Origin of the sequence: Claveliimonas bilis, from assembly GCF_030296775.1 — a bacterium.
GTDB classification, from domain to species: Bacteria; Bacillota; Clostridia; order Lachnospirales; family Lachnospiraceae; genus Claveliimonas; species Claveliimonas bilis.
Genome location: NZ_AP027742.1, coordinates 2,881,789 through 2,939,459 on the forward strand (window position 1 = coordinate 2,881,789; position 57,671 = coordinate 2,939,459).

A 57,671-nucleotide genomic window follows, 5' to 3' on the forward strand; every position below is an offset into this window, starting at 1 on the left:
ACATGACCGAAATGATCACCAGCTTGCCCGCCGTACAAAGTTCCGGCGTAATGCCAGTGGACAGACCCACTGTACCGAAAGCGGAAACTACCTCAAAAAATATCTGGATAAAGCTGCAGTCCGGTTCCAATATGCACATGAAAAATGTAGCGATGCAGACAACTGTTATAGACAGAACGGTGATCATACATGCTTTAGAAACGTTTTTCTGAGAGATTTCTCTGTGAAAAGCGCTGACATTTCGTTTCGTACATGCACTTCTTGCTGCCTGTATCATAACAAAAAACGTACTGGTTTTTATTCCTCCTCCTGTCGATCCCGGAGAGGCCCCTATAAACATAAGGATACAAAGTACAAACAAGCCTGCATTGCTGAAAGTACCGATAGGATACGTAGAAAAGCCTGCTGTCCTCGCCGAAACGCTCTGAAAAAACGCTCCAAGCCATGAAATATCTTCTGTCCACTTTAAAAGAAACATTCCTGCCGCCACCAACACTGCACTGGTAACAATCACGATCTTGGAATGAAATGATAATAGTTTAAAACGGCGATGCCGCCCAATATCCAAGATTACAAGGAAGCCGAGCCCTCCTGCCAGGATCAGAAAACTGGTAGTGAAATTCAGCAGAATATTTTCCTGATAAGGAATCAGATTTCTTAATCCTCCCAAAATATCAAATCCGGAATTATTAAAGGCAGCCACTGAATGAAAAATGCTGATCCCGGCTGCATGAAGCGGTTCATAATCCCGTGAAAAGACAAGAAAACTAAGCAGCGCTCCCACCGCTTCAAAACTCACTGTCATAAACAGCACCGCCTTAACCAAACGTACGATCCCCCGATAATTATCAATATTCAAAGCTTCCTTTACCAAAAGCCTGCTCTTGATACTCACTCGTTTGCCGGCAGCCAGCATCAGACCTACACCTACGGAACTTACGCCCAGACCTCCTATCTGGATCAGAACGGCCACAAGCCCCTGTCCGAATGCCGTAAAATGATCCGCCGTATCTATAGCGATCAGTCCGGTCACGCAGACTGCACTGGTAGATGTAAACAAAGCGTCAATAAAAGAAACTTCTGCCCCGCTTCTGACAGAAAACGGCATACAAAGAAGCAGCGCCCCGACAAGGATCACCGCTGCAAAGCCTGCAGTAATAAGGCGGCCCGGAGGCTGCCGCCGAAAAAAACTGTCATTATTCAATTTTCCACCTGCTTTCTTTTTGAAACATACGCAATATACTTCGATCAAATGAAAGCAGCGCGTTTTTTTCCGTCTTTTTTCTGTTGGATAACTAAATCGCACAAGAAACGTGCCAAAGGATAAAAATAAGACTGCAAATATGCTCCATAAACTTTTTTCAGAAAAGCCCACGCAAAAAAGACTGCTGATGCAAAGAAAATCAGACAGAATAATACAGATATTTTAGATAAACCGGCCTTCATTCTCCGGCCGCACTCTACCTTAAGAACCGCCTGGTGCTGCAGAAAATCCCAGGAATCCATACTCTGAAAATCAATATGCTTTCCTGTCTTTGAGGCAACAACCTCCTGTTTCTGTTCATCCGCCACCGAATATTCCAGGCTCTGTACCGGAATTTCCAAGGACACAAAAACACTAATATATATCATACATAAGGCAAGAATTATCTTACAAAATCTGCTATACATTTCACTCTCTCCCGGCTGGAAGGCTTTTTGTTTCACAGGGAAACCTTGCTGCGAACTTTCCTCTCAAATAAAAAATGCGGATGACAGGAATCGAACCTGCACACCGAAGTACTAGATCCTAAGTCTAGCGCGTCTGCCAGTTCCGCCACATCCGCATAATAATAAAAGTTTCTATATAGCAAACCGCTAAAGCCTGCAGATAATAGTTTACGCACCCATCCATCCTTTGTCAAGTAATAATTTGATTTAGATTTAACATAATTTAATTTATATTTACCCAGGCAACTGAGAGGGACAGCTTTCTTCCCGAAGGTTAACGCCGCACGTTCAAAAAACAGCGGAAAGCCTTTCGATTGGCTTTCCGCTGTTTTTTAATAATGAGCGTGCGGGGATTCGAACCCCGGACAACTTGATTAAAAGTCAAGTGCTCTACCACCTGAGCTACACGCCCGTATAAAACTGGGCTAGTTGGATTCGAACCAACGAATGCAGGAGTCAAAGTCCTGTGCCTTACCGCTTGGCGATAGCCCAATAGCCCTTTCGGGTTAAGGTGGATACAGGGATTCGAACCCTGGGCCTCCAGAGCCACAATCTGGCGCGCTAACCAACTGCGCTATACCCACCATATCCTATGTTCTCCATCTGCCAGACCTGATCCAAGACAATATGGACTGACTCGGCGCTGAGATTATATGATCAGATCATATCTCTCATAACCTGTCCGCACTTCGCCGTTTCCAATCTTACTCTGCCTTTGGCTCGTCTTGATGGACGGCTTATGGTCGATCAGACAAAAGTCTGATCCAGCGAGCCTGGGGGGATTCGAACCCTCGACCTACGGCTTAGAAGGCCGTTGCTCTATCCAGCTGAGCTACAGACTCATTTTTCTCAAAGCACTTCAGGGCTTTAAGAAAGCGGGTGATGGGAATCGAACCCACGTATCTAGCTTGGAAGGCTAGTGTTCTACCATTGAACTACACCCGCATAAATATCGGGGTGACAGGATTTGAACCTGCGACCTCCTGGTCCCAAACCAGGCGCTCTAGCCAAGCTGAGCCACACCCCGATGTCTATTTTATTCTGCTCACTTACGTGGCACAAGAATGATTATATATGAACAAGTAATAATTGTCAACAATTTTTTTTAGTTTTTTATCACAAGCATATTTTCAGTTCTTTTTCCGCTTCCGGGCGAAAAAACACTCTCTTTCCATAGCTGCTAAGAGATCCCCAAAACCTTGTAGCCCGCCTTTTCCACTGTGTTTTTCAAAACTTCTTCCGCAACTTCCCGGTCATAGGAAATGACTGCTCTGCCTTTGGACAGGCTGACATCAGCCCGGACGCCGTCAATCTGGTTTAATGCTTTCGTCACGCTCATCGCACAATGTTCACAATGCATTCCGGTAATTTCTATTGTCTTTTTTCCAATCACCGGACCGTCCAGCTTCTTCTTTTTCATCTTAGCAGCAGAGCAGCTTCCTCCCGCCGGGCATCCGACACATTTCACACCGTTTCTTTTCGCTTTGATCAGATACGAAACCGCGCTGCCGATAACAACCGCCAGAATAATGATCACAATAATATTCGTCATAAATGTCATCCTTTCCTTTTTCAATGTCAAGCGGCGGACAAATCTCCTTGCCCACCGCTATCATTATGCCACTTATTTGGCTACATGCAAACTGTATTCTCCCACAAACTCTCTGTCTGACCGGCGAATCCTCCATATAATGATTGCCGCAAACACGAGAACTGCGATCAAACCTGGAATAAATGCGGTTCCCAGAGAACCGGTCGTTACCAGCGTACCGATCTGATATACAAGGAACGCTACTGTATAACCGGTTGCAAGCTGAAGACAAATACCGCCAAACAGCCATTTCCCGCTCTTCATCTCCGAGTTCATTGCCCCCAGAGCAGCAAAGCAGGGCGGCGTATATAAGTTGAACATCAGATAAGCAAGGGCTGCCACTTTTGTAAGTCCCATGATCGTCGCTACTTCGTTTCCACTTCCGACCAGGGCCAATTCTTCTGTATCGATCAGATTTGTAACACCATAGACAACTGCCAGAGTACCTACTACATTTTCCTTTGCAATAAATCCTGTGATAGCTGCCGCTGCAAGCTGCCACACCCCAAATCCAAGAGGAATGAACAGAACTGCAAACGGATGCGCAATACTTGCAAGAATAGAAGTATCTGCCGCTCCTTCCTCAACAACCTGGAACTGCCAGTTAAATGTCTGCATGATCTGTACCACTGTATTGCACACTAAAATAATTGTTCCGGCTTTTATAATATATGCTTTGCCACGCTCAAGCATAGAAATACATGCTCTCTTCAGGCTGGGAATTTTATATTCCGGCAGCTCGATGATAAAGAATGATTTCCGGTATTTCTGCCCTGTAATCCTCTTAACAAGCAGCGCTCCTAAAAGAACCAGTAAAATACCAACCAGATACATCGTAGCAGATACCCACCAGGCATCTGCAAAAAATGCGCCTGCAAATAAAGCAATAACCGGGATTTTAGCTCCGCACGGCATAAACGGCGTCAGCATCGCTGTTGTTCTGCGCTCCCTCTCGTTGCGGATCGTACGGGAAGCCATAACGCCGGGAATCGCACATCCTGTACCAATTACCATAGGAATCACAGATTTTCCGGAAAGTCCTACTCTCTTGAAGATCGGGTCAAGCACTACAGTTGCACGAGCCATATATCCACAGTCTTCCAAAAGAGCAATAAGAAAATACATTACCATTACCAGTGGAAGGAATCCGACAACCGCACCGACGCCGCCAATGATACCATCCACCAGCAAAGCCTGCAGAAGCGGATTGGCATTTTCCATCAGTCCTCCGACCCAGCCCTGGAAGGTTTCTATCCAGGCAACCAGCCAGTCGGCGATCCAGGTACCCAGTGTAGTCTGCGATATGTAAAACACAAGGAAAATAACAACGACAAAAATCGGGATCCCGACAATTTTATGTGTAATTACATCATCAATTTTATCCTGTGCATTTTTATCTTTTGTAAAAACGGTTCTCTTTTCTACTTGCTTTACAATTCCGTTTACAAATTCAAAACGTTTTCTGTCAGCAGCTTCCACCGCATTCTTATCTTTCAGGTTGATATCCGCCTGTATATAAGGTGCCTCCTGTTTTGCCCCCTTTAAAGCAGCCGCCTGATTTACCGCTTCTTTCAGCCCTTCATGACCGGAAGAAGTGGAGACCGTTTTCACTACCGGACAGCCCAGTTTTTCAGACAAACGTCTTTCATCAATCTCTGTTTTTTTCTTTGCCGTAATATCGCTTTTATTCAGCGCTACCACCACCGGAATACCCAGCTCCAGAAGCTGCGTCGTAAAAAACAGACTTCTGCTTAAGTTTGTAGCATCCACAATATTAATGATAGCATCCGGTTTTTCATCTTTTACATAACTGCTTGTAATACTTTCTTCCGAAGTAAAAGGAGACATGGAATAGGCTCCCGGAAGGTCAACCGCCACCAGGTCTTCTGTCCCATCATAATAAGCTTTTTTGATCGAGCTTTCCTTCTTCTCCACTGTAACACCGGCCCAGTTTCCCACACGTTCGTTTCTTCCCGTCAGTGCATTGTACATTGTTGTCTTTCCACTGTTTGGATTTCCCGCAAAAGCAATCCTCATAATGCAAATTCCTCCTTCACTCTTTTGATTAGCATTTACTAATTTTAATTAGCTATAACTAACATATTTGTTTAAAAAAACAGTGAACCAGTTCACCATTTTTTATATTGAAATAGCCTGAGCTAAATCAGTATCAATATTATATCTCCCATCTTTAATAGAAACGACACAGCCGCCTTTCAAGCGTGAGATCACCGTAATGGGTTCACCGCTGTAACAGCCCAAAGAAAACAAAAAAGACTTCAATTCTTCATCGTCTGACATAATATCTTTTACAATATACTCTTCGCCTTCTTTGGCATCCAATAAATTCATATCTTTTCATCCTCCTGACTGTATGCGAACAGCCCTTTGCTGAATCTATCTATAAATTTTTGTTCATTCTTTCATGCACAAGTTAGTATACACTAACTAACTATTCCTGTCAAGAAGATTCTTATGGATTTATCACTTTTTATTCGAGCCTGAAGTGAAAAGTTTATTTCCACTTTGAATAGGTAAAAGTAGATTTTAGTCTTTCACTCATTTCCACTTCCCCATATGCAGCATTTAGTCTTACACTTTTCATGCTAGGCAGTCGCCGGAAAGGTTGGTGTCTATTATGAAAACTCAAAACTCTTTTTCTCATTTAACTTTAGAGGAACGGCGTATCATTCTCGCCGGCATTACGAACGGCTCCGCGAAAACGGCCATCGCCCAGACCATCGGCAAGGATAAGTCTACTGTTGGCAAAGAGATCAAACTTCACAGGACTCTTACCCATAAGTGTAAGATGCCCCTGGAGTGCACTCACTATAAAAAATGTGTCTATGGCCGTCAGTGTACACCTGACTGTCCGGAGTACAGTCCTTTCCGCTGCTCAAGGCGCGACCGCTCCCCTGGTGCCTGCAACGGCTGTTCCAACTGGTCACGCTGCCGTTTTGATAAATACCAGTACTCTCCGGAAGATGCCCATATGGATTACCGCACTACTCTGATCGACTCCCGGGAAGGTGTCAATCTTACAGTACAGGAAGCAAAACAGATGGCTGCTATTATCGCTCCGCTCCTGAAGCAGGGCCAGTCTCCCTATCAGATCGTTACAAACCATCCGGAACTCGGCATTTCAGAAAAAACGCTTTACAACTATATCGAAAACGGTGTTTTCCACGAGATTGCGGGAATCACTGTCATGGATCTGCGGAGGCAGGTATCACGTAAACTGCCGAAGAAAAAGGCAAAAACTTATAAGAAACGCACCGACAGAAAGTATCTCCAAGGCAGAACCTACAAAGATTATCAATCCTATCTCTCCGATCATCCCGAGGTCTTTGTTGTCCAAATGGATACGGTCTATAACGATGAGACAAACGGTCCTTTCCTTCAGACATTTAAATTTGTGAGAGCCGGCATCCTTCTCGCTTTATATCGCAACGAAAAAACCTCCGCTTCCATGAAGGAAGGTATTGACATACTGGAATCCATTCTTGGCACAGAATTGTTCCGCAAATATGTCCATGTTTTACTAACTGATCGTGGGACGGAGTTTTCTGCCGCCGAAGCCATGGAGGCATCTCACGATGGCACAAGACGGACAAGGGTGTTTTACTGCGATCCCATGCAGTCAGGACAAAAAGGCACGTTGGAGAATAAACATATAGAACTCCGTTACATCCTTCCAAAAGGAACGGATCTGAGGGAACTCGGGCTGACCGGCCAGTCCAGGCTGAATCTGGTCCTCAGCCACGTAAACTCCTCCCCTTGCGAGCTGCTTGGCAATAAAAGTCCGTTGGAACTGACGGAATTTATGTATCAGGATCTGTACGAAAAGCTGCTGGCTTTCGGCATCCATCCAATCGAAAAGGATCAGATCATTTTAAAACCATACCTGCTCAAGCAGAGAAACAAGTAAGGAAAACTACCTGATCAAAAACAACAGGCGGCTGTCAAAGAAAGGAAATACCATCCCCGACAAGTGGAATTTAGTCCTACACCCTTAAAAATACCGACTAAAGTCCGCTTTTTTGTCATGTCTAAAAATCCTGTCTTTTTCAAGCAGCCTGTTGTTTGCTTCATTTAGTGTAACACTTATTTCTACTTAATAAAACAGAAAAAGCAGCAATCACTCATTTTTGTAAGAGTAATTGCCACTTTTCTTTTCCCGTCTTTCAAAGTGGAAATAAACTTTTCACTTCAGCCTTTTTATTCGAGATAGCGGATCTCATAGTTTATTTTCCCGTCAGGATCCATTTGCATTACAATATAACTTGGTTTTCTACCCCTCTGTCTGGGATAAGCTATACTGCCCGGGTTCAGCGTAACCAGATCAGGTTCTATCGTCAGCGAAGGCATATGGGTGTGCCCATACATGACAATATCTGCTCCTCGTCCTCTGGCCTCTTCCTTTACACGCTCCTCGCCCATTCCTACAAAATATCCGTGTCCATGCGTAATGAATACATGATGATCCCCGATAAAAAATTCTTCCTCCCATGGCAATTGAGAGAAAAAGTCATTATTCCCACTGACAATGTGCACCGGACAGTCTGCCAAAGCCTCTATGTAGTCTTCTTTTCCTTCCACATCACCCAGATGGATCATCATATCAATGTGTCCGGTTTCTTCCAATGCCCTCTCCAGATTTCGGTGGGATTTATGTGTATCACTTACTACCAGTATCCTCATATTTACTCTTCGGCTCCTTTGTTTTAACGCTGCTCCAGTATCCGACGCATTTTTCTTAGCCCTTCTCCTCTGTGACTCAACTCATTTTTCTTTTCCGGATCAAGCTGGGCGCTTGTGCATCCATACTGCGGCAGGAAGAAAATAGGATCATAACCAAAACCATGTTCTCCTGCAATTTCATAACCGATCCTCCCTTCCATTGCCCCCCTTACAACTTCTTCTGTACCATCCGGAAATGCCGCCGCTATAGCGCACACAAACCGGGCAGTCCGGTCTTCATCCGGCACGCCCGCAAGCCTGTCAAGCAGAGCATTATTTTTTATATCATAGGAAGTATCCTCTCCGAGATATCTTGCAGAATAAATTCCCGGCTCCTTATTCAGATAATCGATCTCAAGTCCGGAATCATCCGCCAGGATCACTGCTTCCTTATACTTTTCCATAGCTGATGCAATCTTTCGGATTTCTCTTGCTTTGATCAGCGCGTTTTCTTCAAATGTGGTTCCGTCCTCCACTACATCAGCATCTATTCCCGCCTCTTTTTGTGACAAAATCTCCGCATCAAGATCCTTAAGGATCATCCGGATTTCTTCCATCTTATTTCTATTTCCTGTTGCAAATATAATTGTTTTCATTTAGCATCCATCCATTCTACTATTATTTTTCTTTGGCGGCTTCGGCCCCAGAAACTGATAAAAATAAGTTTTCAGCATTCCATTATAAATTTTTCTGTTTTTATCTGCTTTTCTGCCAAAATATCTCTGTGCATCCTCATAGCTCGTGATCATGTAGGCAGACCATGTGTCCAGTCCGGCAAAACTCTCTCCAAAAGTCCGGTACAGCTGCGGCAGATCTTTTTTGTCTTCCAGCCTTTCGCCATAAGGAGGATTGGTAATAATGAAGCCATATTTTCCGGAATGTCTAAGATCGCGGACATTTCTTTCCTGAAAATGGATCAGGTGATCCACACCTGCTTCCCTGGCGTTTCTTCTCGCGATCCGGATCACATCACCATCGATATCATACCCCTGTATATCTGTCTCAATATTTGCTTTTATCCTGCTCTCAGCCTCATCCACTGCCTCATACCACATTTTCTTAGGGAGCAGATTCGTCCAGTCCTCGGCTGTAAAAGAACGGTTCATTCCGGGAGCGATATCCGCGGCCATCATCGCGGCTTCGATAGGAAAAGTACCACTGCCGCAGAAGGGATCCACCAATATTCTGTCTCCCCTCCATGGCGTGAGCATAATAAGCGCCGCAGCCAGCGTTTCCGTGATAGGAGCCTTTCCCGACACCTCCCGGTATCCTCTCTTATGCAGAGAAATTCCTGACGTATCGATCCCTACAGTCACCATATCTTTTTTCAAAAACACCCGGAGCGGATAAGAGGCGCCGTCTTCTTCAAACCACTCTTTATGGTAGGAACTCTGCAGCCTTCTTACAATCGCTTTTTTCATGATGGACTGTATGTCAGACGGGCTGAAAAGCTTACTTTTAACCGATGCTGCTTTGGCAACCCAGAATTTCCCGTTTTCAGGTATGTAATTTTCCCAGGGAATTTCTCTGGTTTTCTCAAACAGTTCATCAAACGTTTCCGCTTTAAACTCTCCTGCTTTCAGCAGCACTCTTTCCGCAGTACGAAGGAAAATATTTGCCCTGCAGACCGCGGACAAATCTCCATAAAACGAAACTCTTCCGTCTTCTGTAGATGAAATCTCATACCCCAGCGCCTGAATTTCTCTTTTCAATACTGCTTCCAGACCAAAATGACAGGGAGCGATCAGTTCTATTTTATCCATAGTAATCTCCATAAATTTTGTTCTATTCTTATCATCTTATTGTTTCTTAAGAAATTTGTCAATTGGGGACAGGGTAATTTTAATTGGGGGACGGGGTATTTTTCAACACCCCGTCCCCCAATTAAAATTACCCTGTTCTTTTTTTGAGCGATCTAATAGCTGTCTGTGCTGTCGCTGCAATTCTGGCTATTGGAAGTCTTATTGGACGATGCAGAACTCTTGGATGCATTCTTGTTGTATGCATTTTTCTTTGATTCATAAGCATTCTCTGCATTTCCCATACCATTTGAATTATTGCTGTAATTCTTTGCCATTTTTGTTACCTCCTATTTGATTGGTTACAGCAATATTATCCCCGAAATATGAATTCCTATGTATTTTTCTCTGATTTTTTGTTTATTAAGTTTTTTTTAATTTTTTTCTTGCTTTTTCATCCATCCTATATTATACTTAGTCATGTAGAAAGAATACTTTCTACAACCCCTTATTAATTATTTATACTCCCCTCAAAAGACCGATGGCTCCCCCATCGGTCTTTTACTTTTTCGTTTTATATTTATAGCTTCGATTATAGACTGATAGGCGGCGCATAAACGCCGCCTATTCATTATTACAGTAAATTTATCATCGTCTTCGCCCGCTGATAAGGCGAAAAATCAGGGCAATGCAAAGGACTGGCACAATGATCGGCATCAGCAGGCTGAAAATCCCGCCGATCACGGCAATAATAATAAGGAAAATTCCTATCACTCCAAGAATTACCAGAAGTTTTTTCCACCAACTGTCCATGGAAAAAACATGAATATTTCCATTATTTCCCATGCCGCCTGCATATCTGTCCGCCTTTCTTTCCTGCCTTGAACTGCTTTTTGCAGACTCATAGTACGCCTCCCTGGTTCCCGGCTCTCCTTCTGCCATATCGATAATAGACCTGGCAATGATCCAGGGATCTCCCAGTTCTTCGATCACTTCACTTTCTGTACGCCCTTTTCGTATTTCTTCTATAATATAAGATTCATAATAGCTTACATTTTCCTGTACGATACGGCCGCTTAAATCATTTTCCAAAGCTTCTTTCAGCTTTTTCAAAAACTCTTCCCGCGTCATCTGCAAATTCCTTCCTTTCAGGTTGACTGCCTGCGGTCATAATATCATATCTTTGCCGCAATTCCAAGTGCAGGATTATGATTATTTTCTTATATCTTTCTAAACTTTAGTATTTGCATACCGCTGACTATTTCCGGCACCCTTATACTTCAAAAAGCAAATCACCATAAGACGGCATCGGCCATGCTTCTTTATCCACGATCATTTCCAACTCATCTACCGGACGGCGCAGTTCTTCCATCGCCGGGAAGACAGAATCATGATAATATCTGGCCTGTCTTTCTCCTTCTTCCATGGCCGCAGCCTCTTCCGTCACTTTCTTCAGCACATCCAGCGCTTCTTTCGTCTGTCCAAGCAGTACGGTAATCTCTTTTAACAGATCAGCCTGTACCTGCGGGTCCACACCGGCTTCTCTCACTGAATTGACTGTATCTGCGAGGGATCTCGTATATTTGATGATCGCAGGTATGATCTGTTTGCTGGCCATATCAATCATAGTGCGGGCCTCAATATTGATCGCCTTTGCATAATTTTCATACTTGATCTCTGCACGTGATTCCAGTTCTGCTCTGGTAAATACATGGAATTTCTCAAACAGACTGATGGTTTCCTCTGTTACCAGGGCCGGAATTGCATCTACCATGGAACGAATATTAGGAAGTCCTCTTCTTTCCGCCTCTTTTACCCATTCATCAGAATATCCGTTCCCATTAAATACAATGCGGTAATGCTCAGTTGCATACTGTTTGATGAGATCATGAACCGCCTTTTCAAAATCATCCGCCTTTTCCAGCACATCACATGCCTGTGAAAACGCATCTGCAACAATTGTATTCAGCACAATGTTCGACCCCGCGACAGAATCCCTGGATCCTACCATACGGAATTCAAATTTATTTCCTGTAAACGCAAATGGTGAAGTCCGGTTTCTGTCAGAAGTATCCTTCGCCAGCTCCGGCAGTGTACGCACTCCTGTTTCCAGTTTTCCGGTATTAAGGCTGTGAGTCGCTTCCCCTGTGGTAACCAGCTGTTCCAGCACATCCTCCAGCTGCTCTCCGAGAAATACGGAAATAATAGCCGGAGGCGCCTCGTTTGCTCCCAGTCTGTGATCATTTCCCGGATCGGCGGCTGATTCACGAAGCAGCGCCGCATGTTCGTCCACTGCTTTCAAAATACAGGTGAGCACAAGGAGGAACTGAATATTTTCATGAGGAGTCTCGCCCGGATCAAGAAGATTTTTGCCCTCATCTGTTGTCAGTGACCAGTTATTATGCTTTCCGGAACCATTGACACCTGCAAACGGTTTTTCATGAAGGAGACATTTCATTCCGTGTTCAGAAGCAATCCGCTTTAAGGTCTGCATAACAAGCTGATTGTGATCGACAGCCACATTCGCCTTAGCGTAGATCGGCGCAAGTTCATGCTGCGCAGGAGCAACCTCGTTGTGCTGTGTCTTGGATGTCACGCCCATTTTCCACAGCTCTTCATTGACATCTTTCATAAATGAGGCAATACGCTGACGAATGGTTCCAAAATAATGGTCGTCCAGCTCCTGTCCCTTGGGAGGCATTGCGCCAAACAAGGTACGTCCTGTATAGATCAGGTCCTTTCTTTCCAGAAATTTCTTTGCATCAACAAGGAAATATTCCTGCTCCGGTCCTACAGAAGGCGTTACCTTCTTCGCCCTTGTATTTCCAAATAAGCGGATCAGACGAAGAGACTGCTCGTTGATCGCTTCCATGGAGCGAAGAAGCGGTGTTTTCTGATCCAGCGCCTCTCCTGTGTAGGAACAGAATGCAGTTGGGATACACAAAGTAGCACCGGCTGCATCTTTCCGGACAAAGGCCGGGGAGGTGCAGTCCCACGCAGTATATCCGCGCGCTTCAAAAGTCGCCCGAAGTCCTCCTGACGGGAAGGAAGAAGCATCCGGCTCACCCTTGATCAGCTCCTTACCTGAAAAACTCATCAGCACTTTTCCGGTTTCCATAGGTGCGGAAATAAAGGAATCATGTTTTTCTGCAGTTACACCTGTAAGCGGCTGGAACCAGTGTGTGTAATGAGTTGCGCCCTTCTCAATCGCCCATTCCTTCATCTCATGCGCAATCACATCCGCTGTAGCAAGGTCCAGTTCCTTGCCTTCCTCAATCATCTTTTTCAGATCCTTGTAGACCTTCTTCGGCAGACGTTCCTGCATAGTCGCATCATCGAATACATTTTCTCCGAAAATATCTGCCACATTAAATAATTCACTCATATTTTCCGTAATCCTTTCTTTCTATCTGTTTAAAGAGCTGATGAGGGCTATGTCGTCTGAACATTCCCTTTAACCAGAAAAAGGCACTCCGACCTCCCGGCCGGAACACCTTTATTCCACTTCATTTCTCTTTTCGCTCTTAGGCTTTCCCAACAGAGCCGAATAATTCCATCTTTTCTTTTACTGTCTGCATAATTGCATCTGTACCCGGTTTCAGGAGTTTACGAGGATCAAATCCCTTTCCTTCCAGATCTTTTCCATCTTCAATGTATTTACGTGTAGCGGCAGCGAAAGATAACTGACACTCTGTGTTTACATTGATCTTTGCAACTCCCAGATCAATTGCTTTCTTGATCATATCCTCCGGGATTCCTGTTCCTCCGTGAAGAACCAGCGGCATCTTTCCTGTCAGCTTCTGGATGGCATCCAGAGTTTCAAAGCTTAATCCCTGCCAGTTTTCCGGATATTTTCCGTGGATATTTCCGATTCCTGCTGCAAGCATTGTAACGCCAAGATCAGCGATCATTTTACACTCGTTCGGATCAGCGCACTCGCCCATTCCTACAACTCCGTCTTCTTCACCGCCGATGGAGCCGACTTCTGCTTCCAGGGACATTCCTTTCTCAGCGCATACAGCAACCAGTTCTTTTGTCTTTGCAACATTTTCTTCGATCGGATAGTGAGATCCGTCAAACATAATAGAAGAAAATCCCGCTTCGATACACTTGTAGCATCCTTCGTATGTTCCATGATCCAGATGAAGAGCTACAGGTACAGTGATACCGAGTTCATCGATCATAGCCTTTACCATGTCTGCAACAGTCTTGAATCCTGTCATATACTTTCCGGCACCTTCGGATACTCCCAGGATGACCGGAGATTTGCATTCTTCTGCTGTAAGCAGGATTGCTTTTGTCCACTCCAGATTGTTGATGTTGAACTGACCTACTGCATAATGGCCTTCTACTGCTTTTTCAAGCATTTCTTTCGCTGATACTAACATATATTGTCTCCTCCACTTCCTTATACTGCATTATGCCGGCGCAAAGACCGACATAATGTAAACTTTCGCTTTTTTTATTATATATCATCACAGAAGAAAAGACAAGACATTCTGTTTTAACAGCTTTTTAGCTGTTGTATACCTCTTTGTTCAATTCCTTTTCTTTTGCATTTACAATAACATTTGTAGCAGCGTCACCGATAACATTCAGAGGCAGCAGAGCCATTTCAACCGGACGGTTAATTGCTACGACCAGCGCATAAGCGATCATACATGCATCTGATGTCCAGCCCATGCCGGAAAGGATCGTTACGATCAGAGTAGTTCCGGCGATCGGAATAGCCGGGCATCCCATTGCTGCACAGATGGAAAGGAATGCGACCACAACCAGATTTGCCGGTGTCACATCGATTCCTGCAGATGTTGCAATAAATGTAACTGCAAACATGTGCATAACCGTTGTTCCGTTCATGTTGATCGTCATACCGGTAGGAAGTACAAAGCTTGTAATTTCCTGGCTGCATCCCAGCTCGTCCAGATTTGTTCTTGTGTTCAGAGGCAATGTAGCTGCAGAAGAGTTTACAGAGAATCCGAATACACCTACTTTCGCGATCTTCTTCAGGAATTTGATCGGATTCAGTCTTGTTGTCAGCCAGATACCGATCGGATAAAGTGTTACTACCAGAATAAACAGTGTGATCATCGCTCCTACAATATAGGCTGCGGCCGGAGCAAGATATTCTGTACCGTAGATAGCAAATGTACGGGATACCAGACAGAAGATTGCAACCGGACCCACCTTATTAATGAGGAATGTCAGATACATATTGACAACTTCACTGACACTTTCAAACACTTTTTTAAGGGGTTCTCCTTTTTCTCCGAGCGCCTGCAGACACAGACCGATCACAATAGCTACTACAACAACTGCCAGAATACTGTTATTGCTGCTGAATACTTCCGTGATATTGGAAGGAACAGCCGTCACAATAGTCGCCAGAGGGTTAAACGCCTCAATAGTAGCCGCATCAGTAACCGCTTCTGCAGGAAGATTTACATTGAAAAGTCCCGCTGATTTCATCAGATATGCCACAACGCCGCCGCAGAATGCACCTACAATATAAAAGCATATAAATCCGAGTACCGTGCGTCCCGCAATCCTTCCAAGCTTGGTGGAGCTGGAAATACTGCACATTGCAAGGCTTAAGGATACAAGTACCAGAGGTACGATGGCTGCCTGAAGGCCCCTCATAAAGAGCTGGCCGATAATATAAAGAAGTCCCAGCGCTCCCGTGCCGTCCTCCGCTGTAATATCCTGGAAGAAAATTTTGTTGATGAGGTTCCACGTAGCCTCATTTCCCGAATCAAGCAGGCTGCTTCGGATAAACATAAATATAAGTCCGACAACAAGGCCTCCCACAAGGGCAATCATCATTTTCTTTACAACAGACATTTGTTTCTTATTTTCTTTACTCATCTCTTTCACTCCTTTGTTTTTGGTATCACCCTACAGATGTCTGATCTCGATTCCCTCTTTCTCAAATCTTTCCCGTATTTTCTGTACAAACGCAAGCGCTTTTGGTCCGTCGCCATGCACGCAGAGGGTATCTCCTTTAATATCCAGTTCTTTACCGTTGATGGATGTTACTTTTCCTTCTTTGATCATGCGCACGCATCTTTCGATAGCGATATTTTCATCCGTGATCATGGATCCTTCCATTTTTCTCGGTACCAATGACAGGTCATCCATATAAGCACGGTCCGCAAAAATTTCAGAAGCGGTGCGAAGTCCTTTGCTCTCTGCGATCTGCCCGAGAACGGCTCCTGCACAATAATATACGATCAGATCTTTGTCCACTTCTGTAATCGCTTCAACAATAGCAGTGGAAATCTCTTCATCATACTGGCACTGATTTCCCATTGCGCCATGAGGAGCCACGTGCTGAAGTTTCATACCATAGCTCTTTGTAAAGGCAGACAGGGCTCCAATCTGATATTTCACATAGTTCTTCACTTCCTGGAAAGAAAGAACCATTTTCCTCCGGCCAAATCCCATCAGATCCGGATAGCCAGGATGAGCGCCTACCATAACGCCTCTCTCTTTCGCCATGCGTACTGTCTTGTCCATCACCATCGGATCGCCTGCATGCCATCCGCATGCAACATTTGCGGTCGTCACGTATTTGATGATCTCCTCGTCGCCCCCAAGCTTATAGGCTCCAAAACTTTCGCCCATGTCACTGTTCAGATCCACATGATACATAATTATTTCCTCCTTTATTAATTTCCTTTATTTTCTTCAGACACGCTGTACAGATCCGCCAATTTCCCGGTCAAATCTCACTCATGTCTGAATAATTTATGCGTTTACGACATTCTGCGGCTGTCCGTCCACATATGCTTTCAAATTTGCCACTGCAATATCCATCAGTCTCTGCCTGGATTCCTTTGGAGCCCATGCAATGTGAGGAGTCAGGATGACATTCTTTGCTCCAAGGAGCGGATTGTCCATTTTGATCGGCTCTGTAGAAACCACATCCAGAGCAGCTCCCGCAACCTTGCCGCTGTCAAGAGCGTCCCTTAAATCCTGTTCCACAATGAGAGGACCTCTGGAATCGTTGATGATCATAACGCCGTCTTTCATTTTTGCGATCGTATCTTTGTTGATGATTCCCTCTGTATCCGGGAATAACGGACAATGCAGAGAAATAACATCGGATTCTTTCAAAAGTGTATCAAGGTCCGTATAATGACATGTGTCGCTTTCAAGCTCCGGTCTTTTAAACGCGTCATAAGCAAGAACTTTCATGCCAAGCGCCTGTGCGATCTTTCCCGTGTCCTGTCCGATACGGCCAAATCCAATGATTCCCATTGTTTTTCCATCCAGCTCAACAAGAGGATGTTTCCAGAAACACCAGTCCGGATTGCTGCTCCACTCTCCTGCCTTTACTGCATCCGAATGTTCTCCGATATGATGGCAAAGCTCCAGAAGAAGGGCAATCGCAAACTGTGATACTGCTGCCGTTCCATATGTAGGAATATTGGATACCGGGATTCCTTTTTCTTTTGCAGCTGCAATATCGATGACATTATATCCGGTTGCCAGAACTCCGATAAATTTAATACTCGGGCAGGCATCCAATGTCTCTTTGGTGATCGGAGTCTTGTTTGTGTAAACTACTTCTGCATCGCCAATCCTCTCTATGATATCTTCCGGTTTTGTACGGTCGTACACTGTAACCTCGCCAAGGGCTTCCATTCCTCCCCAGCTGATATCTCCAGGGTTCAAAGTATATCCGTCTAATACAACAATCTTCATAATAATTCCTTCCTTTCTTTTACAGTTCATAATTTCTTTCAATAAAGTCTGTGTGGAACATACCGCTTAGGAAATCCGGATGATGCAGCACATCATACAGAAAATCCCTGTTTGTCTCCACCCCTTCTATCATCAGTTCGCTAAGGACGCTGCTCATCTTGGAAATGGCTCCTGTACGGTCCCTGTCGAACGTGATAACTTTTACGATCATGGAATCATAGTACGGAGGAATCCGGTAACCCGGATAGATAGCCGTGTCCATACGAATCCCATTCCCTCCCGGCAGATGTATCTTTTTTACCGTCCCCGGGCAGGGCATAAATCCGTGAAGGGGATCCTCTGCATTGATCCTGCACTCAATAGCATGTCCCCGGAATACAATATCTTCCTGCTTCACACTTAGCGGAAGCCCTGCTGCTGTGCGGATCTGCTCCCGGATCAGGTCAACACCGGAAACCAGTTCACTGACCGGATGTTCTACCTGGATCCTTGTGTTCATTTCCATAAAAAAGAACTCCCCCGACTGATCCAGCAAAAATTCTATGGTTCCTGCATTTTCGTATCCCACTGCCCGGGCCGCTTCCACTGCCGTGCAGCACATTTTTTCCCGAATTTCCGGAGAAATAAAGGCGCATGGTGACTCCTCGATCATCTTCTGATGCCTTCTCTGGATAGAACAATCCCTTTCCCCCAGATGTACTACATTGCCGTACCGGTCGCCTATGATCTGTACTTCCACATGTCTCGGCGCCTGTACATACCGTTCCAGATACATAGTACCGTCCCCGAACGCGTTGATCGCTTCCTGCTGCGCTGCATGGAAAAGAGCCGGAAATTCCTGCTGTGTATAAGCAAGCCGCATCCCTTTGCCGCCCCCGCCGGCAGAGGCCTTTATCATAACAGGAAAACCAATCTTGTTTGCTTCTTCCAGTGCTTCTTCCCCGCCGGATACAGGAAAATCCGTTCCCGGCACCACCGGAATCCCGGCCTCTTTCATGGTTTGCTTTGCCTCGGATTTATTTCCCATCTTCTCGATCAGCTCCGGGGACGGGCCAATAAATGCTATTCCACATTCCTGACACATCCTGGCAAATTCCGCATTCTCTGACAGAAATCCAAAGCCGGGATGGATTGCCTCCGCTTTCAGAGCCAGGGCAGCTCCTATGATCTGCTTCATATTAAGGTAGCTCTCCGCCGGAGCAGCCGGTCCAATGCACACCGCTTCATCCGCCAGCCTGACATGCATTGCATCGGCATCTGCTTCAGAGTATACTGCTGCTGTTCGGATATTCATTTCTCTGCAGGCACGTATGATCCGCACTGCGATCTCTCCGCGATTCGCGATCAATACTTTCCGAAACATGTCTTCACTCCCTACTCTTCTATCACGAACAGAGGCTGTCCGTACTCTACAAGTTCTTTATCCTTCACTAATATTTCCGAGATCGTCCCTGCACATCCTGATACTACATCGTTCATCAGTTTCATAGCCTCTATTGCTCCAAGCACCTGCCCTGCCTCCACACGGCTTCCCAGGGTTACGGATGTCTCTCCTTCCTGGCTTCCTGCTGAATGGAACACCCCTACAAGAGGAGATCTTATGATCGTTCCCTCCTGGATAGACACTTCTGCATCTTCGGTCTTTCTGCCGGAACCATAAACCGAGGCATCCGGCTGTGCTTCCCCCTCCGGTTCCCGGCTGCTTCCGGATGATTTTTTTATGCGGATACGAAAGTTTTCTTTTTCCAGCTCAAATTCCTCTACCCCGGATTTTTCCACTTCACGCAGAAGATCAATGATCTTTTCATACTTCATACGATTTTCCTCCGCTAACTTCTCTGGCCCAGCTTCTTTTCCAGATTCTGCAGCTTCTTCTTATTTCTTAAATAAAGTTCCTGTGCAAGCTGGATCCCCACTCTCACAAAATGAACCTTATATCCCGGCTGTGCCTGCGCCAGCTTAGGCAGATCCACCGAAATAACGGTTCCGATCTTCGTATAACCACCTGTCGTCTGCCGATCCGCCATCATGATAATGACCTGTCCATTGGTAGGCACCTGAATGGAGCCGAACGCCACGCCGTCTGTCAGTATATTTCCATCTTTGATATGCTTCAGAGGTTCTTCTCTTTCCAGCCTGATCCCCATCCGGTCAGATTCATTGGTGATCACTGCACTGTACCAAAAGAATTTCCGCACTTCCTCTTCAGTAAATGCACTGTCCTGTGGTCCGGTCACTACCCTTAAGGTAATATCGCCCTGCGGAAATACCTCCGGCTCCATCCTGCGCATCTCCATATTAGGAAGTGTTGTCCTGGGACAGCAGAAGCCGATCCTGTCACCTTTCTCCAGTTTGCGGCCTTCCACTCCGCCAAGTTTATTTCTCATCAATGTCGCCTTGCTTCCCATAACAACGGGCACATCAAGCCCTCCGGAAAATGCTATGTAAGCCCGGCTCCCTCCGCTGGCAACGCCAAAGGAAAGAGTATCTCCGGCATGTACCAAAACTGCCTGGTACATAGGAATCGCCTCTCCATTCACACTTGGAGATACATTGGCTCCTGTCACCGCAATGATATTATCCTTCTCAAACTTCAGCTCCGGTCCCATAAAAGTAATCTCCAGCGCACTTTCACCTCTCCTGTTTCCGGCCAGAATATTGGCAATATAGAAGGACTGGGTATCCATGGGGCCGGCTGGCGATACTCCGAACTGCTGGTAGCCGAAGCGCCCTTCGTCCTGTACGGTGGTCTGTATACCCGGATTTTCTACAATAATTCCCATGCTATTTCACCACCTTTTTTACATATGTCTCCAGTTTATAAGTTCCCCGCTCTACATCAGAACGGATCTGGTCATATTCCTTCCTGCTGACAGGCTGATATTTCACCCAGTCTCCCGCATTGACAAGGAAAGGTTCCTCTTTGGAATAGTCACAGATATTGCAGGGTGTGCCTGCCACGATATTCCAGCCGCATGGCTGATCGAATGGAATCAGGTTTGACTGGTTCTCCGCCGCCACAATGGAGCGCCCGTTAATATGTACTCTCGGCTCCGTTCTTCTCTTGAAATGGAACGGTTCCTCAAATCTCGCCATATACGCATGTCCCGGCGCAACTCCCAGCATATACGCATAATATTCATGTTCTGAATGCATCCGGATAAATTCCTCTACCGATACCTTCTCAAATGATGCACACTCTTCCAAATCCCACGCAAACTCCTTATCATAACAAATAGGAAGAACCTTTACGATCTGCGAAACTTCTTCTTTTTCTTCCCCGCCTGCATCCAGCCTCTTTTTCACTTCTTCCACCAACTGTCCGTAAAGAATCTTTTCCGGCTTATAATGGATCATCAGTGTGGCATAGGTAGGAACCATCTCCGCAATACCGTCCACCGGATCCGCCTCCAGTTTCTGCATGAGGCTTTTTACTCTTCCGTTGACTTCCAGGCTGATTTCGTCCCCAAGCTGTACATATAAAGACTCATCGCCGCCCGTCAGAAATTTTGCCTCCATGACCTTCACTCCTTTCTCTCACTTTGATTTTTGTGCGTTTTGTCTATTTGTCACACTTAATTTTCACGTTTCTTTATTAATTACAGCTAGTATAGCATAGGGATTTTCTAATAAAAAATAGATTATTTGTCTATGAATTATTAACATTTTCTATTTTTCCTCCATTTTTCAAGAAGTCATTTTTATTTGTTGCTATTTTCTGTTTTTCTCTCTGTTTTACATTCAAAACTCTTATATTATCTGTAAATCTCTTAAATAGTATCTTTTTTCAAAAAAACAGACACGCGTCTTTTTCCCGCGTGTCTGCCAAAACAGATTTATGAATTATTTTAGTATCATATATTTACTCTTTTTATATTTAATCTGATTCCTGTTTTTTCTCAAAAGATCCCCAATTCCTGTCCAGAAGATAGCGCTCCATCTTTTCTTCAAAAATCTGTACCGCTTTCAGAGTAGCCTCATTGGGATATCTGTGTTTGATCTTATAAATCGTACGCTCCGGCGGCTGTACCTCATTGGCGATCCGGCTGATATAAATAGGTTTCAACTGCGAGATCCGATCCACTACCGACGCCGGTACAATCGCCCACACTCCGTCTTCCTCCAGCATATGATCAAGAAGTCCGAAACTGTCTACCCATACCTTAGGAAGTTTCCCCTGACCGATCCTCTGGTCATGCCATATCCGAAAATTTCCATCCCAACTTACAAATACCTCATCCGAAGGGTCCAGTTCGTCTGTATGGATAGACGGTTTTCTGATTCTGGCATTCTCCGGCTGCACAATATACATCTTCTCTCTTAGCACCGGTTCTGCTATAATATTGCGAAAATGCAGATGATGATAAACAAACCCGATATCAATCTCATGATTTTCCAGAAGCCCATACAGCTCGTAAGAATAATGCGTTTCCATATGGAGATTCATAGCCGGATTCTTTTCTGTCAATATTTTGTGGTAAAGATCCATAAGGACTGCATTCATCGTGTCTGTACATCCTACAGTCAAATAGAGCCTGTCCTGTCTGTGTTTCAAAAGCTGCATCTCTCTCCAGATCGATACCCATCGCTCCGCTATGGGGATAAACTCTTCTCCCTGCGCAGTAAGCTCAATCTGTTTATATCCCTTTTTCCTTGTAATGAGCTTTACATCCAGTTCATCCTCCAGAGATTTCAGCCTGTGGCTTACTGTAGGCTGAGATAAAAAAAGATTTTCCGCAGTCTTACTGATATTTCTTGTTTTTACGATCATCAAAAAGGTTTCTATCTCGGATATGTTCATATTGCCTCCTGTATCGTCTTCTCAAAATATAGAATTTATTAATATTATACAATAAAATTCTTCATTTCACAATTTCTTTCCCCCATGCTATGATGAAGGCAACAATAAACGATTAAAATTCCTGTTAAAAAAGGAGGAGAAATCATGAACACAGAACACGGAATCTGGTTTCCTGATGAGTATCAGAAACATTTAAAAAACCAATTTTGCTATGCGGACGAGGATCCCTTATATGGCCCCCGGCTTTTCTTCGAGAACTCCGGCGGCTCATTAAGGCTTCGCAAAGCAGTAGAAGCAAAAACAGCAGCAGAACAGTTCCCGGATTGTCCGGAAAGAAATTATGCAAGGGGGCTTAAGCTGGCTCATTATGTTTCCGAAGGAACAAAAGAAATTCTGGAAGTAATATTTGGTGCAAAAACCGGCGCACTGGTAACAGAACTTTCCGCTTCCCAGACAATGTTCCAGGTCGTAGACGTTATTCTTGAAAATGTAAAATGGGGAACAAACGCAGTGACATCCTGTTTGGAACATCCTTCCGCACACGACGCCGTGGAATATGCATGTGCAAGAACAGGACGAGAGTTCCGCGAAGTTCCTGCAAACCAGACAACCGGAGGAATTGATGTTGAGGAAGTGCTGAAACATGTTGACAAGGACACCTGTCTGGTAAGCATTATGGCTGCTTCCAACATTTCCGGAAACATCATGGATATTAAAGAGATTGTCCGTCGGGTAAAAGAGATCAATCCCGAAATTTATGTGATCACTGACACAGTTCAGCATGCTCCTCACGCTGTGATCGATGTGGAGGACTGGGGCGTAGACGCCGCCAATATCGCTCCTTATAAATTCTTCGGTGTAAGAGGATGCGGATTTGCCTATGTATCTGACCGTGTAGCTACTATGATGCACCACAAACTGACTCACAAAGACGCAGATGTATGGGCACTTGGAACGCCGACTCCCGGTAACTTTGCCGCTATTATGGAAGTTATCAATTATGTATGCTCTATCGGTGAACATTTTATTCACAGTACAGACAAGCGTACTCTTTTCGTTGAAGGTATGAACCGCATTCACATGCAGGAGCGGGCAATTTTGTACCGGATGCTGGAAGGAACCAAGGAAGTTCCGGGACTTCGCCATATCCCGAATGTGGAAGTGTATGTAGATATGGAAGATCTGACATGGAAGGACCTGATCATTGCCATGGGCATCAAGGGTCTTGATTATCCGGAATGTGTCATTGAATATATGAAACGCGGCGTCACAGTATTTGAGCGTGTACGCAGCAGCATGTATTCTAAGAGAATCGTAGAGACATTGGGAATCCCTGGAGCAATCCGTGTATCACCTCTCCACTGCCACGGCAAGGAAGATGTGGATAAGTTCCTCAAAATAACAAAAGAAATTGCAGAATCTGTTTAAAACCGCTCTCTTTTTACTCATTTCCCATATATACATTCAGAAAAACCCCGGACCGCCAAACGATCCGGGGTTTTTCATTCTTCTTTATAAACTTTCAGCACCTCTTCCTTTATGCATTCTATATACGCTTTTGCTCCCTCTTCTGTCAGATGAGTCTCATCCGCGTCGAAGTACTCTGCATGTCCTTCACTTACACCATACCAGTCAATGAGATAAGTATTGTCTGTGGAGTCTGTAAATTCATAAATCTCTTCATTATTTGATGTCTCCCAGGTCGTATAAGGCGCTCTGGCAGTGAATACAAAAAACGGCATGTCCGGTCCCAGCTTTTCGCGCATTGTACCTAGTGAATCATAGAGAAGTCCATTACTTCCAAGCGCAAAAATCACTCCGTCCCCAGCCCATCCTTTTTCATTTACATAAGAATCATACAGATCAAAGCTTTCTGTTGTATATCTGCTGACTGCTGCATCACAAATGCTGTTTGGAAAAGCTGCATAAAATTCATCGGATGCTCCCAGGGCTATGGAATCTCCCATAAGCAGCAAATCAAGATCCGCAAGAAGTTCCTCGTCTGTCATCTCTTTTCTTGACTTACTTTCTTCTCCTTCACTATCTGTCTGCTTTGCTTTCGCCTGATCAGCCTGCGCCTCTAACTCTTCTTTGTTACTCAGCACACTCTTGCGGGGCACCAGAGCTACACATAGTATGGAACTGACTCCAACACTCAGGACAAATGCTGTAATTTTCAAGCCTCTTCTCAAAAAACGAATCTGTCTTTTACGCTCTCTCCTTGTTCTTGGCTCTCTTCTGATAATATCAAGATTTTTCCTGATCACTCCATGACGAATTGGCGTTTCTATAAAACGGTAAGAGAATCCAGCCGCAAGAAAAGTCAGGAGAATCGCAATCAGGCCAATCCACCAGCTTGCTTTTTTACCTCCGCTAAGCAAAAGTATAATAGGATAATGCCACAAATAAATACCATAAGAACGTTCTCCGATCCATTTCAGCGGCAAAATGCTTAAAACTCTCCCTAAAACGCTTCTTTTGTTCAGTACTGCCAAGATAACAAAGAGAGCTAACAGGGAAGCAAGCGCCTGTCCTCCTCTATACAAAAAGCTGCTGTATCCGTCAATAGCTGCCATCATACACAAAAGCCCTGCGAAAGACAGCACGCCAACGCTTTCCCTGATGAGTCCTGCAACTTTCCTTTCCAACCTTCCATCCTGTGTGACAAAAGCTAAGAAGGATCCAAACAAAAGAGAAAAGACTCTGGTATCTGTTCCATAATATGCTCTGCTTGGATCCTTGGCCGGGTCAAATAAAACTGCCATCAGAATCACAGATACAAAAGCCAGCAAAATGGTCACAATCATCATTTTTTTCTTTTTGTTCCGCAATTTAGATAAAAATATGAGAAGCAGCGGATACACCAGGTAAAACTGCGCTTCAATAGCCAATGACCAGCAATGCGTCAGCGGGGAAGGAGCTCCCGCATTTTCAAAATAAGAAACATTGTTGAAGATCTGCCACCAGTTATTATATCCTAAAAGTACAGAAAGCAAGTCAGAGCAGGCTTTTGTGAACAATACCCTATTGAATATGGCAGTAACAAAGATCAATACAGGCAGCATCGTCAGAACAGCCGGCAGCAGCCTTCTCATGCGCCTGAGCCAGAAATTTTTTAAATTTATCGTATGGGTATTCTCCAGTTCTGTGATCAAAATCCTTGTAATCAGAAATCCGGATATAACAAAAAATACCGTAACCCCCAGCAAACCGCCTTTCGCAAATGGCAATCGCAAATGATAGGCGAAAACCATCAGTACCGCTACTGCACGCAGTCCGTCTATGCCATATATATATCCTTCCCGTTTTTCCGAACCGGTTTGTCCTGCTTTCATTTGTATATTCCTCTCATTTTTCTTTGATTCCATCATATTATACTATATCTTCGGCTTCCCGTACAATGCTTCTGCCGTCTCGTTACATACCACTTCTTTAAGCACAAAAAAAGCCTTGTTTCCAAGGCTTTCCAAGTGACTCCGAGGGGAATCGAACCCCTGATTCCAGCGTGAGAGGCTAGCGTCTTGACCTCTTGACCACGGAGCCATATTCAGCCGTGACTTCTGCGTTTGCAGTCCATCACGTGACCGAATAATATAATATCATATGGCCTGTCCTTTTGCAAGTAGTTTCTTAAAAAATATTCCAAAATTCTACTTATTTTTTTCTTTCTTGCCTGACACGGACAGCTCCTCTACATGCTTTTTGGGAACCATGATATTCAGCGCCTGCTTCAGGTTATATATTTCCACAAAATCATGATCTCCCCCAAATTCTCCATCCAGCGTCCACGGAATCTCCTCCAGCGATTCAAAGGTAAGATGCCCGCTCTTAAAAGAATACATGTGCTTGCTGTCGGTCTGTTCCAGCAGGAGAGCTGTGATGATCTCCTGAAGCTCTATGGGGTTTTTCGGCATTTTTATAAGAGTCACCTCAAATACTCCGTCATCGAACGCAACATTCTTTCCTACCATGTTGCGGAACCCGCCTACAGATCTGGAGTTCGTTACCATTCCGAAAATAAACTCATCTTCTATCGTTTCGCCGTCATGGGTAACTTTGATCCGGTAGGATGGGATATTAAAAATACGCTTTGTCCCTTCCAGAACATAGGCAAGATGACCCAGCAGGTTTTTCGCCGTCTGGTTTGTCTGATAAGATACATCAGTAAAGAGTCCAAAAGCGGCAATATACACAAAAATATCTTCATTAAACTGCCCGATGTCGCAGGGGAACTGTGCTCCATTAACCGCATTGTCCGCCGCCCGCAGAATATCTCTGGGGATTTTCAAACTATTGGCAAAATCATTTGTAGTTCCTGTGGGGATGTAGCCGATCGGAATTTTTTTCTCTCTTCCCATCATTCCCGTCACCACCTCATCAATGGTACCATCCCCTCCGCTGCATACCACGAGATCATACGGATCTGTATATTCTGTAACTTTTCGGTAAGCATCCTGGTAAGACTGTGTGGGATATGCTGTCACATCATATCCTGCCTTTACAAAAATATCTATAATATCCGATACCTTAGGTTTTAAAAGTCCTTTCCCTGCATGAGGATTATAAACAAAAAGAAGCTTCTTCATATTCATTCCCTCCTTACTATCTAAGGCATAAACAAAGAGCCCCGAAAGCGGAACTCTTTATTCTGATTCTTTTATTTCTGGTTTGAAAGAAATTTCTCTACGCCATCCACTGCATCCAGTTCATCTTCTCCTTCAGCAGCAACTGTAACTTCCTCACCCTCACCCAGGTTAAGGCTCATCATACCCATAATACTCTTTGCATTGATCTTCCTGTTGTTCACCTCTATGTATATCCGACTGGAATACTGGCTGGCTTCCTGAACAAGCAGGGCAATTGGTCTCACATCCAGACCATTTTGATGTTTGATTGTTACCGGTTTCTTAATCATAATGTACCTCCTTGATTCCCCTTAACTTATCTGCCATTTCACTTAATTTCCTAAGCCGGTGATTCACTCCCGACTTCCCTACCGGAGTCTCCAGAAGATCTCCCAGCTCCTTTAATGTTGCTTCCGGGTATGCAAGACGTGTAAGGGCAACGTCTTTCAGTCCTAAGGGAAGCTGCTCAAATCCCACGGTGTCACGTATATAAGCAATATCTTCCAGTTGTTTAACCGCTGCAGATACTGTTTTATGAATATTTGCTGTCTCGCAGTTTACTTTACGGTTCACTGCGTTTCTCATATCTTTCAATATTCTTACATTTTCAAGTTCCATCAAAGCCACATGGGCTTCCATGATATTCAGCGCATCTACGATACGCTCTCCCTCTTTCAGATAGATGACAAAATGCTTTTTCCTTGAAACGATCCGGGCATCCAGCTCAAAGCTGTTCATAATGCGCTGCAGGTACTGTGCTTTTTCCATCTGATCACAGACGATCTCAAAATGATAGGATTTTCCCGGATCACTCATAGACCCTGCCGCCAGAAATGCGCCTCTCATAAAAGCACGCTTGCAGCAGACTGCCTGTACCTCCGCCTGCCTGATGGCAGCCAGAGCGCCTCCTTCGGCCCGCAGTACATAACTGCTGCTGTCTTTTAATAAATTCCTTCTCACAGATATCTGGAGGGCAATTTCATTTTTTATATTAAATGTTTTTTCCAGTAATGTAAAGCATTTTCTTATGACGGCTATATTTTCCGCATGGAGGATAAGCCGCAGACTGCCGCCTTCTTCTTCCTCCCACAATCCGTTCATCCCCGTCAAAGCCGCCAGTTCAGCCAGCTGACAATGTCTTGCCCGAGGATAAATTCCGGATAATTCCTCCTTTACTTTCCCAGAAAATGACATAACTATCCCTACTTTGCTTTTGTCACCGCGTCCTTTTCAATATCGCGGTGCTCTATTTTTATACCGTAATCTCTTTCTTCTTCCGCAAGCACTTGATAAAGCGCATTGGCAAGGGTGACAGACCGATGTTTCCCCCCTGTACAGCCCACCGCAATGACCAGCTGTGTCTTCCCCTCCTGCACATAATTCGGAATAAGAAATCTTACCATATCTGTCAGTTTATCGAGAAAGATCACTGCCTTTTCATTGTCCATCACATAATCCCGCACTTCCGGGTCATTTCCGCTTTTAGCACGAAGATCATCAATATAATACGGATTGGGAAGGAAACGCACATCAAACACCAGATCCGCATCACTTGGCAGACCGTACTTGAAACCGAAAGAAAGAATCGTAATGTACAGATTTTTATATTCTTTGTTTTCAATAAAAATTTTATGCATTTCTTCCCGCAGCTCTCTTGTCAGAAGACGGCTGGTATCGATCAGATAATCTGCCTTTCTTTTTAAGAACGCCAGTCTTTTTCTCTCTTCTGTAATGCCCTGATCTACTCTGCCGTTTCCCGCAAGCGGATGACTGCGCCTTGTCTCTTTGTAGCGTTTGATCAAAGTCTCGTCCGAAGCTTCCAGAAAAAGGATCTCATATGAGATCTTCATCTCATCCAGCTGCTCCAGCGATTTTTGCAGCTTTTCAAAACTGTGTCCGCTTCGGATATCCAGCCCCAGAGCAATCCTGCTGATGGACGAGCCAGGAAGCAAAAGCAGCTCGCCCAGCTTCGGCACCAGCTCTACCGGAAGATTGTCTACACAATAGTATCCTGTATCTTCCAAAATCTTCAAAGCTGTACTTTTTCCCGCTCCCGACATGCCTGTCACAATAATAAATCTCATACTTAAAATTCTCCCAGCCTCTTCACTTCAGGCTCCAATGTAACTCCTGCATGTTCCTTTACTTTTTCTGAAATATGTCTGATCAGAGCATCCACATCTGCCGCGGTTGCTCCTCCTGCATTGATGACAAATCCGCAGTGTTTCTCGGAGACCATGGCCCCGCCGATCCGGCAGCCCCTAAGTCCTGCGTCCTGAATCAATTTACCGGCAAAATATCCTTTCGGTCTTTTAAAGGTACTTCCGGCGCTGGGATATTCCAGCGGTTGTTTGCTGATCCTTTTTTCTTTCAGCTCTTCCATTTTCTTTTGTATTGCTTCTTTGTCGCCTTTTTCAAGCTTTATAACCGCTTCCAGAACAGTACAGCCGTTCTTGGCCGCCGCGCTGGTACGATACCCCATATCCAGATTTTCCCGGGAAATTGTGCTGATTTCTCCTTCTTTTGTCAGGACTGTGATCTCTTCCAGCACATCTTTCATCTCACCGCCATATGCACCTGCATTCATAATGCAGGCTCCTCCCAGTGTTCCCGGAATCCCTGCTGCAAATTCAAATCCGGTCAGCCCCTCCTTGAGGGCTGCTGCCGCAATCTTTGCCAGAGAAGCACCTGCCTGGGCGCAGATCTTATCCCCATCCGGGTAAATTCCGGACATCCGGGTATAAAGCTGAATTACAACCCCTCTGTATCCTTTGTCAGACACGAGAAGGTTACTTCCATTTCCTATAATATAATATGGCATGCCCTCTTCCCGGCATATCTGTACAATCTTGCGGACCTGCTCTTTGTCAGACGGAACGACAAACAAGTCAGCCGGACCGCCGATGCGGAATGTGGTATGCCGATCCATGGGTTCGTTTTGAAGAATCTGCTCTGTTTCCAATATATGTTCAAGTCGGGAAATAAAATCCTGATTCATGATAATATAGCCTTTCTTTCCTTTTTTTCATTGTCCATCATACACTAAAACCCCCGCAAATTCAACGTGGACTTGCAAAATTACATAAAATACGGTATAGTAATTTCGTGTTATACGCTTACAGGCAGAGCCCTGAAATCTTATAAAATTATGAAAGAGGAGTGAAAAAACTTCATGGACCCCAGCGACGCCATACAGATTATTATTTTGATTATTCTGCTGATGCTCTCTGCATTTTTTTCATCTGCAGAGACTGCTCTTACAACAGTCAACAAAATTCGTATCCGCAGCCTTGCCGATGAAGGAAACAAGCGGGCAGAGGCTATTCTGGATGTTACAAAAGATTCCAGCAAGTTATTAAGCGCTATATTGATCGGAAATAATGTGGTAAACACTGCTGCCGCTTCCCTGACAACAACGATCGCCTATCACTTCGGCGGCTCAGCCGTTGCTTTTGCCAGCGGTCTTATTACTCTTTTGATCCTCCTTTTCGGAGAGATCACTCCCAAGACCACCGCTGCCATCCACGCCCAGGGCATTTCCATGATCTATGCGCCGATCATCCGTATTTTTATAAAGCTGATGACTCCTGTCATCTTTATTATAAACAGTCTGTCCCGTGTAATTCTTTTTATCTTGAGAATAAATCCGGAAAATACAAAAAAAGCCATGACAGAAAGTGATCTGCGTACAATTGTAGATGTCAGCCATGAAGACGGGGTGATCGAATCCGAAGAAAAGGAACTGATCTACAATATTTTTGATTTCAATGACGCTAAAGCGAAAGATGTTATGGTTCCCCGCGTTCATGTTACATTCGCTGATGTGGAGAGTACTTATGAAGAACTTCTGGAAATTTTCCGGGAAGATAAATTTACCCGGCTTCCGGTTTATGAAGAGACTACTGACCATGTGATCGGAACCATCAACATGAAGGATCTGCTCCTATTTGACAGCAAAAAGGAATTTCATGTGCGTGATATTTTAAGAGAAGCTTATTTTACCTATGAGTATAAAAATATTTCTGAACTTCTGGTAGAAATGAGAGATTCTTCCTTCAATATCGCCATTGTCCTGGATGAATACGGAGAGACCGCCGGTCTTATCACACTGGAAGATATTCTGGAAGAACTTGTTGGTGAGATCCGGGATGAATACGATGAAAACGAAGAAGATCTTGTCCGCCAGGTCGGAGAGAGAGAATATCTTGTAGAGGGATCTCTCAACCTGGAAGATCTCAATGATGAGCTTGATCTGGATCTTTCATCGGATGATTACGATTCTCTCGGCGGTCTTATCATCGAACATCTGGACCGTCTTCCCCAGGCAGGAGATGAGATCACCACAGACGAAGGCATCCGCCTTGTGGTAGAGAAGCTTGATAAAAACCGGATCGAACTGGTACATATGTATCTGCCGGAAAAGACGGAAACCAAGTCCGAAGAGAATTAAAAAATAATCTTTTTCTAATACAAACAGCAGAGCAGCCCTTAAGTCATTTCAGAACTTTTGAGCTGCTCTTTCATTTATATATTCCTTCTCTTATTCTTCTTTCCATTCTTCTCCCGCCAGCTTAAGGATATCTTCGATCTCCTCTTCTGACACGCCCATTTTCTCTGCCACTTCCTCTACATCCACTTTACGGCCCAGTCCGTCGCTCATTTCCCGGATTGTCGCCTCCAGGTCAGATACCCGGTCTACCATCTTGCGGTCCTGCCTTTTCATTTCCAGCTGGGATTCCAAAAGCGCGCGCATGGAAGCTCTTATCTCTTTGAGGATTTCTTCCCTCTTCTCTTCTCCCGGAGCATATGCCAAAAGCGCCCCGACAAGACTGACATTTCCTTCCTGGATCACATCTCCCAGGAAAACTCCCTGTCTTGGCAGCTTCAGCGCTTCCTCTGTCACAAGGGGCATGTAGGCTGCCAGCCTGCTCTCCTCCGGTGTACGCGGCACCATCTCGTGTATTTCTCTAAGATAACTTTCCAGGTATTCCTGTTCTTCCCGGGTCAGCTCCTCTCTTTCTTCCTCCGCCTGCCGAATCACTCCGGGCTTTTTTTCATATCCCGATACAGCCACTTTCTGTGAAAGCAGGTAGTCGCACACCAGCTCTATCTGCTGGGCAGAAAGCGCTTCCTCCTCGAAGAATTTTTCGATTTCCTCTATATTAAGATGCATCTGCTTTTCTTCTGCCAGATGCAAAATTCCGCTTAATTTTTCCTGAAATTTTAATTTATCTGCCATTTTCGATCCTCCGGTTCCTATGTAAAATTCTGATATATCTTCGGCTTTGCAGGCCAAAGCACCCAGGTATAATAACCACGCGGCTGCTATTATATGTGGTTATTATACCTAAAGTTTTTAAAAATTACCAGCACCGGAAAACAGAGACTATCGGAAGCGGGAGGATCTCCATATGGGATCAGGACACAATCACAGTGGAATAACCTGCCCGTTTCAGCCGCCGTTCCATGTCGGCTGCTTCCTCCAATGTGTCATATCCGCCCACCTGAACTCTTAAATAGCCGTCAGAATCCTCAATATACGCCGGAAAATCCTGCTCCAAAAGTTCCCCTCTAAGTCTCTCTGCATAAGTACGGTTGCGGAAAGCCCCTACCTGCACGCGATAATCGTGGACTACTGCATTTTCAAATTCATTATTTTCATATTGACTGTCTGTATTTCCCCCTGTCATGCCGCTGTTCCCACTGCCATTTACGCTTCCGGACGTATCTGCACTTCCTTCAATAAGTCCGTTCCGCTGCAGGGTATCGAGGATTCCCTCGGCAATGGCAAGTGCAATGTCATCAAAATTCTGATCAAACAACATGTTATCGGTGTCAGAATTGATAAATCCGGCCTCCACAAGAACAGCCGGCATTTTTGTCCTCTTCAGCACGACCAGATTCGGTCTTGCCTTGACGCCAAGATCCACAAACCCTATAGTTGCCAGCTCCTCATTGATCGCCTCCGCGATCTGGTACTTCAGTCCCGACAGATCGTACACCAGCGATTCCACACCGGACACCTCGTTGTCTCTTGGAAAAGAATTGCGGTGAATGGAAATAAAGAGATCCACTCCTGCCTGATTTGCTTCCATCGCTTTTTCATATGGTGTCTCATAGACATCTGTCGTACGTGTATATTCTACATCAATACCTCTGTTCTGCAAAATTTCCCCTACAGCAAGCGCCAGGCGCAAGGTATCGTCCTTTTCCTGACGCCCGTTGTACACTGCTCCCGGATCCCGTCCTCCGTGTCCTGCATCCAGCATGATTGAATATGCCATAAAAATCCTCCTATTTGCACAGTCTTTCTACTCCAGCATATGCAGACAGGAGGCTTTTTGTTACATGGAAATGTTTATCGTATATCAGGATCTTCTGCCACGATCTGTCCGCAGGCAATCTTCTCTCCTGAATTTCCCGACGGCTGGGTGCAGAAATCATCAGGCATATCATGAATCACAACTGTCTTCCCCACCACTTCCTCCGGAAAAAAGCGGGTGGTATAGACCATCATCCACGCTGTTCCCTTATCGGATAGAAGAGGAGGCAGATCCCCCTCATGTTCCGGATGCATTTTACCCCGGGTCTGATAGTGGCCGTCTGTATCGGCAAATTCATCCGAAGTGGTTCCGGTACAGGCGCTTCCTTCATGAATATGAAATCCGTAAAAGCCGAGGCCTTGCCCTGTATTGTGCGGAGTAAGGCCGGAAATATTAGCACCGGCGCCAAAAGGATGTTCTTCTATGACATTTCCTCTAATTCTTCTAAGATCTTCTCTCTTCTTTCATCAAACAGAAGTCCTTTGTTGTATTTAAAATATTTATCACAGTCATTTTCTTTCAGATACTGGATGCTGTAGTAATTGGTATTCAGCTCGGTCACAAAGCAGACCATTTCCTGACTGTCCCCGAAGGCATCCTCCATAAAGTCAAAGGCGTGATCCAGCGCTTCTCCGGCCGCATCCACAGCCTGCTGCCGCTTATCAGCCTCCTTCGCAAACTCTGCCCGGACTCTCTCGAATGCCTCGTCTTTCTGCTCATCCTGTTCCAGATGTTCTTCCTTAAGGATCACAACATACCGCTCCAGTGTGTCCGCGACTTTGCGGAGCATATGATCCGCCTCTTTTGTCAGCTGTCCTGCCCGGCGAAGCTTCTCATATTCTTTCTCCGCCTCTTCTTTGATATCAGCCAGATTTCCCTGTACCTTATACTTCTTAAGCCATCCGAACAGCCTGGTTACATACTGGTCTGCAAGGTAACTTGCCTGGAACAATTCGCTAAGCTTCCCGATCAGCATCCCCACGACGCTTAAACGCTCGTCGAAGGAAGCAAATTTCAGCTTGTCCAGGGTATCTTTTCCATAGTGTCCTTCCAGGATTTTCTCCAGTCCGTAATCCTTTTTATATTTGTGAAAAAGCTCCAGATAATTGGCAAAATCCTTGGCGATCTTCCAGTGCTGCAAATACTGATGCACCACTTCCCGGTCCGCTTTTTTGCCGATCGCCTCGTACACCTTTAAAAGCTCTGAGAGATCCTCCCAGCCCCGGGCTGTTACAAATGTCCTGCCGTCCACCGTTGTCTCCATCCGATAAAAGCAGTCTTTCCGGATTTCCAGGTAGGAGAGGATGGCAGGATGGATCCCGGCGCGATAGGCGTATTCTCTCCACACCTCATAGTTTTCTTCCACATCGATCCGGCGGATCCTGTCCAGTGTCACCACGTCAAATTCCCGCACGGATTTATTGTACTCCGGCGGATTTCCGGCTGCCACGATGATCCACCCTTCCGGCACTTTCTGATTGCCGAACGTTTTGCACTGCAGAAACTGCAGCATAGTAGGCGCCAGTGTCTCCGAGACGCAGTTGATCTCATCAATGAAGAGGATTCCCTCTTTTAATCCTGTTTCTTCCATTTTCTCATAGACAGAGGAAATGATCTCGCTCATGGTATATTCCGTGACGGAATATGTTTTCTCTCCGTAAGTTTTCTCTCTGATAAAAGGAAGCCCCACTGCACTTTGCCTTGTATGATGGGTAATGGTGTAGGAGACAAGGGCAATGCCGCAGTGCCTTGCCACCTGCTCCATGATCTGTGTCTTGCCGATCCCCGGAGGTCCCATCAGAAGGATGGGGCGCTGCCGGATAGACGGTATCATATATTCTCCGTAGGAATCTTTCTTAAGATAAGCCGTAACGGAGTCCTGAATTTCTTTTTTGGCTCGCTTTATATTCATGCTGTATCTCCTTTTCTCTCCTCTGATTTTCCGGACATTTTCCGGACATCCTCCTCATTAAGGATCAATTTCATGGCCCATGCAGGCACATTCACATCCTCATAATCCTCTTTCATAAAGACAAAGGCTGTCTCGTAAGGAGGCATTTTCTTCGGATAAACTCCCTGTCCGTCTGTAAAATAGATCAGTCCCCGAAGCTGTGAAAATTCTTTCTGCTCCAGAAGCTTCTCCACATGGGCAAAAGCCGGGCGGAAATCCGTCCCGCCCTCTCCTTTCAGTTCGAGATCGTCCATGTATGCCCTAAGCTCTTCTTCATTCGTAATCTTCCGATCCGACTGCACGGTGTCATCACACTGGATAATGTGGATATTCACTTTCCGGAAAAAGCTGTTCTGCTCACTTAACACCGTATAAGTCTCTTCCAGAAATTTTTGCACAAGTTCTCCTGAACAGGACATGGAGGTATCGATCACGATCACGAAGTCCTCGATTTTCTTCGTCTCTTTCCATTCCTGCGGCTCGATCAGAGGCATGTTGCCGTAAAGCCTAAGTCCATAACTGTAAAAGGAATAATCGAAGGAATCATCATCCACTGCCATTTCCTCTCTTAAAACCACGAATTTCCTCAGGAAATCTCCGTACTTGAACCGCTCTTTATTCTCTACTTTGACATGTTCCAGCAGATTCCCGGATGCCGAGGAAGCTTCCTTGGAAAATGTCTCCATGTCAGTCTCCATCTCTTCCGTCTTATTCTGCCACTGATTCTCAATCTCCTGGCGGCGATCTTCCTCATCATCGTCCGGCCAGTAAATATGACTGTCCGTATAAAATTCTTCCGCCAGCTCTCCAAGCTTTCTTTCGCTCAGATTCCAGTTTTCCAGGGAACCGTATACCTTTTCCGGAGTCAGTACTTTCATCTCTTGCTTCAGCTTCCGGTACGTCTCTCTTCGCAGAAAAGACCGGGATCTTAAGACCGGCCGGTGCTGCATACTGTCGATCATGGATTCCGCCACAATATCACAGGACAGATTCCACAGATCTTCATCCCGCCCGTTTCTCCGGGTTAAATGATGAAACAGGCAGTGGAGTACCATATGAAGATAAAGCCGGTTCACCAATACCGCATCCTTACGATACATTTTGCTCAGATTCTCCGGATGATAACAAATGGAAAATCCGTCTGTCCCTGCCGGATCGGCTGCCGGATCTGCCGCAAAATAGAAACTGCTTAAAGCCACGTCAAGAAACCTCATCTTAAGATAGAGCTCATTTCTTGCAAGAACCAGAATTTCTCTTCCGATTCCCTTCAGTTTCTCCGCATTTGTTCTTTCCTCTGTCATAACTCAAATACCTTTTTCTGTTTTGGGAAATACCGGTGTCTTTCTTCCATCAGCACACTTAATATTTCCGTCTTTTCTTTTTCCGCCGCTTTCTCGATCGCACCCTCCAGCGTATCCCGGCTCCAGAAACCTTCTTTTCCGAAAAACCGCAGCATGTCCGATTCCTCTCTGTCAATATAGATTGACGCTGCCGCCATCAGGTGCTCTTTGACGTATTCTGCATACTCCGCCTTTGCCGCCTGGGAGAGCTTATAAGGGTATCGAAGGCGCAGGGCTGCCATCTCTGACGCCGTTTCCTCTGTCTCTTCAGCCACCGCTCTTGGAAACAGCCTGTCGTACTCGCTGTAATTCAGTTCCCTGTCATAGAAGCACTGCCGGTAGTCTCCTCCGGAACCGTGATAATGGGTCTCTACAATTCTTGCCGGAGTATTTTCCACAGCCTCTTCATAGTGCTCCGGAAAGATCAGCTTTGCTCTTTCTTCCGATCCGTCTTCCCGGCAGTAGCGCATCGTCACTGTAAGGGCGTACCTGATCTCATCGGCAATAAATTTCAGTACGGATTTCTCTCCCTTATAGAGCCGTATCTCAATGTTCCGTATGGCGCTGCCTGTGAAGGCTCCTGCCCCCACATCATTCAAGGCGTCGGAAAAAGAAAGGCTTTTCAAATGAAAGCACCGGTAAAACACATAATTTCCAATCTGCTCCATATAGCGGGGCAATGCAACAGACGTAACATTTGTCCTTGAAAACGCATAGGGAGCCGCCCAGCGGACCGGCTCCCCTTCTATCTGTTCCGGAATGATGACCGATCCGCTGCAGGCAGGACACTTTTCCAGCAGTATCCCGCCTTCTCTCCTTGCGTATTCCAATCCGTCAATGATTCCGCTATTTTCCATCATTTCTGTTTTCTTCCTCTTTACCGCCGGCTCTCTTTGCCGCGATCATCTTCTGCATTTCTTCATGCTCCCTTACAAGCTCGTTATGAAGCTCCAATGTATTCCAATGCACATTGGTTGGGGTCAGGGCCGCTTTCAAAGGGATCTGCAGCCCTTCTTTCTTCAGATAGGCGAGCATCCGGTTCATCTGGGGATCTGTCAGGTGATTCAGCACCAGCATTTCCTCGTCAAACCCTTCTCCTTCATAGATCTCCTCTGTGCGCTCTATGCCCTCCACTCCTGCAAGGGCGCCGATCTTCTGGAGATAGTCCTCCTTCTCCACAGTCTTGATCTTAATTCCCATAAGGACAAAAATAAATTTTACTTTATCTGTTCTCTCTTTATCTTTGAAATTATATAATAATACACTTCCTCTAACTGCCATACGTATCTCCTTTCTGAAATAAAGAAAATCATTTCCTGTCAGACAGGAAAGCGGCAGCAATAAGCCGCCGCTAACAGTATAGCAGATATTTCAGATTTGTACCAGCGCTACATACAGTCTACCAGAAGACCGGAAGCCTCCTCCAGCATCCCAAAGAAATCTTCTTCCCGGGACAGGGCTTTTCCCTTATCCCTGTCAATGCGCTCCGCCAGTTTTCTCACTCCCTCATTCTGCGGATCTTTTTCCAGGATGATCTGACACAGCTTGGACGCCGCCTCTGTAAGACGGATGGATCCATAGATCCTCGGCTCTCCCGGAAGACCCTGCGCACTTGTGATCAGATAGATCAAAAGCTCAAGTTCTTTGCTGTCCATTCTCTTCTCTCCTTTTCGTTTTTTCTGGTTTTTATTCCTTTTCAAATGTATTAAAAAATGCGATGTCTTCTGCTTTCGGCCTTGCCGGACATCTTGGCTCACCCTTCGGGTAACCGATGGAGATCAGCGCCTCGATCCGGTATTCCTCCGGGATATTAAGGATCTTCCTTATGGCCGTATCGTTATAAGATTTAATGGCGCATGTGCCAAGACCATACTCCAGGGCGGCCAGCATCAGATTTTCCGCTGCCATGGAGGCATCCATCATGCAGCCGTAGATTTTAGAATTTTCTCCGCCTTTTTTCAGCGCCTTTTCCATATCGGAACAGATTACCAGAATAACCGGCGGCTTCCCCGAAAGTCCCGGACTGAAAAAATCCACCTTTTCCCTGAGCGCATCTTCTGTGACAAAAAGGAATTTCCATGCCTGCAGATTACTGGCAGAAGGAGCTCTCTGGGCTGCGTCCGCCAGTTTGATGAGCACCTCTTTTGGCACTTTCTTTTCCTGAAAAGAACGGATGCTGTGTCTTTGCTCAATTGCTTTTAATATCTCCATGTTCTTCACCTCATCTGCCGCCGAAAGTATTTACTTTTTTCAGCGGATTCGTTAAAATATTTTCTGTTGCATATGATATGACACCAAAGCGTTCTGCTTCCATGTCAGGAATCGTACGCTTCACATACAAAGGAGGACTTCTATGTTTGGACTTGGAACGATCATCAACACCCTGGCTGTCATCGCCGGAGGACTTCTGGGCCTTTTTTTCAAAAAGGGCCTGCGGGAAAATGTACAGGATATTCTCATGAAAGGAAGCGGCATTGCCATTTTGTTTATCGGTATTTCCGGCACGCTCTCCTACATGCTGACAATCGAAAACGGTAACATAGGAACCCGTGGGACCATGCTTCTTATTTTTTCCATGACACTTGGTTCTCTGGCAGGAGAACTGCTTGATATCGAAGGGAGGATCGAGCATTTCGGGCTGTGGCTCCGGAATTTCTTCCATTCACACGGCGACTCCTCCTTTGTGGATGGTTTCGTAAACACATCCCTTATCATCTGCATCGGCGCCATGGCAATCGTGGGCTCCATCGAGGACGGCATTCACCATGACATTTCCATGCTCACGGCAAAAGCGATCCTGGACTTTGTCATCGTCCTTGTCAACGCCTCCATCTACGGCAAGGGCACGATCTGTTCCGCTATCCCAATCTTTGTCTACCAGGGAAGTATTACTGCCATTGCAGCCGTGGCCGGATCTTTTGCAAGCGATGCTCTCATCGCCCAGCTTTCTTTTGTAGGATCCGCCCTCATTTTCTGTATCGGTGTCAACACGACCTTCGGCAAGATCCTGAAGGTGGGCAATATGCTCCCCGCTCTCTTCTTCCCGGTCATCACACTGTTTCTGGGACACTTTTTCCCGGCGGCGGCTTCCTTTTTTTCCTAAAGGTTCGCCGCCCTTTTTCGTTCTCTTTTATCTGCGGATGCTCTCATAGTAAGCGAACAGACCTTCTGCCAGCACCGGATCGATCACCGGAAGACCGGTTGCCTCTTCCAGTTCTTTTGCCACGCCAATGGTGGCAAGACCTGTACATGCAAGGGCGATCACTTCCGCCCCTTTCTCTTTCAGATTCTTTCCGGAAGCGATCACCTGCTTTCTTCCTTCCGGAGTCATCAGATCCAGAGTACTGTCCACACCTTCCGGTTTTTCCAGGATCATTTTCCCTTCAAGCAGTCTTGCATAAGCGTCCGGAGCATAATCCGTGATCCCAAGGACTCCGATTTTCGAGCCATACCGAAGGGCCAGGGCCACTGTTGTCTCTCCGCCGCCGGTTACGGGCATCCCCGGAAGCGCCTCCCTTATCTGACGTACGCCCGGATCATCTGCACAGCTTACAATGATCATATCCACATTCTGAAAGGATTTCGCCGTTTCCACGATCTTCGGAACCGCGATCTCGCAAAGCCGGGGGCTGTGGATCCCCTCTGGCTGGTCGGGAATACATTTTGTCTCCACATCAAGAGTGGGAAACTTCTCCATGATCTGTCTTTGATGGGAATATAATACTTCCGGATCCTCACAGGTCAGAACCCGGATCAGTCCTACTTTAAACTTCTTTTCATGCTGACTCATTTTGCTTCCTCCTTTTACTTTTATAAAAAACCCCGCAGCTTTTCCATTGCTGCAGGGTTCGCCTTTTTCTATACCTGGAACACTCCCTCTTTGATAACAAGTGCATCATCAAGATAGAGCGTCGGCTTCAGTATAATGCCGTCCATGTGGCATTCTGCCTTGTTTACCCCGCCGAAGGATGTATTGGTTCCAAACGCAATGTGTACGGTTCCGTACACTTTTTCATCTTCCAGAATAATGCCGTTCAGAATCGCTGCTTCGTTTGTTCCGATACCCAGTTCACACAGAGTACCGTTCACTTCGTTTTTCAGCAGGATGTCCAGATTTTCACTTTTTTCTCCTGTCACCTGGCGAAGCTTGCCGCCGCTGATCTTCATGTGAAGCGGGCTTTCCAGCTTTCCGATTCCCACCATGGAACCGTCTATGATCATCTCGCCGTCGGATCCGTCCTCCAGAGGTGCAATGTACGCTTCTCCGGAAGGAAGATTGCCGCATTTCCCGGCTTCCTTATATACTCCCGGACTTGGCACGCCGTCTCTTCCTTTCAGACTGATGTTCAATACCATTCCGTCTTTTTCAATTCTTGCATTGTCTGCCTTTGTCAGCATATCGGTGATCTTTGCCGTCAGTTTCTCCACTTCGCCGTAATCGGCCGTCATAGCACCTTTGCTGAACATTTCTTTTGTGATTCCCGGCATGGTCGCAACTCTGGTTCCTGCTGCCGCAGCCTCGATCCTTGCACTTGTGTGAGTCAGAGATTTGGCAGTAGGCGCAATGACGACATCCGCCGCTTTCATGGCTTCTGCCACTGCTTTAGGCGGCTCCTGTCCGCTTACTTCTCTCTCCTTCATCACAAGCAGCATTCCTTCACAGCCAAGATGGCAGGATGCTTCATAGAGAGCCTCGCCGATCTCTTTTCTTGTGTCGTCAGTGATCACAAGTACGGATTCTTCTTTTTTTACTCCCAGACAGGAAACAAGTACCTGCTCTGCAATTTTTACTAAGTCTTTCATGGTATGTCTATCCTCTCTTTTTCAAATCTGTCAGCTCTGATACAACGCGTGCCAGAAGCGTTCTCGGAAGGACGACCATTTTCCCGGTCTTCTCCTCAAACATACGCTTCATTTCCTGTGTATAACCGATGCAGTCCAGGACGATCAGATCAGCGTCCATATCTTTCACCTGCTCCGCAGCTTTCTCCAGATCTTCCCACTCTCCGTAAGGTGATGCTGCGATGGATGTCACCTTATCCACATACTGACTCCATTTTCCTTCTGTCTGCGCAAGCTGCAGGGGTGACGGAGTCATGCAGATAATGTTGGATTTCTTTGTCATCAGAGGAACAATCCGATCCAGAATATCGCAGGGATAGAGCAGAGGAATGTTTTTGGACGTCAGTGTTTCCGGAAACTTTCCTGTGCAGAAGAACATGATCAGCCTGCAGCCGTCCTCCTCCATCCTGTCAATAGCCTCCTGGAGCCTCGGCAGGATATAGCGCTCTGCAAAGGTCACAGAAGTACCGTCCGTCAGACGGGAGACCAGCACATAGTCTCCCTCCTCCGGTTTAAACTTTGCAATCTCTTCCTTTGTCAGTCCGTCCAGGCCTCCTGCCTGCACCAGTTCAGCCTGCCCTTCAAAAATATCCATAATGTCTGCTGTCACATCGACTCTCGGCGCCTGCCCGATGGTGATCGCACCAATTTTCATCTGTATTCACCTCTTATTCCTGTCCCAGTGTCTGTAAATGATCCATCTTTCCATACAGTTTTACAAGACGTGCATATTCTGCTTCATCATAGAATTTGCACTGTCCTCTTCCGAAGGCTTTTGCAACTTCCAGCATAAAGCGCGCTGCTTCTTCTACGTCCGCTGCATGGGTTGCTCCTGTCGCGCATCCCGGCACCATAACTTCTGCTGTGATGGCGATTCCTACAACCGGAGCTTTTGTTGCAGTACACGGCTGCAGAACGCTGTTGATATGATGTACGTCATTTCCGTAAGGAGTAATATCCTGTGTTGCCAGAGGAAATACATAAGGAAGTTTTCCTGTTGTGATCTGCATCAGATCCAGCAGGTCTTCTGATGTTCTTAAAATATATCCTTCTTTTACAGTAGGAGAAATGGCGAATCCTCTTGTGTTGATCACGCGATTTCCCTTTGTTGTATCAACAGAGAGAATCGCATCCAGGTCGTCTGACACTTCTTCTTGGTTCACCTGTGACATCTCTACCGGAGATCCCATAAACGGAACCGGGTCATGAGGCTGTGTCGGCGCATCCGGACAGATATGTGTGGAGATCAGAACATCCCCCTCCAGCATATCTCCTTTGTTCTGCATATCCAGGATTTTAGCCGCAAGAGCAACTGCTGCAAGTGCTCCGTCACCGTCGGATACGAATCCGATCCTTTCCGGGCGCGCTCCAAGACCTCCCAGTCTTCCAAGGAGTCCGATGGTCGGAGCGTTTCCTCCGTTTGTCTTTCCTTTGGATCCGGGGATCCGCACTTTCAGCATATCTGTGGAACCTTTTGACCCTTTCAGTTCATATACTTCGATGTCTGCATCCGGTTTGATCGTTCTTAAATATTCTTCTACTTTCTTCCCTGTCACATTTCCATCATCCAGGATATCGTACGCTTCAATAATCTGTTTCATTAACATGGCTTTTATCTCCTTTTTCTGCTTTTCTATTTTGTTTTTCGTCCATGCTTTCCATGGAGCGCTGTACATTTCGCATTTTTGCCGCTTACAGGTAGCTTACCATCTCTTTTCCGACCACTTCTTCTGTCTGTTTCAACAGTTCCGGATCAAACATGGTGGCAGACAGCTTCAGATTTTTCTTATCTGCCCCGATCACATAGACCTCCAGTCCTTCTTCCATCATAGCTGTGGTAACAGGCTCTCCGGTCTTTGCATTGATGGTCATAATAAGATCAGGGAAAGTCGCAAGCCGTTTTCCGTCCTTTTCCGCTGTGGCATACTCATTCCAGAATGTCAGCTGGCAGCCGTCTACTTCCGCATATCCCACATCAAATCCTCCTGTTGTTTCAATAGAGAAGTTTTTCACTTCTCCTTTTGCCAGGATAGAACCGCCGAGAAATTCACACACATTTTTTACCGCTTCCTCCACAGAAGTTTCCAGCCCTTTACGGAAAGCTTTTCCTGTCTCTATAGCAAAGCTGACACCGCCGATAGCGCAGTTTTCTTTTGCATAGGCAGCTGTCACCGGATTTCTGGCAACCGCCACCAGTCCTCCTGCCTCAATAGACGCCATGCGCACAAGTTTTGAGGTATGCTCGATGCTTCCTTCAAAGAAACACTCCACATGATCTCCTGTCTCCGGATTGCCTCCTACACATGCCTGAACCGTCTTGTAGTCCTTCTGCTTATGAAGGTTCATACTCCCCATAACTCCGGTAGGATGGGCACGCCCATTGCACGGTGCATCCACAAGGGGAAGACCGGAAATGGCAGCCTGAAGCCATCCGTTCACAGACGCCTCTCCTCCCTGCTCATTTGTGATAATACCGCCCAGCTTCAGATCTGTATTCTTTTTGATCATCTCGATCGTATAAGCAAGATCCCTGGCTGTCATAAACTGGTCTTTGGCATTTGGAGCTCCCACAAGGGAAGCGGTCAGAAGAACCGCGTCGTCATCAATCTCTTCAATCGGAATAAGACGAAGATCTGTATACTCTACCGCGATCTTTGCATATTTTCTTCCTTTTACCGGATCTCCTCCGCCTCCTCCGCCAAGGATCGTGCCTCCTGCGAGGACATCATCCAGTACTTCTTCTGTCAGTTTAAGTCCTTCCTTTTTCTCCACTTGAAAATCCCCTTCTTTCCTTAAAATGATCTGCTTTATACTGCAAATGCCGGCATAAAGGAAAATCCCTTACGCCGACACTTGAACAGAGCCGCTATTCTTTCTTGCTTCCAAGGGCAAGCGTCGCCGTAAAGAAGCTGTACAGAGCCGCACCTGCCAGTGCGCCGGCACCCAGAATGTTGAGTGTGTGCTCGTTTTCTTTGTTTCTCTTTACCAGGATCGCACGGATGATCAAGGCCACGATGATCGTAAGACCGTTGATGGTGCTTCCTACCAGAAGACCGGTTGCAAAAAGGATTCCCACCTGTCTGGAACCTCCAAGAAGCTGAATGATCGCCCCCGGAACAGCCCAGATCAGAAGCCATTTTGCAACTTCTCCGCCTGCGCCCGCTTCAATCGTAGCTGCAAAGGTCGCATCTACCGGTGCGTACAACCCCTGCGAGAAGTAAGTCCGCGCAAGAAGAGCCACCATAACAAATGCAACTATAAATCCTACAATTTCTGAAATAAACTGCTGTTTTCTTCCTACTTTTTCCAGCTCCGGATCTTTTCCGTATCCTCTGAGGATATATCCGCATTTCAGGTCGTATGCCATATCAGAGAAAGCCGGGCCTGTCGCTGCCGTATAGGCAACCAGCACAGCCAGAGGCATACTCGGGAATCCGATCAGCATACCTACCAAAAGGAAAATAAGCGCCGTTGCAAATCCTGGGAACCATCCGGAATACATAGCGGAAATTCCTACGATCAGCTCGGAAGCAATTGCCGCAAATGCTGCATAAATGATCCAGATCACCAGCTTAAACGGTGTCATCTCTGACCAGATACCGGTAATAACCGCCAGAGCAATCGCTACGACGAAATATGCCACATATCCCCATCCAAGAGCGCTCTTCATATTTCCCATGCTGCGGCTGAATTTCCCCGCTGCACTTGCATCATCGCCTTTTTTGGCGAACAGCATTTTACAGACCTGAAGAAGCGCGACGAGTCCTGCTCCGATCATGATTCCGTGAGGCATATACTGGAACATAGTCTGTGACATAAGATCTGCTCCCTCGCCGAAAATATCTGTAACGACCGGAAAACTTTTTCCGAAAATATCAATAATAAAGCCGTTGGTATTAAGGACACCGATGACGATACTTCCGACACCAAGCGCTGCCATTGCCGCAAAGTCTCCGAACCAGGACACACCAAGAAGGTCTGTCGGGACACCGATGACTTTACCGCCGATACCGATCACCATACCTACCAGAAGCAGCATTGCCTTCCGGCCTTTTTCCACAACCGCAAGAATAGACTGCGCAGATGCAACTCCCGGAGGCCATGCTCCCTCTGCCGGGAACATTTCCGAATCAAATGTTTTATAAAGGATTGTTGCGTCAATGATCGTTGCGATAAACACGCCGATCAGCATTGGAAACATCAGATCTTCTCTTCCCATAATAACCGGAATACCGATGGGAAGCAGCAAACTGTTGGCCGCTGAAAATGTTGCTCCTGATATAGAAGTCTGAATCATGTTCTGACTGTGGATACTCCTGTATTTCTGCAAAAATGCCAGAGGTATCCTGGAAAGTATAATCGCAAACAGCGCTCCGACAATTGACGTATTAGGAGCCACGCCGGTACGTACGATCAATTCCAGCCCGATAATTGCTCCAAGCACACTCATAATAATATTCAGTATGAGAACATGCGGAGCCAGTGCTTTAGGATGTTCAGCCGCTGTAATATGCAGCTGCTCAAACGATTTCTTCTCTTGTTCGTCCATATTTTCTCCTCCTTTTCTCTCACTCGCCACTTTGCCTTTTTCAAGTCAAAACAGCGTCCAGGTACAAAGAAAGCCAATGTGACGATCACCCACATTGGCTTAACACCTCTTTATTTTAGCACTTTATCAAATTGAAGTCTTTATTCTCCGAATCCAATTTTTAGTCAGAATCTTTGTGCCCGGCGCACAGCTTTTGTCAATTTTTTATCCTTTCCTTCCCGTTTTCTGTCAGATATCTTCTTACTAAACAAACAAATGCCAGTTCCTGCAAAGTTGTAAAATCTCCTATATTACACTTTAGTATTTCTTCAATCTTTTTTACTCTGTACATCATAGTATTTCTATGAAGATACAACTTTTCCGCCGTCTGCTTTTTCGATCCTCCGTTTTGCAGCATCACTTCCAATGTCTCCACAAGACCGGTCCCATGTTTCCTGTCATACTCTTCCAGACTGTACAACCGTTCTTCTACATAAGATCTCACTTGCGGAAGCCTGGAAATTTCCAGCAGCAGTTCTTCGTATTTCATTTCTTCCCACCAGAAAATCTTCTGGTCTTCAAAATCTTTTCCGGCAATCTGCGAAAGTTCCGATATCTGATGAGCGGCTTTGGGCATATCAAAATACCCGTCTATTCTATCGGAAACAAGTATATGAAAATCCATTTTACATAATTTCTTCAAACTTTGCTCAAACTCTTCCAGCTTTTCTTTAAAGGCTAAAATCCGCCCCGGCTCACAGAACAGGACCTCTATCTTTTCCGGAAGAGAAATCACTGTGTACCCGAGATTTTGTTTCATAAAAAATGTTTCCGCCAGCTGTTCCGCTTTTTCCTTTTTCTGACCGGACCACTGCTCTTCCGGATATTTCGTGCAGATCTCCATCATCCTTACCGGCATCATAGGCCAGTACAGAGAATTGGCCCTGATCTGCGCCTCTTCTTCCCGGTCAAACCTCTCCTGCACCAGGTCGAAATAAAATTTCCGATCCAGTTCCTTTTTCTCAATCTGTCCGATCTGATAGCGCGTCCGCATTTCTACCCCGTTTTTAGCCTCCACAATGGCAACCATTACCGGATACACAGCCTCAATAAATCCCAGGGCATTGTTGAGAAAAAAGAGCGGAAACTGAAGCTGATCTGCTAGCTTCAGGGCCTCTTCCGGGAAATGGTCAAAAAATCGTGTCTTGATGGCCAGAGCAGCGGCCCCCGCTTCATTTAAATCCCGGATCAGATTAAGAACCGCCCCTTTGTCGTTACGGATGGCATATCCGGTAGTGATAAGCAGCATATCCGCCCTAAGCCATGGTTTGATATCCGGCTGTTCCATCATGTCATATACCACTACAGTACGGTCCAGCCCTTTTTCGCCCGCTACCAGCTCTGCTTGTCCGTTGTCCCACAATTTTTTTATATCTTTTACTGTCAGCCTCATGCTATCGCTTCCCTTTTGTTTTGATTTTTTAACGATAACATTTCAGAACATATTTTTCAATACCTGCAAAAATGAAGATTCTGTGAAAAAGATAACAGGACACGTAGTAAAATGCAACTTTACTACGTGTCCTGTTATCTTTTTCACATATACTTCTTTACAATCGACTGCATCGTATGCCACTTCTGTTCCATATCTTCCACTAACTTAAACTGCGTACGGCAGCGATCCAGATTATGACCTTCTCTGTGGATCTTGAAATAAGTATCTCCCTGCAGATAATCAGTAAGGAACCTCATTCCGCACTCATATGTCATGGTCTTCGCCCCCATAGGAAGCTCCAGGATTTCCCGCTCTGTCAGCTTACCGCCGCATCCTTCGATATATCCTCTTGCGTAGATATCAAATAATTCCATGCTGCAGGATACAAGACTTAAATCTCTCTCATCTTCCGCTGCTGTGCTTGCTCCGAAACGGATGGAATCTCCGAAATCATTCATAGCAAGTCCCGGCATTACCGTGTCAAGATCGATCACGCAGATTCCTTTTCCGGTCTTGTCATCGATCATAATGTTATTCAGTTTCGTATCATTGTGGGTAACGCGCAAAGGAAGCTCGCCTTTTTCCAGAAGTTCACTGAAATAATTGGCAATACCTTTTTCCCTGCTCCGCACAAATGCAATCTCTTTTTGCACAGATGCAGCCCGCCCCATTACGTCTTCTTCTACTGCTTTCTCAAAAACAGCAAATCTGGCTTTTGTATCATGAAATCCTTTGATCGTTTCATGGAGTGTCTCAGCCGGAAAATCTGCCAGAAGACGCTGGAAATTTCCGAAAGCCACTGCGCTTTCATAGAAATCGGCCGGCTTTTCCACCTTATCATAGCTGGTGGCTCCGGTAATAAATTTATAGGATCTCCAACAATTCCCTTCAGAATCTTTATAATAAGAGCTGCCATCTTTTGTCGGTATTACATTCAGAGTCTCCCTCTCCGGATCTCCCCCGTTTTCTGTAATCCTTTCTTTCAGGTATGATGTCACATTTACAATATTCTCCATCAGCTCTTCCGGTTTTTCAAACACTTCTCCATTCATTCTCTGCAGAATAACTTTGATCCTTCCCATTACCCCTATTTCATAGGAAAGCAGATAAGTGTCGTTAATATGTCCGCTTCCATATGGACGGCACTCTGTCATTTTCCCTTCAAATGCAAAATTTTCAATTGCTTCATTTAATCTTTCCAAGGTTACTTCCTTCATTTTTTTCCCTCCTGAAAATCCCTGCTCTATGCAGTGATCTTCTCTTAATATGAAACAATTGTAATATAAGAAAAAAGGAAAATCTTTGTCCTATTTTTCCCTTATTTTGTATTATCGGATATCTATTCTGTAGGCTTCTGATAAAACTTCCCTGCAATCTGCTCAGTTTTCATCAGATTAACAAAGGCCTCGGGATCCGCTTCGTTTATCGCTTTCAGCACGCGCTTACTTTCAGCACTGGATACGACCGAATACACGATCTTACGCTCTCTTTTCTCATAAGAGCCCTCTCCTTCAATAATAGTCGCCCCGTGATTTGTTGTCCTGGCGATTGCCTCATAAACCTCTTTCGCCTTATTTGTCACTACAAAAAGTGTCTCCTGCTGATATTTTTTATAAAGCATGTGGAGTACCTGTGTAGACGTATACTGGAAAATGATGGAGTACAATGCCTTGTCCCATCCGAATAAAATACCTGCTGCGGCAAGGATCACCACATTAAGTCCCAGCACCATATTCCAGGAATCAATCCCTTTCCGCTCTGACAGAAATATGGCGATAAAGTCTGTTCCTCCTGTTGTTGCATTCATCATCAGACACATACTGATCACCAGGCCGTTGATCAGCCCGCCAAAAATACTGATCAGCAGCGTGTCATAAGTAATCACATATCCCGGCAGGATATCCGTCAGTACACTGGTAAGCACGATCATCAGACAGGAATACAGCGTAAATTTTTTCCCGATAAATCGAAATCCTATATAGACCGGCACTGCATTCAGGGCTACATTGACAATGGTATATGGTATTGTCACATGAAAAAACAATTCCCCCATCCGCTGCAGAAGCAGGGTAAGCCCTGTTGCTCCGCCCGGATATAATCCGCCTGTCCGCACGAAAGATTTGATATTCAAGGCCATGATCACTGCTGCCAGACAGACGATGATGATTCTCTTTATGTCTTTTTTAGGTTCAAATTTCATAAATTCTTTTTCCTTTAATAAATACTTTCTGTACTTTTATCTTATCAATTTCCTCTTCCGGAATTTCAAAGATATTTCGATCCAGGACAACAAAATCTGCCCTGTATCCTCTTTTCAGCTGCCCCATCTCCGGAAAGCCAGCCGCTTTCGCCGACTCTCTCGTATATAGTTTCACCGCTGTCTGAATATCAACAGCCTGGTCCCTGCCGCAGTCTGTTCCGTCCCATGCTCTGCGTGTTACGGCTGCTTTTATACAGGGGAAAGGGTCAGATGGAACTGCCCACGATGTGGCCGGTGCATCGGTTGAAAAACACAGCTGCACCTTTCTATCCAGCATCCGTTTTACCGGATAGCATTCTTTCATCCACTCTTTTCCCAGATTTTTCAGGTAGCTCTCGATCTCCGCATACATGAAAATCGGCTGTGTTACAAATGCAATTCCTTTTTCTGCCGCTTTTTGAATGCTTTCTTCAGAAGGATCTGTAATGTGCTCCACTCTTGCATATGGTAGATTTTCCTTGCCTTCCATCCAGTCATCCTCCAGGCAAAGCCTGTCTACCGCCCGTTTGATCGCCTTCCCGCCCATAGCGTGTACAGACAGCTGGCAGTGCTTTCTTTTGCAGAAGGAAACTGCCGACTCTACCAGCTCGTCTGAACAGACCGGCAATCCGTACTCTTCTGTCCGACCCAGATAAGGACGGCTCATCCAGGCAGTCCGTCCGGACACGCTTCCATCTCCGATCAGCTTAAGACCCGCTGCAAATATCTGCTGATCCCGGTCCCTCTTTTCTCCTGAAAGGTCGAAGTCTTTGTCTTCGGCAAAAAAATCCCACATATAGTAAATCCCGGTTTTCAGTTCCCAGCCCCGTTTTGCCGCTTCCTCATAAAGGGGATAATTGTCCCCTTTATCCAGGTTGCCCATGTCTGTCACTCCCACAATTCCCTGCGAAAGAAGAAGCTGTCCCAGAGCTATCAGATTCTCTACCTTCTCTTCCCTGGTTGGAACCGGCATAAATGGCGTAACCAAATTTCTCGCATTCTCTTTCAGGACGCCTGTCGGTTCGCCGTCTGCATCACGCTCAATTTCTCCTCCCTCCGGATCCGGTGTATTCCTGTCAATTCCGGCAATCTCCAGAGCTTTGCTGTTGACGCACCGGATATGACCGCAGGTGCGGATGATACAGACAGGCATATCGCTGCAGCCTTCATCCAGATCATACCGGGTAAGCGCTCTTTGCTCCGCAAATTTCCCTTCGTCATATCCCCATCCTTCGATCCATTTCCCATCCTGCTTGTCTGCAAACTTTTCTTTCCTCACCCTCCGGATTTCTTCAATGAGTTCTGCAATAGAATTTACTCTTGGAGGGAGAGCCGATATCTGCTGCGAGAAATCTGCCAGCATCACAGGATGCATATGTGCATCGATCAGTCCCGGTATGACGCACGCTCCATTGAGATCCACTCTTTCATAACTGCAGGAAGGCATCTCCGCCCGCCTGCCGATCCACGCTATTTTCCCTTCTTCCACGATCATGGAATCCGCATAAAGATTTTCGTCATCAGATGTAAAAATTCTGGCATTTTCAAAAATTTTATTTTCCATTTTATCCTCCCCTGTTCTTTTTTCTGTGATTCTTATCTTCTGCTGCTCTTGTCTTTATCTGCAAAATTTCCCCACAGCGCTCCCACTGCAAATCCGATTATTGTAGGAATCAGCCATGCGAAACCTTCCTTTGCCAGAGGAATTTTATAAACCCTCTCCATCACTCCGGAAATATCCGCTTTTAGAAGTCCTGAGGCGTGAGCAACATTTAAAGCGTCAAAAACAGACATCAGCGCCGCCATAAAGACAGAGCCCTTCCACGCCCCGTCATTGGGAACATACTTTTTCAGTAAGCCGAGAAATGTCATAACTACTGACATCGGAAACAGCACAGTAAACAAAGGTCCGGAAATAGCAAGCACATTGCTGACTCCTGTAGATGATACGAAGAAAATGGCTGCTGTAATGAGAAGTGCCGCCAGCTTATAGGACAGCTTCCCTTTCGTCCATCCTTCCACCCACTCTCCTGTTGTGGCGATCATTCCCACCGCGGTTGTCAGACATGCAAAAATAACAGCCAGCGACAGTACCACACTGCCTCCATAACCGGCCATCCGCCTTACCAGGTCAGTTAAAAGAAAGGTAGTATCCACATCCGCCGGGTAAATTTTTGTTCCCTGCGCGCCCAGATACGCAAGCCCGCCATACACAACAAAAAGAAGCGCAAAACCGACAGCTATGATACCAAACATGGCCTTTTTATATTCCTTTCTTTCCGTATAACCTTTATTCCGGAACGCTTCAATAAATATCCCGGCACAGATGATTCCCGTTCCTACATCTCCGGTATTATACCCGGTCAGAAATGCATTGACAAATGCCTCTGTTCCGCTTGTGATCTCCCCTTCCCCCAGCCTGTCAATGGGGTGAACAATTGCCAGAATGATCACTGCAACCAGGCTGACCAGAAGAAGCGGCGTAAGGTAATTCCCTATCTTATCTATTACACTTGACTTATTCATGGCGAAATAGTAGGACACAGCAAAAAATAACAGCAGAAAACCAATTCTCACGTAAGACGGCATGCTGCCAAAGATTCCTTCCAATCCCGATTCATAGGCAACGCCCCCGCATCTTGGGATCGTTCCGAATATTACTGCCAAAAGACCGATCCCCATATAGAAATAGTGCCACCATGGCGTAACATGGCGCATCATATCCTTCAGGTCATATCCTGTATTCCCCACAGCTGCCACCGCCATCATAGGAAACAGGATACCGGTAAGGGCAAGGCCTGCCATGGCCGCCGGTACATACTGTCCCGACAAAAGACCTACCTGAGGCGGAAATATAAGATTTCCCGATCCGAAAAAGACGGCAAACAGTGCAAAACCCGTAATTAAAATGTCCTTTCTCATATTCTTTTTCATTTTATCTTTCCTTTCGCTTCGCTACATGACGGCCGCTTGCCCGGCTTATCTGTTCGATACCGCAGGCAGCTCACGGCAAAGCCGTTCGCTGTCCGTTGCCAGGCAAATGTCCGTTCATGCAAGCATGACGGCCGCCTGCCTGGCTTATCGCGCAAAATGAAGGGTACCTGTTCTGCATTCCATAGAACCAGGACACCCTTCACATTTTCCCGCATCATTTTAACATATTATTCTCTGTGGCTTTATTTTTTCACATATTCAGCCGTCCGTCAATATACTTCTCCAATTCTTCTGAAATCTTCCGCATTGTAGCCTTTGTCTCCGGGTTTGAATATGGAATCCTCCCTGCTATTTTTCCCACATAATTATTTTCTTTTACAATTTCCAGGCTTTCTTTAAAATTAAGATCATAAAAGTACGCCAGATAAGATACCCAGAAATCCATATCCGTTATCCGGTCCGAGGACAATATACTCTTCCCTTTTAAAATATCATCACGAACCTTTTCTGTAATCTTCTGTTCTCCAATTTCCTGTGCTGAAGCATTCATAAACGTTTCCAGCGGATCCTCTAATTTTACACGACAGTTATCCAGTTTATCTGCATCACGGATCAATCTGGCATGAAGCAAAGTCCTCTGATCTTCTATGCCGGACAAAATATAGTCACTGTGTTTCCGGATAGCCTCTTCTATAATAGAATCCCAGGTATCCTCCTCCAGAAAGCGCCGGATAAGCCCTCCTTTAAAAAGAATATCCGCTCCATATGCCGCATGATCCATTGTTTCCGGCAAAAAGCTGTCATACCGCTTCAACTGTTCAAATCTTCCGATATCATGAAGAAGAGCGATCATCTTCGCAAGTTCCCTGTCCTCTGCCGAAAGTCCCATCCTTTCTGCAATCTGGCCGCTTCTTGCCACAACACCATATGTATGAGTAATCTTCAGCTTTACTTTGCCGTCTGTCCGGTCATAATCATTCAGATACTGCTCAAATTCCATCCTTGCCTGATTATAGTCCATGCTGCCTTCTCCTCTTCCGCCCCGCTTCAAACGATTTCTTAAGTCCGCTGACAGCGGTATTTTATCTTCCACCTATTATAGACGATATGTTCCGGCAGAACAAGCATTTCTGCGGAAGACAGATATTACATTCTGCAGTCTTTCATGCATATACAGCATGATACACAAAATGGCCAGCAAATAAAAAGGGAAAAGGGAAATACTGATATGATTTGCCATCAGCCCGAATACCGGCGGCATAAGGCAGGTTCCCACATAAGCAAACGCCATCTGGACACCGATCATGGCCTGGGATTTATCCGCCCCAAAGTACCCCGGGGTAGAATGAATAATAGACGGATAAATGGGCGCACAGCCAAGGCCGATAAAAATCAGTCCCAAAAGCGCGCTTCCATTTCCAAACGGAAGCAAAAGCAGGATAATTCCAAACAGAATAATCCCCTGCCCCAGCCGTATCATCTGTCTGTCATTCAATTTCAGCGTCAGGAACCCGGACAGCCCTCGTCCCACTGTAATTCCGATAAAAAACAGACTGGCAAAATTCGCGGCAGTTTCCGAAGGAAGTCCTTTATGCAGTACCAGATAACTGCTGGCCCAAAGGCCGGTTGTCTGCTCCAGAGCACAATAACAGAAAAAAGTAATCATAATTTCTTTGGCTCCGGGAATCCGTATGATCTGAGGCAGTGTCAGAACTTCTCCTTGTACCGTCCTCTCTTCCGCCTTGTCTTCTCCTCCGGCAGCGGACTTTGGCCAAAGAGGAAGACTAAAAAACAAAACAGCAGTTAAAATCAGCTGGAGAAACGAAATATAGCGGTACCCCATATTCCATCCCTGTCCGTGAAACAACGCAAATCCCATAATGTAAGGGCCGACAGACGCACCTACTCCCCACATACAATGAAGCCAGCTCATATGACGGCTGGCATAATGAAGCGCCACATAGTTATTCAACGAAGCATCCACACAGCCCGCCCCCAAACCATAAGGAACAGCCCAAAGACACAGCTCCGCAAAAGAATGACTGATAGAAAATCCAAACAATGCCGCTGCAGTCAGTAATACACTGAAAGCCGTTACTTTCCCTGTTCCCATCTTCCTGGTAAGGCGGTCACACTGCAGACTGGATACGATCGTCCCTGCTGCAATGATCATGGAAACAATTCCTGCATAAGAAACCGGAACCGAAAATTCCGGATACATACTGGGCCACGCGGAACCCAAAAGGGAATCCGGCAGCCCCAGACTGATAAATGCCAGATAAATAATCGCTAACAATAATTGAAACATTGTTTTCCTCCTGTCTGCTCCGGACTGCTTTGGATGTCCCCGCTCCGGCAGCCCGTCATACTTTCCGTCTCATAATATTAGCGACTTTTTCCTGTTGAAACAACCCAATTTTGGACATATAATATAAAAAAACCGACAATTGCAACAATAACGGATTTTGTAATACAAACCTGGAAAAGGAGGAACTTTTATGGCGCTTCACGAATGCGGGCTGAATCTGAACCGGGGATTAAAAGAACTCCAGATGCATGGCACCTTAGATTTCCCCTGTGCCGGTTATGCCGCTTTCTATACCGACAATCCGGAAGATACGATACCATGGCACTGGCATGAGGAAATGGAATTAGTCTATGCAGCAGAAGGAAGTATGGAAGTGCGAATCCCTTCCTCTTCTTTTTGCGTCAGGAAGGGGGACCTTTTTGCTATCAATTCCAACACCCTGCACTTTGCATCTTCCCTCGAAGGCTGTCTGCTTCACTCCCTTGTTTTTTCTCCCTCTCTTGTGACCGGAACAGACAACTCTGTCTTTGCAAAAAAGTATGTGCACCCCCTCCTTTCCTGCCCGTCCTTCTCCGGCTTTTTATTCCCATCGTCAAAGTACCCGGAAATCATCCGGGATTTCTGCGCTGCCTTTGAGGTCATGAAAAAAGAACCGCCTGGATTTGAATTTATTGTGCGGGAAAAGCTATCTTGCATCTGCTTTTTCCTCTCCCAAAAATTCAAAGAAGAGATGGTCATTTCTTCTTCCACTTCAGGTCAAAATGATCTGCGTATCAAAAAAATGCTGGAATATATCCATCAAAATTATTCCAGCGAAATTACTTTACCGGAAATCGCCAGGACTGCTGATATCGGAGAGCGGGAATGTCTGCGCTGTTTTCAAAAAACAATCCAGACCTCCCCTATTCAATATCTGTTGAAATACCGGAGCATGCAGGCTGCAGATCTTCTCCTTCGGGAACCCGAAAGAAGTATTTCTGATATATCTGTTTCCTGCGGTTTTGACAGTCCGAGCAACTTCGCCAAAGTATTCCGCCGTTTCTATCACTGCACACCTCGGGAGTATAGAAAAATGCCTGCAATCTGACCGGAATCATCCGGCCGGATTACAGGCATAAAAAGAAGGGTCTGTTATTTCCATACTGTCTGAAAAACACGATAAAAATTTTTATAGGCAATGGCATCTAACTGTTCCTGATTATATCCTCTCTTTTGCAGCACTTCCAGAAGATTTCCCGCTTCCGCTTCATTGGAAATCCCTTTTCCACTGGGAGAGTCCAAATTGGAACTGAAAGAGCCAAGCGCCTCTTCTTCCAGATAATCGTCAAAATCAAATCCCAGACCGATATGCTCAATACCGATCAACTCTGCAATATACTCTACATGATCTGCAAGGCGCTCTACCGTTTGCTTCTCGCGATTTTCATCTATAAATTCCCGAAGACTGTTTATTCCCGTCAGCCCTCCTGTTCTCGCAATTTCTTTCAGCATATCATCTGACAGATTTCTCATGGCAGGACACACAGATCTGGCATTGGAATGAGATGCGATCACCGGTCCCTGGGCCAGATTCATGATATCCCAGAATCCCTTGTCATTGATATGAGAGACATCCATCACCATCCCAAGTTCCTGGATTCTTCTTACCGCCTTTTCTCCAGCCTCTGTCAATCCTCGCCTTGGATCCCCCGGCCATCCGCTTGCAAGGGCATTCTCTTCATTCCATGTAAGCATGGCATGCCTTACGCCAACCTCGTCATAAAAGTAATTGATCAGGTCTATATCTTCGCCGATCTGACTTAGCCCTTCCATTCCTGTCACTGCATTGATTTTTCCTGCTGCTGTTCCTGCTGCAAGGTCTGAAAATTTCTTCACCGGATTTAAAATATCTGACGCATCTTGAAGTTCGCACTGGATACTTTCTACAATCTCTTTTGAACGTTTGACAGGATCTGCATCATACGGCGGATCGAGCCAGATAACGAATATCCCTCCGTTCACACCGCCTTTTTGGAATTTCTCCAGATGATACTTACGGAAAATATCTCTCTCTTTGTTTTTGATCCTTTTGTTGGTGACATCTGTCCATATGTCTCCATGACCGTCAAAAATCATACCTTTTCCTCCTTATGCCTGCTCTCCGGCCGCATCGAAATCATCCCTTACTTTCTCTTCACGGAACATGACATATAACGGTCTGTAGTATGTCAGTGCAGGAGCAGGATACAACGTAACATTATCGGACATAAGATATTCTTTCACGCCCTGATCCAGCACTCCGAAATCAACTTCACCGTCATAAATTCCCTTAAGGACTGCCGCTGCATCTGGAAATTCCACTTTGCATGAAGCCGATAAGCTGTCGATCTCAGGACCATTTGCAAAATCTGCGATCACTCCCAGACGGTAGTTCTCCAGTTCCGAATAATTTTGAATGTCCTTTAATGTTTTATCAGCAGTCACCACTTCCGTTACAGCATCCCGAAGCTTCTTTGATAAATAAAATTTTTCCAGACGTTCCGGCGAATCCTGCGCCTGAAACAGAACATCCTGCTGGCCGCTTTCAAATTCAGGATAAATCTGATTCCAGGGTGCAATACAAACTTCCGTTTCATAGCCCGCTTTGTGAAGCCTTCCGGCAACAAGTTCATAATCTCTTCCTTTTACACATCCGTCCTTGTCAATATACTGATAAGGTGGAAAAGGATCTGCACATATTTTTAATTTTCTCATATTGCCTTCTCCTTTTCATTTCTAATTTTAATGGCAGATGCGGTATCACATCTGCCATTTTATAC

Annotated in this window: 55 protein-coding genes and 8 tRNA genes (1 of these 63 running past the window's edge); 5 read left to right on the forward strand and 58 right to left on the reverse strand. The window is 45.6% G+C overall.

Annotation, left to right across the window (positions count from 1 at the left end):
• From R2J37_RS13930 to R2J37_RS13985, 12 genes are all read right to left on the reverse strand, one after another.
• A protein-coding gene (locus R2J37_RS13930; RefSeq protein WP_316265629.1) for a TrkH family potassium uptake protein crosses the window boundary here: on the reverse strand, positions 1-1,204 show its 5' portion. Its footprint begins 98 nt before the window's first position; only the first 1,204 of its 1,302 coding nucleotides appear in the window; the start codon lies at positions 1,202-1,204; the stop codon falls past the left edge of the window.
• 44 nt (positions 1,205-1,248) lie between these two features.
• The gene (locus tag R2J37_RS13935; protein ID WP_256193013.1) at positions 1,249-1,671 is read right to left on the reverse strand and encodes a hypothetical protein; all 423 of its coding nucleotides are present in this window, start codon (positions 1,669-1,671) and stop codon (positions 1,249-1,251) included.
• A gap of 75 nt (positions 1,672-1,746) precedes the next feature.
• Positions 1,747-1,826 (reverse strand) — tRNA-Leu (locus R2J37_RS13940).
• A gap of 223 nt (positions 1,827-2,049) precedes the next feature.
• Positions 2,050-2,122 (reverse strand) — tRNA-Lys (locus R2J37_RS13945).
• Between the two features lie 8 nt (positions 2,123-2,130).
• A tRNA-Gln gene (locus R2J37_RS13950) sits at positions 2,131-2,202 on the reverse strand.
• A gap of 18 nt (positions 2,203-2,220) precedes the next feature.
• Positions 2,221-2,294, reverse strand: a tRNA-His gene (locus R2J37_RS13955).
• A 184-nt stretch (positions 2,295-2,478) separates the two neighbouring features.
• Positions 2,479-2,552 (reverse strand) — tRNA-Arg (locus tag R2J37_RS13960).
• Between the two features lie 32 nt (positions 2,553-2,584).
• Positions 2,585-2,655 (reverse strand) — tRNA-Gly (locus R2J37_RS13965).
• A gap of 7 nt (positions 2,656-2,662) precedes the next feature.
• Positions 2,663-2,737 (reverse strand) — tRNA-Pro (locus tag R2J37_RS13970).
• Positions 2,738-2,890: 153 nt separating this feature from the next.
• Positions 2,891-3,262, reverse strand: a complete 372-nt coding sequence (locus R2J37_RS13975) for a heavy-metal-associated domain-containing protein (protein WP_256193012.1) — start codon at positions 3,260-3,262, stop codon at positions 2,891-2,893.
• A gap of 72 nt (positions 3,263-3,334) precedes the next feature.
• Positions 3,335-5,338 (reverse strand): ferrous iron transport protein B, encoded by a 2,004-nt coding sequence (feoB, locus tag R2J37_RS13980; protein WP_316265633.1) that lies wholly within the window; start codon positions 5,336-5,338, stop codon positions 3,335-3,337.
• A 102-nt stretch (positions 5,339-5,440) separates the two neighbouring features.
• A complete protein-coding gene (locus R2J37_RS13985) occupies positions 5,441-5,653 on the reverse strand; it encodes a FeoA family protein (protein ID WP_230105123.1) in 213 nt (70 codons plus the stop codon).
• A gap of 286 nt (positions 5,654-5,939) precedes the next feature.
• On the opposite strand from R2J37_RS13985, the gene R2J37_RS13990 reads away from it, so the two are divergent.
• Complete coding sequence (locus tag R2J37_RS13990; protein WP_316265635.1) at positions 5,940-7,229, forward strand: IS30 family transposase; 1,290 nt, start codon at positions 5,940-5,942, stop codon at positions 7,227-7,229.
• Between the two features lie 290 nt (positions 7,230-7,519).
• Here R2J37_RS13990 and R2J37_RS13995 read toward each other — a convergent pair whose 3' ends face one another.
• The 15 genes from R2J37_RS13995 to R2J37_RS14065 form a co-directional block, all read right to left on the reverse strand.
• Positions 7,520-8,002: a metallophosphoesterase family protein gene (locus R2J37_RS13995; RefSeq protein WP_316265637.1), complete on the reverse strand. Its 483-nt coding sequence runs from the start codon at positions 8,000-8,002 to the stop codon at positions 7,520-7,522.
• A 23-nt stretch (positions 8,003-8,025) separates the two neighbouring features.
• A complete protein-coding gene (gene rdgB / locus R2J37_RS14000) occupies positions 8,026-8,637 on the reverse strand; it encodes an RdgB/HAM1 family non-canonical purine NTP pyrophosphatase (protein WP_316265639.1) in 612 nt (203 codons plus the stop codon).
• On the reverse strand, positions 8,638-9,804 hold the full coding sequence (locus R2J37_RS14005; protein ID WP_316265641.1) for a THUMP domain-containing class I SAM-dependent RNA methyltransferase: 1,167 nt from the start codon (positions 9,802-9,804) through the stop codon (positions 8,638-8,640).
• A gap of 152 nt (positions 9,805-9,956) precedes the next feature.
• Complete coding sequence (locus R2J37_RS14010; RefSeq protein WP_316265643.1) at positions 9,957-10,118, reverse strand: hypothetical protein; 162 nt, start codon at positions 10,116-10,118, stop codon at positions 9,957-9,959.
• Between the two features lie 310 nt (positions 10,119-10,428).
• A complete protein-coding gene (locus R2J37_RS14015) occupies positions 10,429-10,911 on the reverse strand; it encodes a DUF1700 domain-containing protein (protein WP_230105118.1) in 483 nt (160 codons plus the stop codon).
• Between the two features lie 142 nt (positions 10,912-11,053).
• Entirely contained in the window at positions 11,054-13,165 is a 2,112-nt protein-coding gene (locus R2J37_RS14020; RefSeq protein WP_316265645.1) for a glutamine synthetase III family protein, read from the reverse strand.
• Positions 13,166-13,304: 139 nt separating this feature from the next.
• Positions 13,305-14,168, reverse strand: coding sequence for a class II fructose-1,6-bisphosphate aldolase (fba, locus tag R2J37_RS14025; RefSeq protein ID WP_230105116.1), 864 nt, complete (start codon positions 14,166-14,168; stop codon positions 13,305-13,307).
• A 127-nt stretch (positions 14,169-14,295) separates the two neighbouring features.
• Positions 14,296-15,645 carry a dicarboxylate/amino acid:cation symporter gene (locus R2J37_RS14030; RefSeq protein ID WP_316265647.1) on the reverse strand — a complete coding sequence of 450 codons (1,350 nt, stop codon included), beginning with the start codon at positions 15,643-15,645 and terminating at the stop codon, positions 14,296-14,298.
• A 30-nt stretch (positions 15,646-15,675) separates the two neighbouring features.
• Positions 15,676-16,431: a LamB/YcsF family protein gene (locus tag R2J37_RS14035; RefSeq protein WP_316265649.1), complete on the reverse strand. Its 756-nt coding sequence runs from the start codon at positions 16,429-16,431 to the stop codon at positions 15,676-15,678.
• A 96-nt stretch (positions 16,432-16,527) separates the two neighbouring features.
• The gene (locus R2J37_RS14040) at positions 16,528-17,487 is read right to left on the reverse strand and encodes a D-2-hydroxyacid dehydrogenase (protein WP_230105113.1); all 960 of its coding nucleotides are present in this window, start codon (positions 17,485-17,487) and stop codon (positions 16,528-16,530) included.
• A gap of 19 nt (positions 17,488-17,506) precedes the next feature.
• Positions 17,507-18,850, reverse strand: coding sequence for an acetyl-CoA carboxylase biotin carboxylase subunit (accC, locus tag R2J37_RS14045; protein ID WP_230105112.1), 1,344 nt, complete (start codon positions 18,848-18,850; stop codon positions 17,507-17,509).
• A gap of 11 nt (positions 18,851-18,861) precedes the next feature.
• Entirely contained in the window at positions 18,862-19,302 is a 441-nt protein-coding gene (locus R2J37_RS14050; protein WP_316265652.1) for an acetyl-CoA carboxylase biotin carboxyl carrier protein, read from the reverse strand.
• 14 nt (positions 19,303-19,316) lie between these two features.
• Complete coding sequence (locus R2J37_RS14055; RefSeq protein WP_256192999.1) at positions 19,317-20,270, reverse strand: 5-oxoprolinase subunit C family protein; 954 nt, start codon at positions 20,268-20,270, stop codon at positions 19,317-19,319.
• A gap of 1 nt (position 20,271) precedes the next feature.
• A complete protein-coding gene (locus R2J37_RS14060; RefSeq protein ID WP_230105109.1) occupies positions 20,272-21,006 on the reverse strand; it encodes a 5-oxoprolinase subunit B family protein in 735 nt (244 codons plus the stop codon).
• A 358-nt stretch (positions 21,007-21,364) separates the two neighbouring features.
• Positions 21,365-22,288 (reverse strand): LysR family transcriptional regulator, encoded by a 924-nt coding sequence (locus R2J37_RS14065; RefSeq protein WP_230105108.1) that lies wholly within the window; start codon positions 22,286-22,288, stop codon positions 21,365-21,367.
• 144 nt (positions 22,289-22,432) lie between these two features.
• On the opposite strand from R2J37_RS14065, the gene R2J37_RS14070 reads away from it, so the two are divergent.
• Entirely contained in the window at positions 22,433-23,716 is a 1,284-nt protein-coding gene (locus tag R2J37_RS14070) for an aminotransferase class V-fold PLP-dependent enzyme (protein ID WP_230105107.1), read from the forward strand.
• 74 nt (positions 23,717-23,790) lie between these two features.
• Here the strand turns inward: R2J37_RS14070 and R2J37_RS14075 are convergent, their stop codons facing one another.
• The 7 genes from R2J37_RS14075 to murB all read right to left on the reverse strand — a co-directional run bounded on the left by R2J37_RS14075 (position 23,791) and on the right by murB (position 29,911).
• The gene (locus R2J37_RS14075) at positions 23,791-25,623 is read right to left on the reverse strand and encodes an acyltransferase family protein (RefSeq protein ID WP_316265656.1); all 1,833 of its coding nucleotides are present in this window, start codon (positions 25,621-25,623) and stop codon (positions 23,791-23,793) included.
• Between the two features lie 136 nt (positions 25,624-25,759).
• Positions 25,760-25,831 (reverse strand) — tRNA-Glu (locus R2J37_RS14080).
• A 107-nt stretch (positions 25,832-25,938) separates the two neighbouring features.
• Positions 25,939-26,874 (reverse strand): diacylglycerol/lipid kinase family protein, encoded by a 936-nt coding sequence (locus tag R2J37_RS14085; protein ID WP_230105105.1) that lies wholly within the window; start codon positions 26,872-26,874, stop codon positions 25,939-25,941.
• A 71-nt stretch (positions 26,875-26,945) separates the two neighbouring features.
• Entirely contained in the window at positions 26,946-27,203 is a 258-nt protein-coding gene (locus tag R2J37_RS14090) for an HPr family phosphocarrier protein (RefSeq protein WP_230105104.1), read from the reverse strand.
• Positions 27,196-28,107, reverse strand: coding sequence for a DNA-binding protein WhiA (gene whiA, locus R2J37_RS14095; protein WP_230105103.1), 912 nt, complete (start codon positions 28,105-28,107; stop codon positions 27,196-27,198). Before whiA ends, R2J37_RS14090 begins: the two co-directional genes overlap by 8 nt.
• An 8-nt stretch (positions 28,108-28,115) precedes the next feature.
• Positions 28,116-28,997 (reverse strand): RNase adapter RapZ, encoded by an 882-nt coding sequence (rapZ, locus tag R2J37_RS14100; protein ID WP_230105102.1) that lies wholly within the window; start codon positions 28,995-28,997, stop codon positions 28,116-28,118.
• A gap of 2 nt (positions 28,998-28,999) precedes the next feature.
• The gene (gene murB / locus R2J37_RS14105; protein ID WP_230107580.1) at positions 29,000-29,911 is read right to left on the reverse strand and encodes a UDP-N-acetylmuramate dehydrogenase; all 912 of its coding nucleotides are present in this window, start codon (positions 29,909-29,911) and stop codon (positions 29,000-29,002) included.
• 174 nt (positions 29,912-30,085) lie between these two features.
• On the opposite strand from murB, the gene R2J37_RS14110 reads away from it, so the two are divergent.
• Entirely contained in the window at positions 30,086-31,363 is a 1,278-nt protein-coding gene (locus tag R2J37_RS14110; protein WP_316265660.1) for an HlyC/CorC family transporter, read from the forward strand.
• Positions 31,364-31,453: 90 nt separating this feature from the next.
• On the opposite strand, the gene R2J37_RS14115 is transcribed toward R2J37_RS14110, so the two are convergent.
• From R2J37_RS14115 to R2J37_RS14155, 9 genes are all read right to left on the reverse strand, one after another.
• Entirely contained in the window at positions 31,454-32,152 is a 699-nt protein-coding gene (locus tag R2J37_RS14115; protein WP_316265662.1) for a sigma-70 domain-containing protein, read from the reverse strand.
• A 178-nt stretch (positions 32,153-32,330) separates the two neighbouring features.
• Entirely contained in the window at positions 32,331-33,197 is an 867-nt protein-coding gene (locus R2J37_RS14120) for an N-acetylmuramoyl-L-alanine amidase (protein ID WP_230105097.1), read from the reverse strand.
• 74 nt (positions 33,198-33,271) lie between these two features.
• Positions 33,272-33,676, reverse strand: a complete 405-nt coding sequence (locus tag R2J37_RS14125) for a superoxide dismutase family protein (protein WP_331490203.1) — start codon at positions 33,674-33,676, stop codon at positions 33,272-33,274.
• A complete protein-coding gene (locus tag R2J37_RS14130) occupies positions 33,658-35,148 on the reverse strand; it encodes an ATP-binding protein (protein WP_256192993.1) in 1,491 nt (496 codons plus the stop codon). Before R2J37_RS14130 ends, R2J37_RS14125 begins: the two co-directional genes overlap by 19 nt.
• Positions 35,145-36,488 (reverse strand): vWA domain-containing protein, encoded by a 1,344-nt coding sequence (locus tag R2J37_RS14135; protein ID WP_316265665.1) that lies wholly within the window; start codon positions 36,486-36,488, stop codon positions 35,145-35,147. The genes R2J37_RS14130 and R2J37_RS14135 overlap by 4 nt, the downstream gene beginning before the upstream one ends.
• Complete coding sequence (locus R2J37_RS14140) at positions 36,485-37,387, reverse strand: leucine-rich repeat domain-containing protein (RefSeq protein ID WP_316265666.1); 903 nt, start codon at positions 37,385-37,387, stop codon at positions 36,485-36,487. The genes R2J37_RS14135 and R2J37_RS14140 overlap by 4 nt, the downstream gene beginning before the upstream one ends.
• Positions 37,374-37,808, reverse strand: a complete 435-nt coding sequence (locus R2J37_RS14145; protein WP_230105093.1) for a DUF3783 domain-containing protein — start codon at positions 37,806-37,808, stop codon at positions 37,374-37,376. The genes R2J37_RS14140 and R2J37_RS14145 overlap by 14 nt, the downstream gene beginning before the upstream one ends.
• 107 nt (positions 37,809-37,915) lie before the next feature.
• On the reverse strand, positions 37,916-38,182 hold the full coding sequence (locus tag R2J37_RS14150) for a DUF6092 family protein (RefSeq protein WP_316265668.1): 267 nt from the start codon (positions 38,180-38,182) through the stop codon (positions 37,916-37,918).
• 31 nt (positions 38,183-38,213) lie between these two features.
• Positions 38,214-38,738, reverse strand: a complete 525-nt coding sequence (locus R2J37_RS14155) for a nitroreductase family protein (protein ID WP_316265670.1) — start codon at positions 38,736-38,738, stop codon at positions 38,214-38,216.
• A 142-nt stretch (positions 38,739-38,880) separates the two neighbouring features.
• Here R2J37_RS14155 and R2J37_RS14160 point away from each other — a divergent pair, with 142 nt between their 5' ends.
• Complete coding sequence (locus R2J37_RS14160) at positions 38,881-39,630, forward strand: DUF554 domain-containing protein (RefSeq protein WP_316265672.1); 750 nt, start codon at positions 38,881-38,883, stop codon at positions 39,628-39,630.
• 27 nt (positions 39,631-39,657) lie between these two features.
• Here the strand turns inward: R2J37_RS14160 and R2J37_RS14165 are convergent, their stop codons facing one another.
• The 13 genes from R2J37_RS14165 to R2J37_RS14225 all read right to left on the reverse strand — a co-directional run bounded on the left by R2J37_RS14165 (position 39,658) and on the right by R2J37_RS14225 (position 54,873).
• Complete coding sequence (locus tag R2J37_RS14165) at positions 39,658-40,317, reverse strand: aspartate/glutamate racemase family protein (RefSeq protein WP_316265673.1); 660 nt, start codon at positions 40,315-40,317, stop codon at positions 39,658-39,660.
• A 68-nt stretch (positions 40,318-40,385) separates the two neighbouring features.
• On the reverse strand, positions 40,386-41,330 hold the full coding sequence (locus R2J37_RS14170) for an aminopeptidase (protein ID WP_316265675.1): 945 nt from the start codon (positions 41,328-41,330) through the stop codon (positions 40,386-40,388).
• Positions 41,331-41,337: 7 nt separating this feature from the next.
• On the reverse strand, positions 41,338-42,024 hold the full coding sequence (locus tag R2J37_RS14175) for an AroM family protein (RefSeq protein ID WP_230105087.1): 687 nt from the start codon (positions 42,022-42,024) through the stop codon (positions 41,338-41,340).
• Between the two features lie 13 nt (positions 42,025-42,037).
• On the reverse strand, positions 42,038-42,976 hold the full coding sequence (locus R2J37_RS14180) for a DUF1177 domain-containing protein (protein WP_230105086.1): 939 nt from the start codon (positions 42,974-42,976) through the stop codon (positions 42,038-42,040).
• Between the two features lie 85 nt (positions 42,977-43,061).
• Positions 43,062-44,141 carry an S-methyl thiohydantoin desulfurase family protein gene (locus R2J37_RS14185; RefSeq protein ID WP_230105085.1) on the reverse strand — a complete coding sequence of 360 codons (1,080 nt, stop codon included), beginning with the start codon at positions 44,139-44,141 and terminating at the stop codon, positions 43,062-43,064.
• Positions 44,142-44,235: 94 nt separating this feature from the next.
• Positions 44,236-45,918, reverse strand: coding sequence for an OPT/YSL family transporter (locus R2J37_RS14190; protein ID WP_316265677.1), 1,683 nt, complete (start codon positions 45,916-45,918; stop codon positions 44,236-44,238).
• A 196-nt stretch (positions 45,919-46,114) separates the two neighbouring features.
• Entirely contained in the window at positions 46,115-47,350 is a 1,236-nt protein-coding gene (locus tag R2J37_RS14195) for a PucR family transcriptional regulator (RefSeq protein WP_316265678.1), read from the reverse strand.
• A gap of 143 nt (positions 47,351-47,493) precedes the next feature.
• A complete protein-coding gene (locus R2J37_RS14200; protein WP_316265679.1) occupies positions 47,494-48,609 on the reverse strand; it encodes a phosphotransferase enzyme family protein in 1,116 nt (371 codons plus the stop codon).
• 122 nt (positions 48,610-48,731) lie between these two features.
• Positions 48,732-49,592: a YitT family protein gene (locus tag R2J37_RS14205; protein WP_230105081.1), complete on the reverse strand. Its 861-nt coding sequence runs from the start codon at positions 49,590-49,592 to the stop codon at positions 48,732-48,734.
• The gene (locus R2J37_RS14210) at positions 49,582-51,195 is read right to left on the reverse strand and encodes an amidohydrolase (RefSeq protein WP_316265682.1); all 1,614 of its coding nucleotides are present in this window, start codon (positions 51,193-51,195) and stop codon (positions 49,582-49,584) included. Before R2J37_RS14210 ends, R2J37_RS14205 begins: the two co-directional genes overlap by 11 nt.
• Before the next feature lie 32 nt (positions 51,196-51,227).
• Positions 51,228-52,565, reverse strand: a complete 1,338-nt coding sequence (gene brnQ / locus R2J37_RS14215; protein ID WP_316265684.1) for a branched-chain amino acid transport system II carrier protein — start codon at positions 52,563-52,565, stop codon at positions 51,228-51,230.
• Positions 52,566-52,815: 250 nt separating this feature from the next.
• Entirely contained in the window at positions 52,816-53,586 is a 771-nt protein-coding gene (locus R2J37_RS14220; protein WP_316265685.1) for an HD domain-containing protein, read from the reverse strand.
• A gap of 75 nt (positions 53,587-53,661) precedes the next feature.
• Complete coding sequence (locus tag R2J37_RS14225) at positions 53,662-54,873, reverse strand: MFS transporter (protein WP_316265686.1); 1,212 nt, start codon at positions 54,871-54,873, stop codon at positions 53,662-53,664.
• Between the two features lie 190 nt (positions 54,874-55,063).
• On the opposite strand from R2J37_RS14225, the gene R2J37_RS14230 reads away from it, so the two are divergent.
• Positions 55,064-55,960, forward strand: coding sequence for an AraC family transcriptional regulator (locus R2J37_RS14230; RefSeq protein WP_316265687.1), 897 nt, complete (start codon positions 55,064-55,066; stop codon positions 55,958-55,960).
• 44 nt (positions 55,961-56,004) lie between these two features.
• Here R2J37_RS14230 and R2J37_RS14235 read toward each other — a convergent pair whose 3' ends face one another.
• Together R2J37_RS14235 and R2J37_RS14240 are read right to left on the reverse strand one after the other, a co-directional pair.
• Entirely contained in the window at positions 56,005-56,988 is a 984-nt protein-coding gene (locus R2J37_RS14235) for a dipeptidase (protein ID WP_256192977.1), read from the reverse strand.
• Positions 56,989-57,000: 12 nt separating this feature from the next.
• A complete protein-coding gene (locus tag R2J37_RS14240) occupies positions 57,001-57,606 on the reverse strand; it encodes a substrate-binding periplasmic protein (protein ID WP_316265690.1) in 606 nt (201 codons plus the stop codon).
• Positions 57,607-57,671: the final 65 nt, after the last annotated feature.

Excerpts from the sequence above, each read along its gene's own strand:
- R2J37_RS13935 (WP_256193013.1), bottom strand. The coding sequence starts at position 1,671 with ATGTATAGCAGATTTTGTAAGATAATTCTTGCCTTATGTATGATATAT.
- R2J37_RS13975 (WP_256193012.1), bottom strand. The coding sequence starts at position 3,262 with ATGACGAATATTATTGTGATCATTATTCTGGCGGTTGTTATCGGCAGC.
- feoB (WP_316265633.1), bottom strand. The coding sequence starts at position 5,338 with ATGAGGATTGCTTTTGCGGGAAATCCAAACAGTGGAAAGACAACAATG.
- R2J37_RS13985 (WP_230105123.1), bottom strand. The coding sequence starts at position 5,653 with ATGAATTTATTGGATGCCAAAGAAGGCGAAGAGTATATTGTAAAAGAT.
- R2J37_RS13990 (WP_316265635.1), top strand. The coding sequence starts at position 5,940 with ATGAAAACTCAAAACTCTTTTTCTCATTTAACTTTAGAGGAACGGCGT.
- R2J37_RS13995 (WP_316265637.1), bottom strand. The coding sequence starts at position 8,002 with ATGAGGATACTGGTAGTAAGTGATACACATAAATCCCACCGAAATCTG.
- rdgB (WP_316265639.1), bottom strand. The coding sequence starts at position 8,637 with ATGAAAACAATTATATTTGCAACAGGAAATAGAAATAAGATGGAAGAA.
- R2J37_RS14005 (WP_316265641.1), bottom strand. The coding sequence starts at position 9,804 with ATGGATAAAATAGAACTGATCGCTCCCTGTCATTTTGGTCTGGAAGCA.
- R2J37_RS14010 (WP_316265643.1), bottom strand. The coding sequence starts at position 10,118 with ATGGCAAAGAATTACAGCAATAATTCAAATGGTATGGGAAATGCAGAG.
- R2J37_RS14015 (WP_230105118.1), bottom strand. The coding sequence starts at position 10,911 with ATGACGCGGGAAGAGTTTTTGAAAAAGCTGAAAGAAGCTTTGGAAAAT.
- R2J37_RS14020 (WP_316265645.1), bottom strand. The coding sequence starts at position 13,165 with ATGAGTGAATTATTTAATGTGGCAGATATTTTCGGAGAAAATGTATTC.
- fba (WP_230105116.1), bottom strand. The coding sequence starts at position 14,168 with ATGTTAGTATCAGCGAAAGAAATGCTTGAAAAAGCAGTAGAAGGCCAT.
- R2J37_RS14030 (WP_316265647.1), bottom strand. The coding sequence starts at position 15,645 with ATGAGTAAAGAAAATAAGAAACAAATGTCTGTTGTAAAGAAAATGATG.
- R2J37_RS14035 (WP_316265649.1), bottom strand. The coding sequence starts at position 16,431 with ATGTATCATGTGGATCTGAACAGTGACATGGGCGAAAGTTTTGGAGCC.
- R2J37_RS14040 (WP_230105113.1), bottom strand. The coding sequence starts at position 17,487 with ATGAAGATTGTTGTATTAGACGGATATACTTTGAACCCTGGAGATATC.
- accC (WP_230105112.1), bottom strand. The coding sequence starts at position 18,850 with ATGTTTCGGAAAGTATTGATCGCGAATCGCGGAGAGATCGCAGTGCGG.
- R2J37_RS14050 (WP_316265652.1), bottom strand. The coding sequence starts at position 19,302 with ATGAAGTATGAAAAGATCATTGATCTTCTGCGTGAAGTGGAAAAATCC.
- R2J37_RS14055 (WP_256192999.1), bottom strand. The coding sequence starts at position 20,270 with ATGGGAATTATTGTAGAAAATCCGGGTATACAGACCACCGTACAGGAC.
- R2J37_RS14060 (WP_230105109.1), bottom strand. The coding sequence starts at position 21,006 with ATGGAGGCAAAATTTCTGACGGGCGGCGATGAGTCTTTATATGTACAG.
- R2J37_RS14065 (WP_230105108.1), bottom strand. The coding sequence starts at position 22,288 with ATGAACATATCCGAGATAGAAACCTTTTTGATGATCGTAAAAACAAGA.
- R2J37_RS14070 (WP_230105107.1), top strand. The coding sequence starts at position 22,433 with ATGAACACAGAACACGGAATCTGGTTTCCTGATGAGTATCAGAAACAT.
- R2J37_RS14075 (WP_316265656.1), bottom strand. The coding sequence starts at position 25,623 with ATGAAAGCAGGACAAACCGGTTCGGAAAAACGGGAAGGATATATATAT.
- R2J37_RS14085 (WP_230105105.1), bottom strand. The coding sequence starts at position 26,874 with ATGAAGAAGCTTCTTTTTGTTTATAATCCTCATGCAGGGAAAGGACTT.
- R2J37_RS14090 (WP_230105104.1), bottom strand. The coding sequence starts at position 27,203 with ATGATTAAGAAACCGGTAACAATCAAACATCAAAATGGTCTGGATGTG.
- whiA (WP_230105103.1), bottom strand. The coding sequence starts at position 28,107 with ATGTCATTTTCTGGGAAAGTAAAGGAGGAATTATCCGGAATTTATCCT.
- rapZ (WP_230105102.1), bottom strand. The coding sequence starts at position 28,997 with ATGAGATTTATTATTGTGACAGGCATGTCGGGAGCGGGAAAAAGTACA.
- murB (WP_230107580.1), bottom strand. The coding sequence starts at position 29,911 with ATGAATCAGGATTTTATTTCCCGACTTGAACATATATTGGAAACAGAG.
- R2J37_RS14110 (WP_316265660.1), top strand. The coding sequence starts at position 30,086 with ATGGACCCCAGCGACGCCATACAGATTATTATTTTGATTATTCTGCTG.
- R2J37_RS14115 (WP_316265662.1), bottom strand. The coding sequence starts at position 32,152 with ATGGCAGATAAATTAAAATTTCAGGAAAAATTAAGCGGAATTTTGCAT.
- R2J37_RS14120 (WP_230105097.1), bottom strand. The coding sequence starts at position 33,197 with ATGGCATATTCAATCATGCTGGATGCAGGACACGGAGGACGGGATCCG.
- R2J37_RS14130 (WP_256192993.1), bottom strand. The coding sequence starts at position 35,148 with ATGAATATAAAGCGAGCCAAAAAAGAAATTCAGGACTCCGTTACGGCT.
- R2J37_RS14135 (WP_316265665.1), bottom strand. The coding sequence starts at position 36,488 with ATGACAGAGGAAAGAACAAATGCGGAGAAACTGAAGGGAATCGGAAGA.
- R2J37_RS14140 (WP_316265666.1), bottom strand. The coding sequence starts at position 37,387 with ATGATGGAAAATAGCGGAATCATTGACGGATTGGAATACGCAAGGAGA.
- R2J37_RS14145 (WP_230105093.1), bottom strand. The coding sequence starts at position 37,808 with ATGGCAGTTAGAGGAAGTGTATTATTATATAATTTCAAAGATAAAGAG.
- R2J37_RS14150 (WP_316265668.1), bottom strand. The coding sequence starts at position 38,182 with ATGGACAGCAAAGAACTTGAGCTTTTGATCTATCTGATCACAAGTGCG.
- R2J37_RS14155 (WP_316265670.1), bottom strand. The coding sequence starts at position 38,738 with ATGGAGATATTAAAAGCAATTGAGCAAAGACACAGCATCCGTTCTTTT.
- R2J37_RS14160 (WP_316265672.1), top strand. The coding sequence starts at position 38,881 with ATGTTTGGACTTGGAACGATCATCAACACCCTGGCTGTCATCGCCGGA.
- R2J37_RS14165 (WP_316265673.1), bottom strand. The coding sequence starts at position 40,317 with ATGAGTCAGCATGAAAAGAAGTTTAAAGTAGGACTGATCCGGGTTCTG.
- R2J37_RS14170 (WP_316265675.1), bottom strand. The coding sequence starts at position 41,330 with ATGAAAGACTTAGTAAAAATTGCAGAGCAGGTACTTGTTTCCTGTCTG.
- R2J37_RS14175 (WP_230105087.1), bottom strand. The coding sequence starts at position 42,024 with ATGAAAATTGGTGCGATCACCATCGGGCAGGCGCCGAGAGTCGATGTG.
- R2J37_RS14180 (WP_230105086.1), bottom strand. The coding sequence starts at position 42,976 with ATGTTAATGAAACAGATTATTGAAGCGTACGATATCCTGGATGATGGA.
- R2J37_RS14190 (WP_316265677.1), bottom strand. The coding sequence starts at position 45,918 with ATGGACGAACAAGAGAAGAAATCGTTTGAGCAGCTGCATATTACAGCG.
- R2J37_RS14195 (WP_316265678.1), bottom strand. The coding sequence starts at position 47,350 with ATGAGGCTGACAGTAAAAGATATAAAAAAATTGTGGGACAACGGACAA.
- R2J37_RS14200 (WP_316265679.1), bottom strand. The coding sequence starts at position 48,609 with ATGAAGGAAGTAACCTTGGAAAGATTAAATGAAGCAATTGAAAATTTT.
- R2J37_RS14205 (WP_230105081.1), bottom strand. The coding sequence starts at position 49,592 with ATGAAATTTGAACCTAAAAAAGACATAAAGAGAATCATCATCGTCTGT.
- R2J37_RS14210 (WP_316265682.1), bottom strand. The coding sequence starts at position 51,195 with ATGGAAAATAAAATTTTTGAAAATGCCAGAATTTTTACATCTGATGAC.
- brnQ (WP_316265684.1), bottom strand. The coding sequence starts at position 52,565 with ATGAAAAAGAATATGAGAAAGGACATTTTAATTACGGGTTTTGCACTG.
- R2J37_RS14220 (WP_316265685.1), bottom strand. The coding sequence starts at position 53,586 with ATGGACTATAATCAGGCAAGGATGGAATTTGAGCAGTATCTGAATGAT.
- R2J37_RS14225 (WP_316265686.1), bottom strand. The coding sequence starts at position 54,873 with ATGTTTCAATTATTGTTAGCGATTATTTATCTGGCATTTATCAGTCTG.
- R2J37_RS14230 (WP_316265687.1), top strand. The coding sequence starts at position 55,064 with ATGGCGCTTCACGAATGCGGGCTGAATCTGAACCGGGGATTAAAAGAA.
- R2J37_RS14235 (WP_256192977.1), bottom strand. The coding sequence starts at position 56,988 with ATGATTTTTGACGGTCATGGAGACATATGGACAGATGTCACCAACAAA.
- R2J37_RS14240 (WP_316265690.1), bottom strand. The coding sequence starts at position 57,606 with ATGAGAAAATTAAAAATATGTGCAGATCCTTTTCCACCTTATCAGTAT.